We start from the raw sequence: 47,314 nt of genomic DNA, 5'->3' as shown, positions 1-47,314 counted from the left end.
CAAATACAAAAAGAGACAAATACAAAAGAGAGAAAAACGATGGCCTGTTACAAAATTGATGGCGTTACGCCCGTGGTTCACCCAACCGCTTATGTTCATCCTACTGCTGTTATAATTGGTGATGTTATTATTAAACAAGGCTGTTATGTTGGCCCAGGCGCCTGCCTAAGAGGAGACTTTGGCCGTATTACCATGGAGGAAGAATCTAACTTACAAGATAACTGTGTTGTTCATGGGTTTGCTGGCAGTCATACCATCATCGGCAAACATGGACATATTGGCCATGGCGCTATATTGCATGGTTGTGTTATCGGTGAAGACAGCTTGATCGGCATGAACGCTGTAGTGATGGACGAAGCGAACATTGGACCAGAATCTATTGTCGCCGCAGCGGCCTTTGTTAAAAGTCGTTTTTCTTGTGACGCTCGCTCACTCCTAATGGGCAGTCCAGCGAGACTCGTCCGACAAGTCAGCGATGAAGAGTTAAAATGGAAACAAACCGGAACGCAAGAGTACATCGACCTGACCACTCGCTGTTTGGAGTCTATGGTTGAGTGTCATCCCTTAACCGAACCTGAAGCCGATAGACCCAGCTTGAAAACGGGCCATCATAAGCCAAAAAATAATTAGCTTTACTCTTAAGGCACCATTTCAGAGAATGGTGCCTTCAATCAAACGATACTCATAGCCTGTCTCAATGAATGAACTAAAAACACTTAACACTCTACTGAAGCGTTTTCAAAACCAAAAACCTATTAGAGCCTCCTCTTTAATTATTTCTCTGTATGGTGATACCATCGAGCCACACGGCAGTACCGTTTGGCTAGGTAGCCTAATCAATGCCCTGGAACCGATAGGCATTAGCGAACGTTTAATGAGAACCTCAATTTTTCGACTGACGCAGGACGGTTGGCTAGAGAGTGAAAAAGTCGGCCGTAAAAGCTATTACCGCTTAACGACGCAAGGACACAGAAAATTCGAGCAAGCTTTTCAGCGCATTTATAGCCCGAACATACAAACTTGGAACGGTTCATGGCTACTCATTATTGGCAGCCATCTCAACCCTGATGAAAAAAAGCAACTAATGGATGAGCTTCAATGGCAAGGCTTTGCCACGTTTTCCACGCAACTGATTGCCAGCCCATGTTGCGACAAACAAACCCTCAAAGCGATTTTGCTCTCCCTTAATCTAGAAGAGAAAGTCATTGTCTTTGAGGCCTCATCAAACACTCAGTTTAGCAACAAACCGATACAAGAATTGGTTAGAGACTGCTGGAATCTGGATGCTCTCAGCCAACATTACCAAGAGTTTATCGAATTATTTTTACCGGTTTGGCAAGAGCTTTCCGAGCTGGATACACTTGACCCGCAGTCTTGTTTTTTAACGCGAACCCTACTGATTCATGACTACCGTAAACTCTTGCTAAGAGACCCACATTTACCAAGAGAACTTCTCCCAATAGACTGGGAAGGCAGAGCCGCTCGACAACTGTGCCGAAACATTTATCGCAAACTCACGCCAGCAACGGAAAAATGGATTGAGCACAATCTAGAGTCCGTTCACGGGCCATTGCCAGAAGCTAACGCTTTATTCTATGAGCGTTTTGGTGGTCTTAATATCTAACACGCCCCGGTCATACAGGGCATCAGATAATAACGCCCTGTATGATATTCATTGCCTTGCTACTTTCCCCACTGTTCAATTGTTTCAACAAAATGACTCAGGAATGCGTTCGCCTGATAGGCATCTAATGCCCTATGATCAATGCTAAGAGAAACATAACATTTGGGACGAATGACCATGGTGTCCTGCCCATCTATCTCTTCAACAACCACCCTTTTTTCCAACTTACCAATGCCCAAAATCGCCACCTGGGGCTGGTTAATAATGATGGGGGTCGCCAACAGGCTACCACTGACTCCATGATTGGATATGGTAAAGGTTCCTCCTTTCATGTCCGCTGGGGTCAACTTACCCTGTCTGGCACGTTCCGTTTGCTGTTGCAGCAAGGTAGCCACTTCAAACAGTTTCTTCATCTGTACCTGCTTAATAACAGGCACAACAAGCCCATCGTCTCCCAACGCGGTCCCTACTCCGATGTTAATGTCTTCCAATACTTCTAAGCTTTCCTCATGAAATCGTGAGTTGATGACTGGGACTTTTTGGATGGCCTGGGCTGCTGCCATCACAAAATACGCGGTAAAGGTCAACTTCACACCGGCTTCATCAAAGCCCATTTTGCACAGTTTCCTATGCTCGATAACGGCCCCCATGTCCATTTCAAACACACTGGTAACATGGGGCGAAGTACGCAGCAGGCTGTCGACCATATGATTGGCAATGGCTTTACGCATGGGCGTATGGGGAATCATTTGGCTCTTTGCTTCGCTATTGTTACCTGACGAGATGGGGGAATCTGAATCATCGGACCCCATAGCAGGTTTTTCGTTGATAAAAGCCAGAATGTCATTTCGAGTCACCCGCCCCCCCATTCCTGTACCAGCAATTTGCTCTATATTGAGATTATGCTTTCTCAGTAACTTTCTAACCGCTGGACCAATAAGATGACGCCGATTTTCTTTTCCTCTTACGCGCCCTTTTAATTTAGGCGTCGCGGCATCCTGTGAGTGATCTCTGTTCGAACGCTCAGACTCAGCAGAATATTGCTCGCTGGTTTCCAACTCGCTACCTATGGATTCGCTGCTTTTCTGTTTTTGATCTTGTGTCAGGTCACTTTCTAAATAGCCAAATATGGTTTTTTCACCCACCTCTTCACCAGGGGACACAAGCATTTTGTCTATCACCCCATCCTGCTCAGCACACACCTCCATTGCTACTTTGTCGGTTTCAAGCTCAAGGATGGGCGCTCCTTTTATCACATGCTCCCCTTCTTTCACTAGCCATGTAGACAGGGTGGCGATCGTGCCTTCCAGCGTGTTATTCGGCAATGTAATCTCGATTGATTGATTCATAACAGCCCCTCACACTTCAATTTGGCTTTTCATTGCGTGAGCAATGGTGTCTTCATTGGGAAGCGCTCGATCTAACAAGCCACTATTATGAGGGCTGGGGATATCGGGCATGGTCAAGCGTTTAATGGGTGCATCCAAAGAAAAAAACAGCTCATCCGCAATCGTGGCGGCGATTTCAGCCCCAAAACCAGCGGTTTTATTATCTTCATGAACAATTAGACAACGCCCCGTTTTTTCCACAGACTCAAACACTGCCTCCTTATCCCAAGGCTGAATGGTTCTAAGATCAATCACCTCAATTGCCATATCCAAACGCTTTGCTGCCTTTTCACAGCGCTCTACCATCGCCCCCCAACAGACAACCGTTAGAGCTGTTCCGACTAGAATTGTCCTCGCTTTGCCAAACGGAATCACATAGTCATCTCCAGGATATGGTCGACGGGACCAGCTATTATCCAGCAAAGATCGATGCTCAAAGAAAATGGTTGGATTGTTGTCTCGTAGGGCATAGCGCAACAAACCCACCGCGTCTTCGGCATTAGAAGGTATGGCAAGTTGCCAACCCACTTTATGCGCCCATTCCACTTCGTCACTCATGGAGTGCCATGGGTCACCTCGACGTGCAAACCCTCCAGGGATTCTAACAACCATGGGCGCAGCAAACTGGTTATGGGTACGCCAGCGCATAATTCCCGTATCGGACAGTTGCTCTGCGGCCGGTTCCGCGTATTTACGGAACTGTATTTCCGGCACCGGCATCAACCCATTCAGTGCCATCCCCACAGAACGCCCAATAATCCCTTCTTCAGATAAGCTAGTGTCAAACACTCTGGCGTCACCAAACTTTTCATTAAGCCCTAAGGTTGCACCGTGTACCCCTCCTTTTGGCCCAACATCCTCACCAAAGACAACTACTTTAGGGTTAGTAGATAACTCATAATCCAGTGTTTTTCGAATAGCCGCGATCATATTAAGACGAGCACCCTCAGGTTTGGGCTCTTCACTATGATCAGGAAAGCGATGACCATCCGCTGCCAACCCGCCTCTAAGTTGCACCTGATCTTTTTCCGCGTAAACAAAGCGTGTCAATTGGTCTGGATCCGGCTGCATACGCTGTTTCGCCCGCTCAACGGACTCACGAATCTCTCGATTAGACTGTGCTTCCAGCTCTTCCCATTCCTCCAAACTCATCAGGTCGTTTTCTAGTAGATAGTGTTTGAGTTTAGGAAGCGGATCTCGTGCTTGCTCTTCAGCAATAAAATCGGCCGTTTTATAGGTTTGTGTGTCCTGGAAAGTATGCCCGCATAGACGAGGCACTTTCAGCCTTAATAAACAGGTACCTTTACCGGAACGGACATAATCCACGGCTTCTTTTATCAGCAATGGCGTCCGTTGCGGGTCTGTGCCATCACCATCGATAATTTTCAGGTTTTTATAGGAACGTAGATTAGCGACTTGATCGCCACCTGGGGTTTGCACCCCTTGAGGGACAGAGATACCGTAACCATTGTCTTCAATATAAAACAAATGCGGCAAATGATTGGTGGTTGCAATATTCAATGCCGACCAAAAACCGCTGGTTGACATGGAGGCATCCCCTCCCATGGAAACGCCAATGGCCCCCGTATAACTAAAATCTTTTAATTGATTTTTACGATAGAGAATGGCTTGTGCCCAACCGGAGATCGGCGTGTATTGCGCCCCGACGCCGCCACACATAGGAAACAGCATGGCGCCATTTCTATTGGCATTGGGAAAATTACATACCACGCCAATGTCTCTTCCATCACTGTAACCTCCAGCTTTGGCCATTGGGGAAGCAACAACATCATCTAAATGAATGCCAAGGCTCATTACAAAAGGTCTAGACCGATAATAGCCGGTTGCCCCATCGTGCGGATGGGTTAGCAGAGAGCCTAACAAAATCTGGGAAAAATCGTGACCGCGGGCAGAAAACTGATTAAACACCAGCTTTTCAGGCACCAATTCTTTCTCTTCAATCTCATCAAGGGCCCGCGATTGCAACATCAATCGGCTGATATGCCTCCAATCGACAGCAGGCTCACTTTTAGGGGGACGCTTTGTGCGGGTAGCTTCTCTCAATACTTGATTCATAGTCGTACACCATTTGTTGGCAGCTTTTCAGCTTTATTGTTATTGGTATGATGTAGTTAATGTTATCGATACTTCAGCGAAATTATCTTTCTTAATTGCTGAGCTTTTGCCAAACTAAGCAATATCGTTTCTCCAAATAACAATAAATGGAAACATTCTTATGCTTGATAAGTTTGATATCAGTATCTTAGCCGCTTTACAAAAAGACGGACGCTTAAGTAACAAGGAGTTAGCCGAGAAGATTGGTCTTTCGACCGCGCCATGCTGGCGACGCTTAAAACGTTTGGAAGATGAAGGCTATATAACCAACTATACCGCTGAGTTAAATGCCAAAAAGGTGAACTTGCATGTGATCGCTTTTGCTCAGGTGTCAATGGACAACCATCACCCTGAAACCTTAGCCCCCTTTTTGACAATTGTACGGGAATGCCCAGAAATACAAGAGTGCCATTCCGTCAGTGGTGATTGCGATTTTCTGTTAAAAATCATCACCAAAAATTTAGACAGTTATGACGAGCTGTTAAGTAAAAAGCTGCTCCAAGCCAAAGGGGTGCGCTCCGTCAATACCATGTTTTCAATGAAACAGCCCAAAATCACCAGAGAATTTCCTTTGAGCTTATTTCCTATCAGTGAACCGACTTGACGACTCACCACTGCCATTTTGATTGCTAAAAGCGCTTGGCGATAGCACCTTGGATGTTGTACTGTTGACAGTAATGGAACCCCATATTTTTGGATTTCTCATCATTGAGCTTTCGTCGAGCCATGAGCAGGTTCAATAATGACCCGGTAAGGTCTATCAAATAACAATAATGAAGAAGATCTTTGTATAAAATCGCGGACGAAGCCGCCGTGCAAAGGTCTCATAAAGAAATTCCAATGAGGTCTAGATGAAACCACTTCTTCAATCTCATCATAATCACTTGCCTGTTGAGGTGTTTGCTTCTGAACTCCGTCAAGTCTGCGGATTATTTAACATAGAGCCTCAATCCAGCTCGAGCGTTATTAATGGCGGCATAACTACAAGGCACTTTGGCGCGTTTGAGGCCGCGATTGTTGATGTTGACTCTGTGCATATAGAGCGGGATAAAGCATCCATACGCCAAGACCCAGGGGAATACTTTTTCCTATTAATACAAGATTCAGGATACAGCCAAGTTCAGCAAGGAAATAATACAGTCGAGTTACGTCCTGGCGATATGTTTCTTGTCGATTCCGTCAAACCATCGATGTTTCGATACGATTATGGTCAATCCCGTCAAATATCGTTTCATATCCCCCGTGAAGAAGCCATACATCGCTTTGGTAATGTCGATTGTGGTGTAAACATCTCACGGGATGATCCTCTTTGGCTTGCCATATACTCTGTTCTAAAGAAAATGGTTGACTATGAATGTATGGATCAACAGCATCTGGGCGAGGCGTTTATTAGCTTAATCAGCGCCTACCTTCATACTAATCATCGGGTTGCTCATGCAGAGCCAAGCGAACAGTTACTGTCAAAGGCCTTAGCTCTCATTAACCGTTATTACTTAAACTCAAATTTTTCTCCACGGGAAATCGCGTCTCATCTGAATATTTCCGAACGAACATTACAGCGACATTTTCAAGTGTTAGGTGAAACCCCCAAACATAGAATTATCAGTTCACGACTGGAATATGCCTACAAGCAGCTTTGTTTACGAAAAGACGGTTTACTGAATGAAAGCATTACGGATATAGCATTACGTTCTGGGTTCAATGATTTATCCTACTTTTATCGCGAGTTTCGCAAAAAATACAACATGCCTCCCAGCTTGATGGAACAATGACGTAATCGTCCAATACGGTTGGCGGATAAATCCAAGTCCCCTATCAAGAAGAGTTTTTATGATCTTAGTTAGTCGCAATTTTTAATGCACCGAGTCACTAGAGAGAATAAAAACAATGAATAGTTCCGCTTATAATGTAACCAAAAATACGCCTTTTGAAGTGTTTAATCCTTCTACAGGTGAGCTTATCGGTCATGCACCGAACATGGCCAATGATGAACTAAACGCTGCCGTAGAATCAGCCAAGTCCGCTTTTGTTTCATGGTCGTCATTATCGGATGAGGAGCTTCAAAAAAACTGTCTTGCTGTCACGAAAGCGATACAAGATCACTCCGAAGAGCTGGCTAAACTGGTCACACTGGAGCAAGGAAAACCTTTGAATGGTCTAGGCTCTCGTTGGGAGATAGGGGGTGCTGTCGCTTGGGCAGACTATACATCGAACCTTTCTCTTCCTGCTAAAACCTTACAAGATAACCAAGACGGCAAAGTTGAGCTATACAGAAAACCTCTGGGTGTTGTTGGTTCGATTACCCCTTGGAATTTTCCGGTGATGATCGCCATTTGGCACATAATGCCCGCCTTAAGAACTGGTAACACGGTGGTTATTAAGCCTTCCCCAAGTACACCACTATCCACCATTCGTCTCATAGAAATCATGCAAGAAGCCTTACCTATAGGTGTTGTGAATGTTGTCACGGGTGACGACAAAACATTTAACCTAGGTGCTGCCATGTCTGCCCATCCAGATATTAGAAAAATTGTCTTTACTGGTTCCTGTGCAACAGGTCAGAAAGTCATGCAGTCTGCAGCAACCACCATGAAGAGACTGACCCTAGAATTAGGGGGCAATGACGCCGGCATCGTCTTACCAGATGTTGACCCTAGCGCCATTGCAGAAGGGTTATTTTGGGGGGCTTTTATTAATAATGGTCAAACTTGTGCGGCAATGAAACGATTGTATGTTCATGAGTCTGTTTATGATGCGGTATGCGAGTCACTTGTTGCATTTGCTAAAAATATACCCGTCGGTGACGGCATGGATGAAGCCAGCATATTAGGGCCAATCCAAAACAAAGCGCAATTTGATAAAGTGTCTCAATTGGTTTCTGAAGCCAAAGAACGTGGAAAAGTGTTACTAGGGGGCGATCCTGGTGAAGGCCTTTTCTTTCCACCCACTATCATTGCCGACTTACAAAATGGCGACTCTCTAGTGGATGAAGAACAGTTTGGGCCTGCATTACCCATTATAAAATACTCAAATATTGATGATGCCATTCGTTCTGCTAACGATAGCCCTAATGGCCTTGGCGGTTCCGTCTGGTCATCTGATATTGATATGGCAAAGAAAGTCGCTGCTCGAATGGAGTGTGGCTCTGTTTGGATTAATAAACACGGTGCTATTCAACCCAATGCGCCTTTTGGTGGCGTGAAATCCTCTGGTTTCGGCGTCGAGTTCTCAGAAGAAGGCTTAATGGAATACACCGATATCCAAGTTATCTTTAGCTGATTTCGGTTGCCTTGCCATCCATAGGGTATGACTGAACGCTCAGCCCTATGGATCATACTTTTTAAAATTATGTGCTAAGACCTTTGCATACACACCAGACTGAAGTACTCTATAAAAGGTCTTTTTTAAAATAATAATAATCGAGAGTTAAACATGAAAGATAATTAATAATAAAACATCTCATTCAGCTTGAGTATTATTAAGAATTGGTATCCGCTTTTTAAACCGGAAAACCACAATAAAAGAATAATAACAAATTGGTTATCCAATATGATTGAAAATTATAGCATTGCTAAAATCAAGTCTAAACAGCCTTGGTTTGTCCTTTGTGCAGCCGAAGAGTATTCGGTCAAAGTATCTAACATCCCCTTTGTATCACATTTTTATAGCTTTGAGTCCGCATCATCAGAAGTCACTAATGCCATTCCAGATGGTTGTATTGATATTTTATTTGATTGTGACAGTTCTAAGCCAAAAGCAACCGTTTGTGGAACAACACTCGGTGCAGAAGCGGTGGAGTTTACCTATAAACATCGTTATTTTGGTGTTCGATTTTCTGCAACCTCGACACCTAATTTCCTGAATCTTTCGGCGTCTGAATTAATCAACCAAAGGCCCGAATTTAAAGATATTGCCCTTAAGATAAATGACTTATTTGAACAAGTTGCAAGCCAAGAGTCTTTTACTAATCAAGTTCTATTATTTTCTAAATTTTTAATAAAACATGGCATTAGAAATCATTCAAGTCTTTCAAAACAAGTCGTTCAATACATTTTCGTTAACAAAGGGAATGTTCAAATAAAAGAATTAGAAGACATAACAGGGTATACTTGCCGAACAATACAAAGACAATTTTTATTAGACACAGGCATGACGCCCAAAACATTCTGTCGCATTGTTCGAGTTCAATCCGCTTTATATGAAATAAATTTAAATACCCATACAAAACCTTCTGAGCTAGCCTATCGATTAGGGTTTTCGGACCAAGCACATTTTACGCGTGAATTTAAAGCACTGACGAATACAACACCAAACCATTACGTTAACCGAATAGAAGAAAGTATGTATTTAGATAAAGTTAAATTTTATTAATAATTACATTTTTTGTAATTGCCTTATTCAAATTAAAAAATTACAGCACTTATTATGGGCGCTGTAATTCCCAGAGAACTTATTCCACTTTTTCTATGAAACAGTCCTAGATCACTATTATTTTTCATGGGTAAACAGACGTAAAAACTCTATTTTATTTTCCAACGCCCTAAAAACAATCAAATTAAGTTGTTTTAAATAGTCTTTTAATAGCCAAGTTAGTATAAAAGCAATGCATGACACCACTATGGAACCAACAATATCGAAGGGATAGTGAACACCACAAAACACCCGAGCTAAACCACCTATTATGCCCAGCACCAAAAGAACTTGACCAATATGTCGAGTCTCAGTGTAACTAAAAAGTCCTAATGCGACTGAAACCATCAAGGTTGTGTGATCTGATGGCATTGACGTATCAGGTAAATGAGGAATTAGCTCTGTACCAAGATGATTCATAAAGGGTCTTGGATGAAAATAAAACAAAGCAATTAAAAAATTAATAGAAATCCCTATCAACATAGTATAGCCAGACAGAAAGGCAGCATGACGCCTCTTCTTTTGAAGAGAAGGCGAAACTTTATTAAAAAAACCTAACCACAGTAATACTAAGGCGAATAGAATAGGAAGATACTTTGCCAAGACTTCCATTAATTGATCCAAAATAGCGTTCGAACCTGCAAAATGGTTAATCATTAAAAATAGAGATTGGTTTAAATGTTCCACTTTATCGCCTCAGAATAGAATACAGTAAAAGCATGTTGACTATGATCGGTGTGAGAAGTTATCAAGGCTTTCCTTAAGGAGAACTTAAGTCTTAAAAAATATGAAAATAAAGATTTTTCATCCTACGCAAATTTCTCAGATGGATTTTTATTAATTTTTCGCTATTTCACCATGATAATGATAAGACAGCCTATTTTGAAAAGTGTTGGGGGGATCTCATTTTGCGTTTGCTCATTGTAGAAGATGATGAATTTATTGGTGATGGTCTGCTAAGAGGGTTACGTCAAGAAAACTTAGCGGCGGATTGGGTACAAAGCTCTAAATTTGCGATATCCGCTTTAAAAACAACAAACTACAGCATATTGTTACTCGATCTTGGGTTACCCGATAAAGACGGTTTATCATTGCTAAAAGAGTTACGACGGGCGAATAACTCAATTCCCGTTATCATTATTACGGCTAGAGACGATGTTTCCTCCCGCGTAGGCGGACTCAATGAAGGCGCTGATGACTACTTAGTAAAGCCCTTTGCACTAGAAGAACTCATCGCACGCGTTCATGCTGTCATGCGCCGTAAAGTCGGACGCAGCCAACCCATTTTAGCCGTTGGCGAGTTAAAGCTTGACTCTGCTCACCATCTTGTCTGGTTTCGAGATGAGCCCTTATCCTTATCCGCTAAAGAATTTGCGCTCTTGCATGAGCTTATGCAAGAGCCAGGTAAAGTCATTTCAAAAGAAACCCTCGAAGAAAGTCTTTACGGCTGGGATCAAGAAATAGGTAGCAATGCGATTGAAGTGCATATTCACCATCTCCGTAAAAAAATTGATACTAAAATTGTTAAAACAATACGAGGGGTTGGCTATCGAATTGGAGATGTTCATTGAGATCACTTCGCACCAATCTGCTCATTTGGTTATTACCTACAACTTTCCTCGTCGGTGTTCTGGCAAGTATTGGCACGTACTGGGGGGATTATCTGACCCTAGAAAATACACTAGATGATCAACTTAAGTACATCGCCCATCATATAAATCTAAGCAATTCAACTCACTCCATCAATCTAAAGCAGACATTATCTTCAAAAGCTCACGATCATGAAGATCAAGATGACGAGGTCATTTTAGAAGTTTGGGAAAATAACAAACGGCAATTTGCTTCACATCCATCAATCGACTTTGCTCCCCCTACCCGAACAGGCATCATCAACGAAACTGTCAATGGTAAAGTCTGGCATACTTTTGTCATGAAAAGTGACGACAAATGGATTCTTATTGCCCAAGCTCAGAATCTTCGTTTTGAAACCTTAGCCAGTTTGTCGATTAATCTTTTTTGGCCTGTACTCGCCATGCTTCCGTTACTGGCGATTTTTTTGTGGTTCGGTATTGGTTACGGGTTAAAACCTTTGCGACATATTAGTGAAGAATTAAAAAGCCGCAATGCTAAAAGCCTTGACCCAATCATTCCTGCTCGGCCAGTGAAAGAAATACAACCGTTCATACAAGCCCTGAACGATTTATTAGAGCGCTTACAGCAAACGTTCATCCAACAAGAGAGATTCATTGCCGATGCGGCTCATGAGTTACGCACTCCCATTATGGGGCTCAGTGTAGAAATGCAAGTCATGGCACGTGAGACCGACCCCATGAAACAACAAAAATCGCTTATTCAATTACAGAAAAGTATCTCTCGACTTTCTCACCTTTCTGAGCAGCTACTTACACTAGCCAAGATTGATCCAGAAAAGTCAGATCAATCCCCCGAAGAGGTTGAACTGACAAACTTATGTAAGCTGATTATTACTGACTCAGTCAATGCAGCAGAACGCAAAAACATTGACTTGGGCATGGGGAAACAAACAGCAGCCGTCATTATGGGGTTCCCTGACGATTTACGCATTCTGATTAGTAACCTCATCGACAATGCTATTCGCTACATACCGGAAAATGGCACCATCGATGTGTCAGTCTACAAAGAAAAAGAGGAGGTCATTTTAGAGGTATCTGATAATGGTCCTGGCATTCCAGAAGCAGAACGCCTCAAAGTAACTGAGCGTTTTTACCGAGGGAAACACCCTAAAATTCATGGCAGTGGATTGGGAATGAACATAGTAAAAAACATTTCTGACAATCATCATGCGGTACTGACGCTGACTGACTCAGAACAAGAAACGGGATTGTGTGTCAGAGTGACTTTTAAAGGTCTATAGATCGTTAAGGTTTATTTAAGCCTTATTGCCCTATTGTATAAATATAACTCTTTAAAATCCTCCGAGGAGTGAACATTCCGATTCATATAGTTCTAAGAGACCTTTGCACGATGTCACGAGCGACGCTAAGACACGACAAAAACAGACGAGAAAGCGGAGTTTATCGCTATAAATGCGCATTTTGAGTCTGTTTTTAACAAAGTATTGGTAAGCACAGTAGTTGTACCAAAGTTTCTCTAAATATTAGCAAAAATTAGGGGATATCTAATGAATGTTATTCAAAGAATTCACCAGCTTGATGTTTTCGTTTTTTCTTGGTTTATGGCTAGAAAAAATGGCAAGAGACTGGCAAGAATTGGGCGATTTATTTCATTTAGCGCAGATGGTCCGCTCTACGTTGTGACGGATATCGTATTGTGGCATTTCCATTACAGATTATTAGCAAGCATCATTGCATTTGGATTTGCGCTTGAGCGGTGCTTATATTTTGCAATCAAACTAGGTTTTAAACGAAATCGACCTGCCGACACACTGAAAAACTTCCACAGCTACATCACGCCATCGGATAAGTTTTCATTTCCTTCTGGACACACTTCCGGAGCGTTCTTTGTAGCCTACTGCTTGGCACAAGCTTTTCCATCGTATTATCTGCTCTTTTATATATGGGCTACTCATGTGGGACTGTCTCGGCTACTACTTGGGGTTCACTTCCCTACCGATACATTAATGGGAGCCTTGCTTGGTGTCGGTTGTGCTGCGTTGATGGTAGCGTTACTTCATGGCATCCTGCCATATTGACTACGGTGATAAATCCCCCTATCACTATTTTAGCCGCGAAAAACGCTAAACTTTCATGATCACATTAGCGCCTCCTTATTAAAGGTGACCTAATTAAATCAGGTCGAAGACCCATTGTGAGCTCAGATTTACGCTATTACGGCTAAGGAAAGTACAAACAAATCCTCTTGTCTAAGCATGTGGATAAAAGCTTGCTATTCGCGGCAGGCAAGAATGTGAATGGTGGGCCTATTGACGAAGACGCTTAACAAAGAATATGAGTTTTTAGACCATGTCCTATGAGTATTAGACGGCTTATTCTCACCTTCCCTTGCTAATTCTGATGCCACAAAGCAATCTAAGTAGATTAGTCAGAAATGAAAACAAGCTTTCTACACTGTTTACGCGTGATAATCTGCATAAAAATGGCAGTGACCTGTAAATAAAAAAATACCTCACTGCCATAGAGAACATTCAATCAAATAGGTTGGCTAAGGGCCTTGAGCGATTGCCCCATAATTCTTGAATGTTCCTCCTTATCTCCGCCATTAATTTCGATGTGACAGAGTCGAGCAGAGTTCTCGACCACCATGCGACAGCGTTCCCAACGACGTTGATGAAATTTTTCAAGAGCTTTCTCTAAAGAATCATTAACGGCAAGTTCATCGGCTAACACAATGCCACTTTCTATGCCGATACCAGCGCCAGAAGCTAAATGTGGTGTAGTGGCGGCAACCGTATCGCCAATCATGACGAGACGGCCTTTGTTCCAAGGCTGTTTCACCAGAAGATTCGCTAATGGGCGGTAATCGATATTGGCTTCTTCCTTGAATATATGGGGAATCAAGGCCTCAACTGTTGGATTCGGGAATTGCTTCATCAAGGAAGCAAGCACCTCGGGCCAAGTCTCTCTGTCAATATGCTCCTTAGTTGGGCGATCTTCCGTAATAAACATATACATATGCGTCTCTGATACTGGATTAACGCCCAATTTCAGATGATGCCCCATCCACATGGTGACTTGATTGATACTCTCTGGGCGCGGAATAATGGCACGCCACACACCTTGACCTATGTATTCAGGCTCAGGTACTTCTGGGAAATACTCTTTACGAACACTTGAATGCACGCCATCCGCCGCAACAACAAGATCGTATGCGCGAGTGCTACCATCGGTAAAAGCCACTTCGATGCAGCTATCCGTTTGCTTGATATCCGAATAGGTGCAACCTAAACGCACATCAACGCCCGATTCCATAACGGCTTTCGACATAATGCGAGCCAATGTTGGACGAAAAATACCGCCACTGCCACCGACCTGAGAGCCTACTGGACTTGGTGTTGGTAATTCCATCAACAAAGGGCCATGAGCCAAATGAATCGCCACACCATCGGTGACGCAACCTTGTTTCACGACTTCATCATAAAGGCCCAGATCATCCAGCGCTCTCATGGAAGCGCCATTAATACTGATACCTGCTCCTAACTCACACCACTCTGGATCAATTTCCACCAGATCCACCGCAATCCCATGACTCCGTAATTTTATTGCCACAGACATGCCTGAGAACCCACCACCAATTACGAGAACTTTATCTACCACTGCCATCATTGACTCCTTACTTATTGTTTTTATTGAATTTTATTTATTTTTATTAGAGTGTATTAGCCAAACATTGCCCATTTGGTCTATTTCAGTTACGACTTTTTCAAGCCGTTTGCCTTTGCATGGTCCTTGTATACAGAAGCCACTTACTGGTTCAAATAAAGCCCCATGGGCATGACACGCAATGTACTGTTTAGAAGCATCCATATAGGCGTCTTTACGCCATGCCATGGGAGCGCCATCTATATGCGGACAGGCATTTTTCCAGCCATAAACTTGCCCAGCATGCTTAACGATAAAGATCTGATCATTACCATCGTCATTTAGGAAAAAGCCTTTTGATTGCCCTTCTTCAATATCGCTCAGTTGGCAAAGCCATTTTGCTTGGTTATCCATTTATGCTGTCTCCTTCTCTTGCACTTGATTACTGTTAGAGAATTTGGGCTTCAACAAAAAATGCGCGAGGGCCGATAGCAGAATTAATGCCCCTAACATGTTCCAAATGAACATAAAGGCCAGTAGCAATCCCATGTCCGATTGGAATTTGATCGGGCTAGCAACATTTACGTCGCTTAAGTAATGAATGGGAACAACGCAGTGTTCGCCCCCTTAATTCACTATTCACTCTTCATAATCCCCTTTTGGCGTGCTGTCTTGCCCCGGAGCCCACTTATTACGGTAACGCAACAAGAAGGCCTGAGAGTTGTCCGCACTAATTGGTGCTGTCCGTGCCTGCCAAGTCTTATCATGCAAGTCCATGTCTGCATCCATCTCAATATGGCAAGCAAATGGACTGTTGAAGTACCAAAACCAGTTTGAACCAAAGATATGACGGCCTGGCCCCCAAAAGGCTTGATACCCTTTCTCAATAAAGCGAGAGCCGTTTTGCATGACTTCTGTTGGCCCCGCAAAATGGAAAGTGAAATGCTCTACGCCTTTCATAAATTCTGGGGCGCCAATAAAGAAATGTGTGTGGTGATCCAACGTCCCAGCAGGTTGTAAGAAAGGCCCCATGCCTTCAAAGCGATCTGTACATCGAAAGCCTAAACGTTCCACATAAAATGCTTCCGCTTTCGCTGGGTCTGATACAAAGTACACGATATGGGACAAAGTGCGCGGGTGAATCTGTTCTGCGTTCACATTAACGGCATTCTGGTTTACGGGACGTTGCAAAGGCGACCCAGGTGCATTGGATATTTCTCCCGTCAAACTCATGGTTTTTCGTTTGGTTACTTGAAAGCCAATAACAAAACCCATGTCGTCTATGGATTCGATGGAACCATCAGCCAAGCTTGTTACGTCTCGATCCTTACTCAATTCTGTACGAATCGCCTCTAAATCCTGCTCATTGGCCACACCCATGACGGTTTTGCGCATCATACAGCCGTTGCCTACACTTGGCGGTAAACTCTGATTGGATGCCTCCGCGAGTACAACACAGGTACCATCTAACGCCTCAAAACGACCACCTTTATCAGTCACATCAACAGGGATAAGTCCGTAATCTGTTAAAAAGGTTGCGCACGAAGCAATATCTTCCACGGCAAAAACAATGCTCTCTAAACCTACTATATTCATCTCTTTCTCCAAACAAGGTGTTAGGCGGTATGCCCATATAAAAATTCTGCGATCCTATCGCCAATGTATGCGCCAGCATTGACTGAATGACCAAAACTAGAGTATTTAACGTCGCCTTCACGAGCCTTCAACTTTCGGTCAGATGATCTGTGACCTTGCAAACACTCCCTCACTTAGCGAATACCTTGCCTAGCAAGACCCCGCCCTGTGAAGGTACTGGTCGGCATGCGCTGAACTGGTTTGTTCTGGAATTTCTTATCGTTCATCATGTTGGCCACATAGGCTTCTCCAGAAAGCAGATTGTAAGAGCCCGCAGGAAGAAAACGTGATTTTTCCCATTCGTAGCCCACATAAGCACCAATAGAAGCCGTTTCAGAAATCGGCACATCAATCGACACTTTGCCTGTTGGACATACGGTCTCTTTAAATTGAGAGTTAGGAACCGAAGATAATTTCACAATATCAATAGGTGCCTGACCTCCAGCGATACCGTTTACACCGTAAAACAGGCTCTCCCACCACAATTGCGTGAAACGACCCGCACGGATCGTTCCTTGCATTCCATCTTTAACAGGGAAGCAGCTGTAGACAAAAGCATCTAAAATTTCAGCATCCCCCCATGACTCTTTTCGTTTGATTCGAAAATTCACTGGCTGGCGTATGATTAGCCCTGAAGTCCTTATTGGCATTATCTGTATGGTGATGATAGACATCGTCGTACCAAGCAGCAGCACTGATTCGCGCGCCATAATCTTTATAGGACAAGTCAAGTTCAGACAATAAATCCAAGCGATTAGAAACTAATCCTCTATGAAAGTTATTGTCGCCGTCATTAAGATTGATTGCGGTTTGACCTTGGGTTAAGCCAGGTGAGGAACTTTTTAAGCGGTAAGCAGTACTGTATTTCACCGTATTATCCAAACTAAGTCTTAAATCTGGATTACTAGTTGTTATCTCAAATCCATAGGCAGTAGATGTCGTAGAGATAATGGCAAGAGCGATTGCCTTCGCTCTAAATGGAGTCGTATTTAGTGTGTTCACTTGTTCTTCCTTTTTGCTAGGGTTTTATTTTTATTTTCAAGAACAAGCCAAAATGTAAGCGACTCCAACCTTTTAGAAAAATCCTTTAAATCATATCGACCATTCGATAGTATCGAATGGTCGATAAAAACCCTATCAACTGCCTTCTCTTGCGTTTTTAAAACTAAGAGTGGAATTACTTATCGTCTTTTATGTATTTTTAGCGACTAAAACGTTACTCATATTGCAGAACTCCTGAATTTAGGCCCATTTGCATTCCTTTCTAAGGGCTCACCTAAGCGATGTTTTGTATGAAGAGAATGTTTTGCGAGGTTTAGCAGGACAACCTTGGGGACACTCCAACTACCACAATCTTTCAGAAAAATCCTTTAATCTAAGTTAATCATTCGATACTATCGAATGATTAAAATAAGAATAACCAGTGACAAAAGGTCTTAAGATGCGCTTTAAAAAACTCGATCTAAACCTCTTGGTGGCGTTAGATACACTATTAACCGAACAGAGTATTACCAAAGGAGCAGAAAAGCTCAGCATGAGCCCTTCGGCTCTGAGCAATTCCTTATCTCGGCTAAGAGACTATTTTGAAGATGATTTGCTAACGCAAATAGGTCGCAGAATGATCATTACTCCCTTAGGAGAAAGCCTAAAAATCAGCGTTCGTAACGCATTAAATAACATCGAAAGCACGATCCTTGTACAACCCAGTTTTGATCCTCAAACAACAGATAGAATTTTTAGTATCTTTTGTTCAGACTATACCCAAACAGTACTTATTCCACATACCTTAGAAATAGTAGGCAAACAAAAAAGTACCGCTCGTTTTCAACTCCTAGCTCAAGAAGCAAACAACCCGCATGAGCAACTAGAACAAGGCAAAGCCGATTTACTGATCATTCCATCCGATTTTATGTCTACTGAACAGCCCAGTGATGTACTTTATGAAGAAGAGTTTGTTTGTGTTGTCTGGAAACACAGTAAGATTGCTCAGGGAGAATTAACCACAGAAAGATACGCAGCAGCAGGCCACGTACTAATGCGACCAGAGGCAACGAAAAAAGACTTTTTTGGCACCTCATTTGCACAAAAATACGGAATTAAACGACACGTCATTGCAACCACATTTAGCTTTGCTTCACTTCCCGCATTAGTAATAGGCTCAGAAAATATCGCCACAATTCACGCGAGATTAGCCACCAAAATGGCCAAAGTCTGGCCCCTTAAAATATTGCCTTTGCCTTTTGATATTCCAGCAATGAAGCAATGTGTTCAATGGCATCAATATAGAAATAATGATGAAGGTCTTATTTGGTTACGAAACATATTAAAGGAAGCTGCTATTAATATGGATTCAGAACAAATAAAATAATATGATTAGAACAATTCCTTAATCAATATTTTAGAAACTAGAGAACAAAACAGATAAATTGTTCTCTAGCATTAAAAACTCAGCCAAACAAGAGCATTCCGTCTATGATGTTTTCTTTATAACCTTTTGACTGATGATTCCGAACAAGTGAGGAATGTCTGCTGATATTGCCTCCATCCTTACCTGGTCACCAAATGACATATAAGCCGTTTTGGCGGCTCCTGTATCCAGTGTTTCCATGCCACGTCGCTCAGCAATACAGCTTGACCCAACTTCTCGATAGTTTTTATTGGATACCGTTCCAGACCCGATAATGGTACCTGCACAAAGATCCCTAGTCGCAGCGGCATGGGCAATTAAATCATGGAAACCGACGCCCATTTCACCACCAGATGCCCCACCAAAGCGTTTACCATTCCAATCAACCACTAAATCAAGGTGTACTCGTCCATCATGCCAAGCCACTCCTAACTCATCCGGCGTTAGCGCCACTGGGGCGACAGAACAAGCCGGTTTTGCCTGCACCCATCCGAAACCCGTTTTCATTTCGGGAATGGCAATCGTGCGCAGGGACCAATCATTAAGCAAGATAAGTAATTTAATATGCTTAAGCGCCTGCATTGCGCTAACGCCCATAGGAACATCATCTACAATAACCGCAAACTCGCCTTCGAAATCAATGCCATCCTCCTCTCTCATAAATGGAACATCCGCTGTTGCGCTTAAAAATTGATGTGACATTCCCTGATACATAAGCGGTTTGCTTAGTTGTTTAGGTTCAAAACCAAATGCTTGATCCATTAAATCACCATGGCTTTTGAAGGCCGAACCGTCTAACCATTGCCACGCTCTAGGTAAAGGCGCTAAGTAGCTTAATGAGGCTGTACTCATGCCTTTCCCATCTTTAAGTTCCGGATAAACAGCCTGTAATACAGGCTCATTCACAGACCAATTATCCAGTGCCATTTGCAATGTTGATATTTTTTCTGGTGCAGGCAGGTAAGATTGGCCATCGCAAGAAACAATCACCAATGCACCATCACGTGTACCGTTATCTATCGTTGCTAGCTTCATACGTTTATTCCTAAAAATACTGTCACTTCGAGCAGCTCAATCAGTTATCAATAATAGCAACAGCGCGAGTCCAACCCGCTGAGCCACCGCGCACTTTATGAGGAAAACAAACAACGGTATAACCAAAGGCTGGAAGGGCTTCGAGATTATGAAGCTTTTCCAAATGACAGTAGCCTATGTCCCTACCGGCTTTGTGCCCTTCCCAAATCAGCGAATTATCACCCGTTTCAGCGACGCGTTTGGCAGTATGGCTAAATGGTGCATCCCAAGACCAAGCATCTGTGCCCGTCACTCGCACACCACGTTCAAGTAAATACATCGTTGCTTCATAGCCCATACCACAACCAATATTGACAAAATCAGGATCGCCAACCGCACTACCCGCAGCGGTATTCACCAAAACAATGTCCATGGGTTGCAGCTCATAACCAATACGTTTCAGTTCCGCCTCGACGTCCGCTGCGGTCACGACATAGCCGTTTTCGAAGTGACGAAAATCCAACTTCACCCCAGGACGAAAGCACCAGTCTAATGGCACCTCGTCAATGGTAATCGCTCTTTCACCATTGTTCATAGTGGGATGAAAGTGCCAAGGAGCATCCAAATGTGTACCATTATGCGTGGTGAGCTTCACGGTCTCAGCCGCAGCAAATCCATGACCACCGGGAAACTCATCCGCCGCAACACCGGGGAAAAAGTGGTTCGCCTCTGGAACCGTTTCCTCGTGCGTCTGATATGTAATCTCTGGACGCATAAACGGCGGATCAGTGATCACATCGTTCTCAAGATAAATCGATAAATCAATAAATTGACGAGCCATCTCTTTCTTACCCCCGTTTGCCACCCAATGTTTTGGCGAACCAATCAGCAATATAATCGCAACCAAAACTCATATTATCTGCACCAACATGCTCGACCCCGCCTTCACGTTCCGTAAAGATTTTAAATTCACGATTTGGTGAGTTGATTAGCTGGTCATAGCTTTGGTAAGCGTAATCCAAATTAATTTGACGATCTTTTTCTCCATGAGTAACAAGGAACGGCACCTTAATTTTGTCCATCACACCATTAAGATTCATCCCTTCTGTTTTAACAAAGAAATCATCCATATCTTTTGCGCCAAACACCCACATGACATGCGCCCAATAATGTGGAACAGGGTTTTCACCCTCACGCTTTAAGCGTTTCTGCTGCACTTCTGCCCAGTTATGATTTGCTCCCCATACAGCACCAGCTGCGAACCTTGGTTCATAGGCGACAGCTCTAGGCGCATAATGACCACCTAAAGAAATCCCCGTCATACCAATACGAGATGCGTCTACATCGTCTTGTTGCTCTAACCAATCAACCGCTTTGGACGCCCAAACTTCACTGTTATAAACCGCAGGCAAACCGTAAGTGCGCAATGTTTCACCGGTACCAGGTTGATCAACGCAAAGCGTCGATATTCCTCGTTTGGCCAGAGACTGTGGTAAATTTGACCAATAGAGCATCTCTTTACAACTGTCCAAACCGTTACAATAAACGACTGTTGGATGAGGGCCCTCTCCTTCCGCTCGAACATACAACGCAGGCATAATACCGCCGTTATCAAGTGGCACTTCTACATACTCACAATTATCTTTGCTGAGCCTAATGCTTTTACGGAATGTCTCTTGCGCTTTATCCCAAGTCTCTTTTCGATTCGGATGTCCTTGACCTTGCATTCGCTCAGCCACCATTAAATACAGCGCCGCTCTCTTTAGCTTGGTACCAGCCGAAAAATAATTCCCTGCATCTTCATCTTCATCAGCAAGTCCAATCAGTTTATCCGCCATATTGACCCACTGAATCAGAAATTCTGCTGTCCCCGCATCTTCGCCATTTTCTGCGGCTTCGCGTAAAGGCTTACACATATCAATAACTTCACCAATTTTGGCTCCGCTTCCTAATGCAATAGAAACGGATAAATTCCAAACATAGTTTGGGAAATATTCAAATAACGCCATAAGCTATTCCTCTCATTTTTATAGTTTTTTTAAATAATATCCCATTCAGGAAAAACCAACATGATGACTTATTCTTTAGGCTGCAAGTTTGGTTAATCAAAAAAATCCAGAAACATTAAAAAATCAAAATCAAAATCAAAATCAAAATCAAAATCAAAATCAATTTTTTTATACGATGATGAAAGCTTTTATTAAAGCTAGAATATCAACTAATTTTTTATTTAATCATCATATCCCTATCAAATACGTGGGCTAAACTTACACCTGAAGATATTTCATAAGTAGTGACCATCAACATAAATAGCTAAGGTTAATAAACTACGCTTATGAATAATGAATTTTTTATTCTCCTATTAAAGTCACCCTAATATAAACCACTGTGATATCTCACAAAAATCCTTTAAACAGAATCGTTCATTCGATCTCATAGAAAGATGGACATAATAACGATTCGAATGATGACAACCATACTGTCTGTAAGAGATGAAAGGCTCATGTTGTAGAAGAGTTTTTCAGGAGCTTGTTGATGACCGAAAAAAAACGCTGTTTTTAGCCCCCTTGCGTTACGGGCATTCAGCGCCTGAGGCTTTATTATGAGGGTTACAAATCAAAGAGACACGGCTTATCCAGCTGTTTATACGAAAGGATTTTTCTCTAAAAACAACCGGATTTGTTTCATTGTAGATCACATCGTTGACAACTTTCGGGGACAGAAGTAAAGCGTTTTAGGCTCACTAAAGGTATAGACCCATGCCCCCTGTTGTCTTGCCATTAGACCACGACAAAGTTTTTTGGTTAGCTAGCAGAGAACTTCTCATAGTGCACCGTAGACTTGGACATATCTCTATCATCCAGCCACCCTTTAACGGCGTCCACCATAGGCGGAGGCCCACAAAGGTAGAGATCAACCTCACCATCGTTGAAATAACGATCCTCAAACAGATCGGTTACTACGCCTACTGGCCCTTCCCAATCAGCCGCTTCTTTCATCACTATGCTGTATGATTGGAAGTTCGGCAGCTTTTCAGCAACTTTCTGAATACGTTCAATCTCACACAAATCGGCTACCTGAGTGACGCCGTAAAACAGGGTAATTGGCTGCTCACAACGGTCAGGGTTTTCAACCAATTGGTCGAGCATACCGAGAAATGCTGCCAATCCCGTTCCACCAGCGACAAAGATAAGCGGACGCTTGATTTGATGAAGATAGAATGCCCCTAGAGGCGCCTTCAGTGTTATCCGATCACCAGGTTTTGCTCTGTCGCGCAAATAATCACTCATGACACCCTGCGGCAACAAACGGATCAGAAACTGCAATTGATTCGTCTCATTTGGTGCACAGGCAAACGAGTATGAGCGCCACTCATCGGTTCCAGGCACATTCACATGGGCATATTGACCCGGCAAAAAGTCCAGTTGAGTCCGGCGGGCTTTTGCATCGATGTAAACCACCGCCGCCGACTCTGAAACGAGATCTACTTTAGTAATCTCCGCTTCTAGCGCTTCAGGACCAGAGCTGGTACAGAGTGTTGATTCAAAATCAAACTCGATAGCGCAATCGGATGCCACTCGCATTTGACAGGTTAGCACGCTGCCCTGCTCAAGTTCTGACTCACTCAGAGCATCCTCATCGACATATTCAAGTTGGTAATCCCCGGAGCGACACAAGCCTTTACAGGTAGCACATACCCCTTCATGACAATCCACAGGAATAGTAATGCCCTGACGCAGGGCCGCATCCAGAACGGTTTCCCCAGGATTAACACCGATAAATTTGGTTCGCCCATCACTGAAATTTAAAGCAACTTTATTCATAAAACACCTCAAAGAATCTTCGTCTGATAAAAGGCCGGAATTGACGACTTACCGTCCTCGGCAGAGCCCCAAAAGGGAATGAAAGAGGGCTCTGCGCTGAACTAAAGATCGCCAAACCGACCAGATAGCCAATCAGACGTGATAAAAATCCAGCACATGACGAATCTTATCGTTCAATAAAATCGCTTGTTTGCGCTGAACAATCCAACTGCCATCTTCTGCACGAAGCGTGTATTCCACCCGTCCAAAGAAAGACTCAGACTCGCCGAAGCGATAAAAGTGCGTCACCCAGTTGGCCTTCACTTTCCAAGTACCATCCGCTTGCTCTTCACCCTGAACATTATTCACAGAATGCATGGTTCGAGGCATTGGGGTACAGGCTGCCGATTTGCCAGTACGGATACGGAATACCCGATCCTCAAGACCCGCTCGAGAAGCATAATAAATAAGCGACATCTCCCGTTTAGGATCCGTGGTATGAACATGCTCCGAATCCCACTGGGGAATATGAAATTCGGCATTTTCATCAAATGTGGCCAGATACTCATCCCATTGCTGACGATCACAATACTCGGCCTGTTTGTACAGGAATTGTTCAATACTCTGCAATGCAGCGGCTTTTTTCTCGGTCATCATCATTTTTCCTCCTGCTGCTGTAATTGACGGTCCAATCCCTGCAATAGATAACGCTGCCAGGTAGAGTGCTGATTGACATAAAGGCCTTCATGGGTGAACTCGGTGCCTGTCATCGCTGGACGAATCCCCAAAGCCTCAGTATTGTCAGTAGGCTCAGTGGTCCATTTTTCACAGCCACGGGAAATTTCATTCCAACGCTCTAAACGGGCTTCAAAGCCTTTCTGCGCTTCGCGGAATTCCACCAGATCATCAGGCGTTCCCATACCAGATACGTTAAAGAAATCTTCAAACTGACGAATGCGGTTTTCCCGATCATCATCCGATTCGCCTTTAACCCCCAGACAAAAGCTATGTACCTCTGTCTTATTCCAAGCAACCGGACGAACAACACGCAGTTGAGAACTGATTTGGTCCATAAAGAATAAACTAGGGTAGATATTAAGGTTGCGTAAACGATGCATCATCCATTGCGCGCGCTGTTCACCGTACTCTTCAATCAGTCTAGGCATGACTGAAGCGTAGCCCGGACGAACTTCTGGATTGGGCATATCGCTGAACAGAATCGTATGGCCGTTATTAAACGCAAACCAACCATCGTCTGTATCCTTATCGCCTGCACCAAGCTTACTGTAATCGAGTACTTTTTTGCCGCCCTGCTCTTTTTCCACTTCTAATTGCTGACGATGCTGAACCGTCGCGACGTAGTTGTAGTGCACGGTACTGACGTGATATCCATCAAGGCCATTTTCATTCTGTAATTTCCAGTTACCATCAAAGGTATAAGAGGAAGAGCCTGGCAACACTTCCAGCTCTCCGTTCTCTGACTGGGCCACCATCATGTCGAAACCAATACGGGCATCGCCAAGGAAATCCTCGAGAGATTCTGTGCACTCGGTGTTAAGGTTGATAAACACAAACCCTTTATAAGAACTGATCAAAGCCTTACGTAACCCTCGGGTGGATTTATCAAAGTCATCGGAATATTCACTGGGTGCTTTTACCTTCACCAGCCGACCATCGGTTTTATAGCACCACGCATGGAAGGGACAGGTAAAAGTAGACTGATTACCGCGACATACCCGTGTTAGAGTTGCCCCACGATGCTGGCAGGCATTAATCAATGCATTCAGTTCACCTTTACCATCGCGGGTGATGATCATCGCTTGACGACCCGCCTGCATGGTAAAAAAGTCATGCGGATTAGCTATCTGACTCTCATGGCAGGCGTAGATCCAAGTATTCTCAAAGATTAGATCCATTTCTATATCGAAAAGATCACGATCGGTAAACATCTCGCGAGCCACTCGGTATACATTTTCTTCAGGACGGAAATCGGTGCAATTTTCAACCTTATCGCGCCACTCAATCAGTGTTTCCCTAGAGTTAGTATTCATTGATTCAATCTCCTGACTCATCTAATTGATTAAAATTTCACAATCGTTTTTATCCACAAGGCATCACCCTCTGGGCGGTTTTTAACAGACATTTCTTTTTGATACTTAGCGGATAAAAAGAAGCCATTGCCATTATCGTATTTAATCGCAGGGCCTATCGCGAACGCTTGGCCTTTATTACCGATATCCGAACCATTCTTTTCATCTCCAGTTAACTGCTTATAGGCATAGCCGCCAACCCCAATAATCCAGTGCTGCGCTACGCCGTAGCCCAGTGAATAATCGGCATGCAACTCTTGTCCAGATTTATAATTGGTCGCATCATTTTTGAAGTTGTAGTCATACATCACTTTTACTCCCCAATTGATTCCAGCAGGATCAATTTTGGAAGCCGCGTAAACCCCTTCAACCGTCCAATAATTACGCCCCGGATTGGCAAGTCGTGATGAGCGATATTCACCCGTTGGCGCAAAAACATCGACGCCAACGGCAGAATGCAGCTGAGGGCTATGATGAAAAGCCAGCCCGGTAGTTAGATCTAAATCACCGATACCCGACTCCTTATCACGCTTCCCCTGCATAGAGACATCCAGCTTAACTAGAGGCAACAAACCAGCGAAAAACAGCTGACCACCAAGCATTTTTTTGTCTGTTACATACAGCAGTCTCGGTGCCACAACATCGGCTTTCAGTTTGAAATTGATCGGCAGGCTTTTACCATTATTCCCCTTAAAATCATCCGCCTTATAGTGCTCAGCATAAATCAGTGGATAGACACCTGGTGGTGGCAGCGCCCCCACCAATAGATCTGTTGCCCCCATCGGGTAGTTCGACCCTCCTCCCTCAGTTGCCTGAGCATTAGTGGCGACCAGAGATCCCAAGATCAGGCATCCCGTAAAATAGTTAACTGTTCGTTTCATAAGTCTTGTTCCTTTATTGATATTATCTGAGCCCAGTCATAGCCGGACTCAATGACATAGATTTCGGCCTAAGAACTACTTAAATCTCCCTCGATAGAACACTAGAGGCTCACCTTCCTCGACTCGGTCAAAATCCAGCACACGTCCCACTATCAGCAGGTGGTCACCAGACACACGAGTAAACTCAACCTGACACTGCAAAGTGGCTAGCGCCTCTTCTAATAGCGGTACCCCTGTTGGACTCAAGCAATACTGAACACCCGCAAATTTATCTTCACTGCGAGTCGCCATCTGCATCGCCAGCCCTTCTTGGCTTTGACTGAGGATATTGACATTGAAATATTTTCCCTCATCAAACGCCGACACATTGGGTGAGGTCAGCACTAGACTCCACAGAATCTGAGCGGGATCTAAGGAAAGCGATGAGAAAGAGTTCGCGGTAATCCCAACCAACTGTCCGTTCTCTCCAAGAGCAGTAATAGCAGTCACTCCGGTGGCAAACATGCCAAAGGTGTTGCGTAGTTCTCGGGTATCAATCAACGGCACCTCAACAGCAGGTGTGGAATTTATCGTCTGTACATTAGATGTGTTCATCTCAGGCCTCCTTTTTAAAATATTCACCAACGACTTGATTACAGGCGTCTGCATTAGTCCACCAGGGCATTAAATCCACTGGGTTGTTAAAACCGTTGGCAATAGTTTTTGCGAGTTCAGGAGATTGTTGTGCAGCCCCCAACAGGTTTAGGGTGTGTTCCTTTGGCGGCAGTAATATGCTGTTAGTCCAACCCACCACATCTTCTGCATAAGTCCAATACGCTTCAAAAGTTGCTTCCATCCATGCTTCATCGTATGCCTGATCGCCACGGGCAATAATGGAATCCAGGTAAATTTTGCTGCACTTAGCACCGTTATTGGATCCTTGACCTGTAATCGGGTCGTTGACCACAAGAGCATCGGCCATCCCCAATACTTTCCGTCCAGAAGGCAAGGTCATGACAGGTTTACGTACTGTTGGTGGGAAGCGACCTGACAGCACCCCTTTGTCATCGGTAAGCTGAATATTCTTACAGCGTTCCGCTTCCCACGGACAGAAGGAGTTAAGAATTTCAACGCTGCGTGCTAAATGCTGTTCCGGGGTTTCAACATCACCCCAGCAATCCATCGGACCACCCGGAACACCTTCAAAGACCATGATGTCACAGGGACCACTTAGCGTTAGAGCAGGGAAACAGAAGTATTCGCCAACGCCCGGAATCAGATTGAACGCTACCCGTGAGAACGGTTTTTTAGGCTCCATACCATGAACATAAGTAAGTGCTAGAGCTCGTTGTGGTTTATCAAACACTGAACGTTCGGCATCTCGCTCAAACTGACGAACAATCTCGCCCTTACCTGCTGCCAGCAACACTAGGTCATGAGAAGCGGCTAGCTCTTCAAGTTCTTCAATGCCAGCATCTTTAAAAACCAGCTCGCCACCCAAGCGGACAAACTCATCCATCCATACAGGCATCTTTAGCCGTTGATCCACTGACTGGGCTTTGTGATCGATTGGCGCCGCCCAATCAATTAATTTTTCGCCGGGGATCTCTGGGTTAGGAACGGTCAAACCGATTCCTTCAACTGGCGGACAGTCATTTTCCCAAAAGTTAAGACCTAACTCTCTTTCCGTGTTCAGAGCCATATCAAACATACATTGGCTGGAAGTGACTCGACCGGATCGAATATCATCCTGTGTTCGGTTCGATAACATCGTTACCTTATAACCTTGTTTTAAAAGGCCAATACCCGTTTGTAGGCCAGACTGACCCGCGCCAATAATTGCAATATTACGTGACATAACATTTACTCCAGATTTTTAGTGGTGATTTCAGACTTATTCAGCGAGCTTGGGGATTGCAGGGGTTCGCTGTTCAGGACCAATAGCGGAATAACCTCCATCAGCGGCATAATCAGCGGCGGTCACAAAACTTGCCTGCGGAGAACAGAGAAACAGCACGACTTCAGCTACCTCTCGGGGGTCACCTAAGCGCCCCAACATATGAAAATCAGCCGCGACCTGATCCGCTTTAGCTCGATTGCCGCCGCTGACTTCATTAATCACTCTGGACCAAGTCCAGCCCGGAGACACCGAGTTCACACGAATGCCATCTTCAGCAAAATCCATTGCCATGCTACGGGTCAAATGGCGAATCGCCGCTTTGCTAACGGGATATAACCAGCGGCCAGTTTGAGCAACATGAGATGAGATGCTGCTAAAGTTGACAATGGCACCACCTCCCCGTTTCATCATCAGTGGGCGTGCAATGTTGGCTGCCATCACAGCACTGACAACATTAATATTCAGTGCCGTTAGCCAATCTGCCCGAGAAGAAGCCTGACCTTCATCTAGATAGCTACAAGCTAAATTGATTAAATAGTCGACTCCTCCGAAGCGGCTTTCAGCACTGTGTATAGCGGCGTTTAATTGCTCGTCGTCGGTGATATCTGCCTCAACAAACTGCGCTTTTGCTCCAAGGCGTTCCGCTAAAGCGACACCCGCCTCAGTATCAATATCGATCACGGTGACACTTGCTCCCGCTTCGACAAACACCTCTGCCACAGCAGCTCCGATCAAGGTTGCACCACCAGTGACAATGACACTACGGTCGTTAAATTGGCTCATTTTGCACCTCCTTGATCCAGACCTTCACTGTCGGGCCAGTTCGGCATTAATGTATTGGAAGGAAGTGTTTCATCGAGTAATTTTGCTGCAGATTCCTGCCCTGCGACTGGTAAGCCTTGTGGATCGAGCTTGCCTATCTGCACCAATACAGAGGCCTGATCCCAGTAAATATGTTCGTGATAAAGTTTATCGCCACGGAATTTAACGATCGCCACCAGCGGCACTTCAACGTATTTACCAGTTGGTTCAATACCTGGCAGCATCCAGTCAATGACCCTGTCATGGGTAAAAGTGAAAAGTAATTCGTCAACAATCTGAGTGGCACCAATGGTACGAGAGATAGGAATAAGCGTCGTATCTGCAGGATTTACGTCAACAAAATGGTTTTTGTAGAAGCGGTGGAGATTTTTGTAACCCACACCTCCTGTCATATTGGGGATATGGTTGACGTAAGGTTCTGCCACCATGGTTGCCATGGTATCGTCCACGTTACGAGTACTGAATTCATACTCACAGTGTTTATCCCATAAATAGGACAAATCATAATCTGGACCCATCTCTTTTCGAAAGGCGGTAACGGAACGCTGGTGAGCCATCAGAGCTGAAGGCTTGTGGTAATGTTCCCCTCCTTCACGAGCAAAAGCATGGTCAACACCTTGGTAGGTATAAAGCTCCACATGCTCCTGATCATCCAGCGCTTTATAGATTTCATTACGCGCTACATCGGGGCAATACTCATCATTACTGGCAAAATGCAAAACCAATCTGCCATCAATATTTACCGCTTCATCTAGATGCTTTTCAATGTCCATGCCGTAATAACCGACCGCGACATCAACGTCACATCGACAGGCGGTTAGGTAGGACAAGCGTGCACCAAGACAGAAACCTAATGCACCGACTTTGCCATTACATTCTGGCAACCCTTTCAAAACACGGATCGCCGCATCAATATCTTCGACCCCCAGATCCTGATCAAAGCCCTGATAAAAACCAAAAGCCTTTTCCCATTCTGCTGGACTGTATTCAAGCTCTACACCGGGCTCCTGACGCCAAAAAAGATCGGGAGCTAATACTACGTATCCCTCCTCGGCATAGTAATCCGCCACCTCTCGCATTGTTTTATTGATACCAAATATTTCTTGCAATAGGACAATGCCTGGCCCCTCGCCCGAAGCGGGTATCGCCAGGTAGCCTTTAAAAGCGCCACTGCCATCTTTTGCTTGGATATCTATCATTTTTCCCATCGTACGCCTCCTGAAAGTTATGCTTTGCTCAAGTCACTATTTATCCTTGAGTATCAGGCTGGCAATTACGCTCCGAAAAATGCGACAACTATCCAAAAAGCGCAAAAAGATGACAAAAATCAATAATTCATGTGACGGTTTACACCTTGTAAACATTGGCTATCCGTCTAGTGCACAGACTATCCATTTAGTGCAACTTATTAGTGAATAAGCACAATTTATACAAAAATACGGTGTGACCTCTCTGTATTTAAATTCACAAATCTGTATATTTAAATTCATAAATATGCAACACATAAAAGATCACTTATTGAGAAAAAACGAGGTAAAGGTTGATGTCTTCTGATATAGCATTGTCTCGCTTGTTACAAAATGTACTAAAAAGTGATTCTGAGCGACTAATATTCAGCTCAGGTACACTAGAACAAGTCAGGGATGAAGTATCAGAGGTTTATAAACCTCACCACTTAGATCTTAAAGAGAAAGGATCAGAGCTGGATACTCGTATGCACTCTGTTGCGCTAGGAAATGTCTACTTTAATCGACTCAAATATGGTGCCGATGTCATTATCGATCCAGGCTGTCTAGAGCAGTTTTATTTGATTCAAATGCCCGTCGCTGGTCAGGCTAAGATATACAGTGGCGAGAACGCTATTTATACAAATAAAGACATCGCATCAGTGCTTAATCCTTCAGACCCACTCACCATGGACTGGAGCAAAGATTGCGATCAACTGATGTTTAAGATCGATAAACAGTCGCTGGAATTAGTCTGCAGTCAGGTTCTTGGTCGCTCACTTAGAGAGCCCTTACGATTCAAACCAGATATGCATTGGTATCAAAACCCTGTCTGGCGCAACATGATGATCTATTTAGCACATCTACTGCACGATCTACCATCGGTTACAACACAATCCACCATTTCCCATCAACTTGAACAACTTATTATCAACACCCTTCTGTCTATTCATCCCCACAACTATACGGATGCCCTCAATGAGCCTGTTCGTACACTAGCACCAAGACATGTTAAAAAGGTAGAAGAGTACATTGAAGCTCATGCAGATGAAGCGCTATCACCAGCCAAACTCGCTAATATAGCAGGCGTTAGTGTACGTACACTGTATGCGGGCTTTAAGGATTTTCGTCACATTAGCCCCATGGAATATCTACGCACCGTTCGATTACAAAGAGCAAGAGAAGACTTACTAAAACAAAACCCAAATATATCGATTACTGATATTGCCATCCGCTGGGGCTTTACTCATATGGGTCGTTTTAGCCAAGAATATGCACGACTATTCGGTGAGCGTCCAAGTGATACGAAACGAAGGTAACCAACAAGTTTCAAACTATAAAGCACGCTTTATACCTACATTTGACCTAGTAATTAGTTCAAAAAACTAAGATTTCATTGAAAATTAACATGAAGTGGTTGGGTACTTTATGAATCAAGAAAAAGACACTCACTCTAATACAAAAAACACCTTACCGAAGGGATTTAAATTACTATGGTTTGCTAGCTGCCTAATGCCACCCGCTGTTTGGTTAACCTTATCGGTACTTTCTGGAGCATTGAGTTTAGAAGACGTTGCAACATTAATGATGAGTGCAAGCCTCAATATCATTGTGGCCGCTTATTTATTAATAGCCTATTTATTGCTTCGCAAAGGACAGCAGGCACTATCAGAATCAATGACCAGTAAACAACGTCATTTCTGGGTCGGTTACATACTCAGGCTTTTGTTCATCTTACATATTGTGGCTCCTGCAATCGGTACTTCGCTGGCTCCTTGGCTGGAACTATCGGCAACACATTCAACAATGCAGTTACTTGTCATTTGGATCATGGGACTTTTATCCGTACCTGCTACAACCGTTCCTTTTATGACAGTGTTAAATGCAAAATGGGAAGCCCATTGTAATGATATTCCTATTAAAGCGACTCGTTCCTTTCAGCTAGGTGAAAAGTTTATTTTTGCTAGCTCACCGATTGTGGCGGGTATGATATTACCTTTAGCGACAGTGGTGATGGTTACTTCTGAAAGCAATATACTGGGGACAATCGGGGTAGATGTATTAAAACGAGCTATTCCAGTCTTATTCATTACCTCCTCGGTTGCTGTATTATCCATTTATCTGATGATTCGTACTTTCCGTAAAGAGCTAAGTGTTCTTAAAGAGTCTGTGGCAGCTATGTCTAATGGCGATTTAAGTTACGCCTCTCCTCCGAGTAGTCGTGATGAAGTGGGACTGATCATGGAACATTTTGGAGAGAGTTGTCATCGACTACGTAACTTGCTTAACAAAGTGATTGATAATGTTCACGCAACGAAAGACGCCAGCTCTAACATTAGTACGCTTATAGAAAATGTAAGAAACGCTGGACAGCAACAAATCGGCAGGTCTGAACAAACGTCAGTAGCGACCGAAGAGCTAACATCGCAATTTCAACATATCAGAGACAACTCCCAGTCGGTTCTGAGTAACTACCAACATGTACAACAGCAAACCAAACATGTCAGTAAAGAAATGGATACCTGCGTGGAATCATTTAAGCAGCTTGGGGAGATCTTACAAAATAACCAAGAGACGATGAAATCTCTTAATACACAAGGGAGTAGTGTTAAAGGAATTGTAGAAACGATTAATGCAATCGCTGAACAAACTAACTTGCTTGCTTTAAATGCGGCAATTGAAGCCGCTCGTGCTGGCGAGCAAGGTCGAGGATTCGCTGTGGTTGCTGATGAGGTAAGGCATTTAGCTAAACGCACGGCAGAGTCTACCCACGAAATAGAATCCCAACTGAGTACCTTATTAGGCAGTATCGTTGACGCTGTTAAAGCAAGTGAAGAAGGCCATATAATACTGGAGAAAACAGCTAAGGAGATCGGCAACTCTGGTCATTTGATGCTAGACATTGAAAAGTCTTCGAGCACAGTCTTAGACGCTATTGAACAAATTACTCAAACACTAAATGAACAAGCACAAGCAGTATCATCTATCGCAGAGGTTACCGTCGAATCCAGTAATGATGTGAAACACAGCAATGAAAAACTCGATCTAAGCGAGAAAGCGACGCAAAATTTAAATAGACTCTGTGAAGAGCTAAATCAACAGGTTGAGATATTTAAACTTGCTTAAAGTGTACCAGCTAAGACCTAACCTGACAGTAACCTCACTTTGAATCGATACTGTGCCTGTCAGTTTAGGTCTGGGTTAAAGTCTTTTCTACCGAGATCGCTTTTCCATCAAGCAATGTGTCCAGTGACGTCCTTCCACAACACTTTTCCCCCGACGAGTTCGGTCATTATTGAATACGTCCAGATTTTTTTACAGTGTATCTAGACTCTCGTAGCGCTTTTTACGAAATCGGTGTTTTGGTTGTGTAGCGTTTGACAAAGGTGACTTTTCTGCAAGTACCAATAAAGGTCTGCTGATAAATTCTACCAACACCCTTTAGGTTCCTCACGTAAACATCGTCTTGAGAGCTCAGATAACCTGGGTGAGCCGTCTCTATCTCGCCACACGTCCTCAGTAAGATTGAGCAAAACCGCTTTGTGTTTAATGATAGGATTTTTAGTATGCAACACAGAGAGTTACCTTTTGTTCGTTTTGATTGAAGATTCGACATCTTTATCAAAACGGATAACTCTCTACTTTTCAGTAGAATTGCCAGATCAAGTCGAGACTAATACACCTATAGCCTAATGGCATAAATTAAAAATCCCTTGTTGAGATCAACAAGGGATTTTCATTAAAAGTTAATTAGTCGACCAGAAGCAGTACTAATTAAAGTTAAGCTACTGATGCTCGTGCACGAGCATGTTTGTCTTCTAATTCTGGCTTATCAGTTTTACAAATTTCAATATTGAACTCAACATCCAAATATTCGCTATCAAAGCCGTGGGCTTTGTCATTCAATGGTGTTGCCTCAACAACCAATTCATCTCGAGTCGCAAAAGCGAAGTCATCGTATGTATAGGCATCACCAGCCAAGTTAATCTGTGTGGTTAGATGCTTGAAGCCTGGTTTAGATACAAAGTAATGAATATGAGCGGGGCGGTTGCCATGACGACCAAGGCTCTGAAGCACTTTAATGGTATTACCTTCTGGTGGAACGCCGTAGCCGTTTGGCACGATACTACGAGCGCGGTAGCAACCTTGAGCATCCGTTATCACTTTACGACGTAGATTGAATTCGCTTTGTGTAGGGTCAAAATGAGAGTAACCGCCTTTAGAGTCAGCATGCCAAAGGTCGACAACAGCTCCCGCTACAGGGTTACCCTCTTCATCCAACACTTTACCGTGAAGCCACATGCCTTGACCCGGTGTTTTGCCATCATCCATACGTGCTTCACCTTCTGAGATTGGTGCATCCTGAACATATAGAGGGCCTTCAATGGTACGTGGTGTGCCACCCGCTAGGCCTGCTGCTTCATCTTTAGCATCTTCACGAATATCTAAGAAATGATCAAACCCTAAACCTGGCGCAAGCAAAACGGCTTCTTTAGTCGTACCAAGGTCATTTACATAATTCACGCACATCCAAAACTCATCTGGCGTAATATCTAGGTCTTCAATCATTTTGTAAAGATCAGAAACTAGGCGATAAATGATTTCTTTCATGCGAGGATTGCCTTGGTCTTTATCCAAGCCAGCCACTTTTTTCAATAACGTTTGTACTGCTTCTGTTTGAATTGTTTTAACAGTCATTTCAATCTCTCCGCTTCTATGTGCCATAACAGCACTTTTATTAAATGTTATTTTTGTTCTAAATAGTTAGCGCTATTTTATGGAAGATGGATGTTGACATAAGGCTGTCACTTCCATCGTCATAAAAGGATACAAAGGTAAGCCTGTGAGGACTTCATGCAAATGAGCATTGTCTTTGACATCAAATATACTCACATTTGAATACTGTCCAACGACACGCCATAAATGCAGCCAAATACCTGCTTTTTGTAATTCTTGTGAGTAATTCTTCTCCTTCAATTTGATCGCATCTGCCTCTGCAACCGGAAGGTCTTTAGGAATATTTACTGTCATTTCAACTTTAAAAAGCATGTTCATTTCCTCATGATTGTTTGCGTTGGTGCTGTATTATTTACGTCGATAAAGCGCCAGCTTTTCTTCGTCAATTTCAATACCCAAACCAGGTGAATCCGGAACATCCACACCATTGTTATGGTAACGAAGCGGCTGTTTAATGATGTCATCTTGTAAAAGAAGAGGACCAAACATTTCACTGCCCCAATGCAATTTCGGTAAAGTAGACCAAGCATGAATTGAAACCGCTGTACCAATAGAACCTTCTAGTAAAGTACCACCATATAATCCCATACCTGACGCAGATGAAACGGTAGCCGCATAAAGTGCTTCAATAGGTCCACCTGCTTTGGCAATTTTCAAAGCGATACCGCCATTAAAACCACGTTGAGCAAGCTGGAAAACATCTGAGGCATCAGCAACACCTTCATCGGCTAAAATAGGAATCGTAAATTTTTGCGATAATCGAACCAAGGCATCCCATTCTTTTGCTGGAGTTGGCTGTTCAACTAAATCCACACCGGCTTCTTGAAGCGCCGCCATACCTTTTGTTGCCGTTGATTCATCCCACGCTTGATTCACGTCGACTCGCACACTTGCACTATTGCCCAAGGCCGCTTTAATAGCAGCCACATGAGCCACGTCATCATTCACATGTCGGGAACCGATTTTAAGCTTGAAGTCGCAATGCCGACCGCTAGCGATAAGTGCTTTCGCTTCGGTAATATCTTTATCCGTATCACCCGATGCCAACACCCATAGACAGGGGATATGTTGGTGAATAGCGCCACCTAATAAAGTGGAAACAGGAACGCCTAAATGTTTTCCTTGCAAATCCAACAACGCGGTTTGCAAAGCCGATTTGGCAATCATATTGCCCCGTACAGACATGCTTAAACGTTGGATAAGTAGCTTTATGCTATGAAGTGGCTGATCGATAAGTAAAGGCGCAAGGTAGGTATCAATGTTCATTTTAATGCTTTCTGGGCTTTCAGGACCATAGGCCAAACCGCCAATAGTCGTGCCCTCGCCTAAGCCTTCACGACCTTGATCATCTTTGATACGAACAATCACCATGGTTTGCACGGCCATAGACGTCATAGATAATTTATGAGGGCGAATCGTGGGAATATCCACAAGCATTGTTTCAATATGAGTAATTTTCGATGTCATGCTAAGGTGCATCCGTTTATTGTTTTTTCCTACACTAGACTCACCCGAAACAGAGAACAAATATCAATTTAGTTCCTAGAGATACTTTTTAGGTATCGCTCAACAACTCTCTTGACAGACTGTGTACATTCGCAAACCATATTCGCAATGCAAACTATGATTCGCATTGCGAACTTTCTCTATACGACATTTCAAATTCAACCATAAAATAACATTAACCATTCATTGCTCAATAATGATTTGTACAGCAGACAATACAACTAATCGCTATTGAACAGTGATCTAATAAAAATAAGAGACCTCATTATGGAAGCAATAACCAATTTTTCCGTACGTATTGTGCAGCGCTTCTTACCAAGTGCTTTTGTACTCGCAGTGGTACTAACAGCCATCACCTTTCTATTAGGTATTGCTATTGCAGGCCAAAGTCCTATGGCAATGGTCGGTTACTGGGGTGATGGCTTCTCCAAATTATTTACTTTCGGTATGCAAATGGTTTTAGTCTTGTTGACTGGCTATGTTCTAGCAATGACACCCATCGTAAAAAATGCCTTAAATACTCTTGCAAAACAGGCTAGTACGCCTAAACAAGCTTTAGCCCTTACCATTCTGGTTAGTTTCGTTTGTTATTATCTAAACTGGGGCTTTGGTATGGTAGCTGGAGCGATTTTGGCAAGGGCCATGGGGCGCAGCGTAAAGGTACACTTTCCTCTCATTGTCGCCGCTGCTTATGGTGGCGAGCTAGTACGTGGCCCCTCCTCTTCCATTCCTTTAGTGATTGCAACACCTGGAAACTTCATGGAGAAATCCATCGGGATTATACCTGTCTCGCAAACACTTTATTCTGGCTGGAATATCGCGCTGACTATCGGACTTTTAGTGCTATTAATTGCCTTTTTCATGCTACAAAAACAACCAAAAGACATCGTTCTATTGGAAGATAAAGAGGATGATCGTATTGAAACGAAGGAGTTTCAGGGAAAAATGTGCTTTTCTGATTGGATCGAACACAGCCGACTACCTACTTTATTTTTAGGGTTACTAGCGGCAAGTTATTTAATCGCCAAGATCCTAAACGGTAGCTTTAGCATCAACTTAAACAGCATGATTTTAATCTTTCTCTCACTAGGGCTCCTGCTTCATAGGAACTCAGTCTCTTACCTGAATGCTACTGAATCAGCGGTAAAAGCGGGACGAGGCATCATTGTACAATTCCCACTCTATGCAGGCATAGCTGGCATGATGACCAAAGCTGGATTGGTTACTATTTTTTCTAATGCCATTATCTCAATCGCGACGGTCAAAACCTTTCCACTGCTTACCTTTTTATGTGCGGGCATTGTTAACTTCTTTATTCCATCTGGTGGTGGCCAATGGGCGATTCAAGGTCCCATTATGATGCAAGCCGCCTATGAGTTGGGGGCAGACCCAGCACAGACAATAATGGCATTTACATGGGGAGATGGCTGGACAAATCAAATTCAACCATTTTGGGCATTACCTTTGTTAGGCGTAGCAGGGCTTTCTGCACGAGACATCATGGGATATTTAGTCATTTGGCTAGGGATATCAGGCGTTGCGATTGCCACAACCTTTATGCTGATCATGTAAATATTGTTAGCAATAGAAAAGCGCCTTTCAAAATAGGCGCTTCAGGTTACTAATCAGCACTTTATTTGATATCGGCATAACACAACTTACCATCCACCTCCCGATTAACGTTTTCTGCATTACGAGTTACCTGTTTTTATCGTTATTATTTGCTGAATCAAATGATGTACAGTAAGTTGCTTTCTACCAATATAAATTAAGTTGTTAGTAATACTTTGGAGGTATGATGGAACTAAGACATCTGCGTTATTTTTGTGCGGTGGCAGAAGAGAAAAACCTCACTCGCGCGGCAGAAAAACTCTTTATTGCTCAACCGCCATTAACAAGGCAGATAAAGCAATTGGAAGACGATGTGGGAGCAAAACTTTTTGATCGTCACTCTCGAGGGTTAACACTGACGCCCGCAGGAGAATACTTCTGGGAACAAGCAAAGCAGCTGCTAGCAAAGGCTGATATGGTCATTGAAAATACTTGTAGAATAGCAGAAGAACAAAAGGCCGTTTTCAGCATTGGTTTTGTTCCATCCGTGTTTTATGGTCAATTACCCTCCCTCGTTAGGGACTTGCGTCAACAGACCAACGCGAATATTTTGATGCATGATTTAAAAACTGGTGAACAAATCGAGGCCTTAAAGACAGGTAAAATTGATATTGGTTTTGGTCGTTTAATCATTCCCGACGAGCAAGTAGAGCAAACTATCTTATTCCAAGAACCCTTATTGGTGGCATTGCATGTTGGTCACCCTCTGCTAAAAAAAGGGGAACCGACGCTGGAAGAGCTGGCGAAGATGCCGATGATTTTGTATCCAGCAAACAGAGCCACTACGCCTACCTTCGCGGATATTTGTACTTCATTGTTTACCAGCCGAGGGCTAACCACAAAAGTGACTCAACAAGTCAATGACCTCCAAACGGCACTAGGTTTAGTGGCTTCCGAAATGGGCTTTACTCTGGTGTCTGAACAAGTAAGACATTTTGGACGAGATGATGTGGTGTTCATTCCTTTACAAGATAAGTCCATCACCTGTCCAGTTATATTTAGCCGTCGAAAAGAACCCATGGATTCTATTACAACATTGGCCGTTAAAATTCTCAAAAACTTGGTTGAGAATCGTCAGAGCGGCTTATAACCATTGATTATGGCAAGGTTATTTTGTATGCAGGCGAATCTGTTCTGCTGCCTCCTGCAACACAGGTAAGTATTCTTCTATCAGGGTTTGATGACTTACCCGCGATGCATTGGTACTCAGATTAATGGCCCCCAGCAACGCGCCATCGAAAGTGAACGCAGCCACCGCTAAAGAGCGTAAGCCAAGATCCAATTCTTGATCCACTACACAATAGTTTTGTTCGCCGATCTGAACAAGCATTTGCTCAAAAGCAGACTTATCGACAATGCTATGTGGGGTATAGGCGTGAAGAGACACATTGTTGAGCCAGTCTTTTTGCTCTTCAAGTGGTAACGTTGCAACCAACATACGCCCCATAGAGGTATAAGCCGCAGGCAACCGTGTCCCAGCACTTAATGTTATCGACATCAAACGGTGGGCTGCTGGCGAACGCACCACATACATGATGTCTTGTTGATCCAACACAGCTAAAGATGAAGATTCACCCAGTCGCGCGGTAATGTCGTGTAGATAATGCTCAACCACATTGAGATGGTCGTTACTGACGTTATAAGCATAACTTAGTGCTAACACTTTGGGCGTTAACGTGAACTTCCGCCCTTCTCGCTTAATGTACCCAAGGGCATGCAAAGTCAGTAAAAAACGTCGGGCTTTGGCTCTATCCATACCAGTTTGCTCAGCCACTTCGGACAGCGTCATCTCTTTATGCTGCGGATCAAATGCCATAATGACATCCAATCCTGATGCCAATGCCCCGACATAATCACGATGATCCGGTGACAGTTTTTCCTCACTCATACCCTGTTTACTCATAGCCATTAATAATCCCGCCATTATTTATGATTCGTTACGGGCTCGCTAGAGGGAAGAGACTTTTCATCGTATTTTTTATCTAAATCAAGAGAAAAAAGACAAATACAAAATTTTAACTTGACCACTAATCTTGGATTGATTTATCTTGTTCGTATTGCAAACTTAAATTCGCATAACGAACAGGATACATTATGACTAAGTTTATGACACTGAAAGACGCTGTCGCGACCTATGTAAAAGATGGTGACACCATTTCGCTTGAAGGGTTTACTCACCTCATCCCTTTCGCGGCAGGGCATGAAATCATCCGTCAGAAAAGACGCAACCTATCTCTAATTCGTATGACTCCCGATCTAATTTATGACCAATTAGTGGGTGCTGGTTGCGTTCGGAAATTGACCTTCTCTTGGGGTGGAAACCCTGGTGTTGGCTCCCTTCACCGCGTTCGTGATGCGATAGAACATGATTACCCTTGCAAGCTAGAAACGGTTGAGCATAGCCATGCTGCTATGGCAAATGCCTATGAAGCCGGGGCTGCTGGCCTACCGCTGGCGGTGTTTCGTGGTTATGTGGGCAGTGAGTTACCCCTCGTCAATAAAGAGATAGCCACCATAACCTGCCCTTTTACAGGCGAGCAGTTGGCTGCCATTCCTGCCATTAGACCCGATGTGGGCATTATTCATGCTCAAAGAGCAGACCGCGCAGGCAATGTGCTTATCGAGGGGATTATTGGTGTGCAGAAAGAAGTTGTGCTGTCTGCCAAACGAAGCATTGTCACAGTAGAAGAAATTGTCGATGACTTAGATGTCACACCAAATGCCTGCGTTTTACCAGCCTGGACAATTGACGCAATTGCCGTCGCACCGGAAGGCGCAAAACCCTCTTATACGCTCGGCTATTACGACAGAGACAACAATTATTACAAACAATGGGATCACATCAGTCGCGATAGAGACAGCTTCAACCAATGGTTGGAATCCCATGTGTTTGGCCAAGGAGACGTTTAATATGACAACGCATCAAGATACCACTCAATACACTTCTTCTGAAATGATGACCATCACAGCGGCACGCGCTTTAAGCAATGACATGACTTGCTTTGTCGGAATTGGTTTACCTAGCGAAGCCGCCAACGTAGCACGTTTGACTCATGCACCTGATGTGACCTTGATCTACGAATCAGGCACCTTACAAACCAAACCGGATGTGTTGCCTTTGTCCATTGGCGATGGAGAACTGTGCGAATCCGCTCTCACCACCGTCTCTGTGCCAGAAATGTTCCGTTATTGGCTACAAGGTGGACACATCGATGTTGGCTTTTTAGGCACCGCGCAAATAGACCGTTTTGCTAATTTGAATACCACGGTCATTGCAGACAATCATCCTGAAAGCGGCAAAAACGGCGCACACAGTTATGCCAATCCAAAAGTTCGTTTGCCGGGTGGTGGTGGCGCCCCTGAAATATCCACCAACGCCAAAGAAGTCTTCATTACCGTTAAACACTCAAAACGTACCTTTGTAAAAGACGTAGACTTCATCACCACGATAGGTTTTGGTCGTGATGGTAAAGGCCGCGATAACTTACCGACTATTGGTCGTGGACCAAGTGTGGTGATTACGGATTTATGTATTTTAAAACCCGACCCAACAACCAAGGAACTGATTGTCACCAGCTTACACCCTGGTACAACAAAACAAGACGTTATTGAAGCGACAGGATGGGAAATTAAATTTGCCGACGCCCTTGAGACCACACCAGCACCAAACGAAAAAGAGCTGCAAGTATTACGCGAATTAAAAGCCCGAACAGAAAAAGCACACAGTGCACAGGAGGCAAAATGAGTTCTGTTTACATCTGTCATCCTAAACGCTCAGCCATTGGCCGTTACGCCGGATCTCTTGCGGCTGTTCGTCCAGACGACATGCTAGCGCAAGTCATTCAAGCAGTACTCAAAGATGCCCCAGACCTTGATCCAGCTACCATCGATGACGCTATTTTTGGCTGCGCCAATCAATCAGGTGAAGACAATCGTAACGTGGCACGCATGGCAACCCTCTTATCTGGTATGCCCTACAGCGTATCTGCGACGACTATAAACCGCTTATGTGGATCAGGGATGGACGCTGTTGGCGCCGCATTCCGAGCCATACAAGCGGGTGAAGCAGAATTGATGTTAGCCGGTGGTGTTGAATCCATGTCTCGTGCGCCGTTTGTTATGGGTAAACCCAGTGCCGCCTTCGATAGACAACAAAAATTAGAAGACACCACCATGGGCTGGCGTTTTATTAATCCCGTCTTAAAGTCCATGTATGGCACGGAATCCATGCCAGAAACGGCAGAGAATATTGCTGAACGCTACAAGATAGCTCGCGAACAGCAAGATGCATTCGCTTTACGCTCTCAACAAAAAGCCAAAGCAGCACAGGAAGAAGGCCGCTTTGCTGAAGAAATCGCCCCTATTACGATCCAGCCAAAACGTGGCAATCCAATAGTCGTCGATCAAGACGAACATTTACGTCCTAATACCACACTAGAAGATTTAGCAAAACTGAGAGCACCGTTTCGGGAAAATGGCTCAGTGACAGCAGGCAATGCATCCGGTATAAACGACGGTGCCGCTGCTATGTTGATTGCGAGTAAAGCGGCGGTCGAAAGCCATAAACTAGAGCCTCTCGCTAAAATCATCGGTATGGCAACGGCAGGAGTTGAACCAAGTGTAATGGGCATGGGACCAGTTCCCGCCGTACAAAAATTACTAAAACGTACAGGCCTTTCTCTCGACGATATGGATGTGATCGAATTAAATGAAGCTTTTGCCGTACAGGGGTTAGCTTGCATACAAGAACTGGGACTTTCACCAGAAGACGAACGCATTAACCCAAATGGTGGCGCGATTGCCCTCGGGCATCCATTAGGCATGTCAGGTGTTCGTCTATTACAATCTGCCGCTATGCAGTTAAAACGCACGGGTGGACGCTATGCAATGTGCACCATGTGTATTGGCGTCGGACAAGGCATTGCTATGCTGATCGAACGGAGCGATATTTAATGAAGAAGCTATTTTTTACACTTGAAGGCGACAGTAATAAGCCCACTATCGTGCTTGGTCACCCTTTGGGCATGAACAGTCGAGTTTGGGATGATGTTGTCCCAGAGTTATTGAAACAATTTCGAGTCGTTCGCTGGGATCTTCCGGGTCATGGGCTAAGCGCCCCCCTTGACCCCAGCGCTTGCCCGTTAACAGCAAATGCCTTGATCAACCCATTGATTGAAAAATGTGATGAACTTGGTATTAAACAATTTCACTATGTGGGAACCTCCATTGGCGGCATGATTGGCCAACAACTCGTGGCCCAATACCCTGAGCGTTTATTAAGTGCCACCTTAACCAACACGGGGGCAAAAATTGGCAGCAAAGAGGCGTGGCTAACTCGCCAAAAAGATGTCATGGCTCAGGGACTGGAGAGTATGGCGGCAACCTTAGTGTTACGCTGGTTTAGTGAAAACAGCGTGCAGACCGACCCGACGTTAGCAAGTTACTGGCAGGAACAACTCGCCAAGGTAGATGATTTTAGCTATGGCGAACTTTGTGCATGGCTTGGCAATATGGATCTCACCGATGAACTAGGGCCAACATCACTTCCGGTACAGTTAATCTGTGGTGAAAAAGACGTCGCCACCACACCGGAGCTGATGGAAACACTTGCTTCGTTACTTCAGGTTAACAAGCTAGAAATAATAGAGAAGATTGGCCATGTACCATCGGTAGAATCTCCTGTTCAATTTTTAGCTCTGCTTAAAAACTTTATTCATAAATGATATTTTTGTCGAATCAAGGGCATTCATCCTCATGCCCTTGATTCGATCACTACATGTTACTCACCGTGGCGAATAACACACCATTCACCACCGGATATTTTGAACATCAATAAAAAAACCACTTCATCTTAAGAACCACCAGCTTATTACTATCAGTACACTGTCTTGTCACAGACTACGGTGAAATTCGATACAATCCACAAAAGCCCCTTTGATCACCGCATAATCTTCATGGGTCTTTATTGGTAAAAAGCCGTTGTGCTGTAGGACTTTCTGCGAAGCGATATTATCAGCAGAGACATAGGCTATTAAGGTTTTTAGATTCAAGTAGGCGATTTGTGCGATCAACTCTTTTACAGCTTGTTTTGCAAGCCCTCGATTAATAAAGGCCTCTCCTATGCGATAGCCTAAATAAGCAGATCGATCCAACATGTCAATGTCCCTAAGGTTAAGCCGCCCTACGATCTCACCGCAATCATCCACTATCAGCATAGGGAGCATCTCTTGGCTTTGATACAAGGAGAGGTATTCAGCAATATGCTCCCTCAAACCATCGACGCTATAAAACGCTGCGGATCTCGGATCTATATAGGATTCAAACCATCGCTTATTGTCTATTTCAAAGGACAACAAGCGATGTACATCGGCTTCAGATAACAAACGTAGTACCATAGACTCTTACCTAAATTTAACCTTTAGAACATGCCTCTAAAAATACGTCGTTTTTATCGATCCCTCTTCACAGTGTATTACCTAGGTATTCATAAGGAACAGTAAAACATTTAGGCGCGGATGTAAGACCAACCTTTTAACTGCTGTTGTGCTAGGTACTGAACGGCAGCATCCACTTCCTTAACCTGAGGTTGGGCAGTCAGTCCCTGAGCTCGCAAGCTATTACGACAAAGCACCAATCGACTTAGAATATCTTCGTCATTCAAGGTGACAGCCAATGACATAGCAGGGCCATTTACGACGATTTCAACTTGAGCATCCGGTTCTAATTTAAGCAAATTACGAGCGTTGTTCTGCGCTCGCTTCAAAGCATCCACAGTTGGTGCGTGGATCAATAACTGAGTGACTGCCATCACGGTATCCTTCTAAAATGAAAGTGTCTTTCTAAAATTAAAGTGTATTCGCGATATCTTGAGCCAATTTTTGTAGCGCATCGGAACCTCGGCGACGAGGACGAGGCAGTTCAATACGTTGATCTAATACAATTTTTGCAGGCGAGCCAGATAACACGACCACTCGATCTGCTAAATATACAGCTTCTTCAATGTCATGGGTGATAAACATCACCGCTTTACGTGTTTTTTCCCAAATTGCCAACAACTGATCTTGCAAATGTTGACGGGTGATAGCATCTACCGCACTGAACGGCTCATCCATTAATAACAAATGAGGTTTGACTGCTAATGCTCTGGCAATCCCACCACGCTGAACTTGCCCACCTGATAATTGATGCGGCCAACGATCCGCCAGCTCTTCCAGTCGAGCCAGTTTTAGCACATCATCCACTCGGGCACGCTTTTCTTCTGTCGTCAGATTAAGTCCTTTTAGGCCATAAGCAACATTACTGCGTAATCGACGCCAAGGCATCAAGCGACCATCTTGAAACACAATACCGCGAGAACGTCGGGTATCATTCTCCTCAACATTGAGTGAGATAGTGCCGTGGCTCGCCTTAGCAAGGCCCGCTACACAACGAAGCAGCGTCGATTTACCAACACCAGAGCCCCCCACTACCGCAATGAATTCATCTTTTTCGACCCGCAGATCCAAATCAGTAAATACAGGGTTTGGATTGTTACCATAGTGATAACTCAGACGATCAATATTTAGGATGGGCGCCATTTCAACACTCGCTTTTCAATCAAACCAAACAATGTATCGCTCAGGGTGTAAACCAGAGAAATAACCAGCATGTAAACCACAACAACATTGTAAGCCCCGACACCAGCAGCCGAATTCATTTCCTGCCCCATACCGGGAACCCCCAGCAATTCAGCAGCGATTAACGTCATCCAGGCTTGTCCAATACCGGTTCGAATACCAGAGAAAATACCGGTTGCGGCACCAGGCAAGGTTACTTGAAGCGCTTGCCGTAAATGACCATTTTGACCAAACGCATTGGCCAATTCATAAAAACGAGGGTCCACATTACGTACCGCTGAATACGTTGCAAAGTAGTTCACCCAGAACACGCCAATGGCAATAACAAACGCCGCCCCTGCATGGCTAACTTTGAACCAGGCAATAGCAAAGACAACCCAAGCCAATGGAGGAATCGGCCGTAGAATACGTGCCAGCCAAGCATGCAACGCGTCTAGCAACAATGAGGATGCTGTTAAGGTGCCCACCATGAAGCCAAGAAACGTGCCAATTGCCAACCCCCAACTGTAGTGAATCAAGCTAGAAAGTACCGCCGGCAGCAAACGCCCAGAGGTCCACTCATCGGCCAACGCTTGTGGTAAACTAAACGGATCTGGTATCGTCCCTGGTGCCGCCCAACCTGCTGATTGAGCGTATTTCCATAACATGACAAATGCCGCGACTCCGATAAATCCCAGCAAGGCACGCCCCCATCGAGAGCGTGTTAAAGAGTCAGTCTTTAATACCATGAGGGAACCATTACTCCTTAGTTAACTCGTTATAGAAGCTAACATCAAACAAGGCTTTAAGATTCAAATTCGCCTTAAGCGTGCCTTGACTAGCTTGAAAATCACGCATGGTACGAGTGCCATCGATGATGGTATTTGGATCGGCTTGGAAATGATCCGCAGAGTTCTTTAAGGCAGTTAACACAATGTTTTCCGGTAGACGGCCACCACCGACATATTTGCCAACGGCTTTTTCAGCCTTCTCTGGATGATTGCGTAATTCGTTGGTTGCCGCTATGTGTGCTTTCACCAAAGCTTTCACCACTTCAGGATGCTGCTTAATCAAAGATTCACGCACAACCAATACAGCTCCAGGTTGGTGAGGAAACATAGCAGAGCCAGACGCCACAACTTTCGCATCCGGCCTACGATCAAGTACGATGCTAACCACAGGCTCCAAAATCGCCGCTCCGTCTACCGCATCTGTCATCAGTGACTGTTGAACCTGAGCAGTACCTTGGTAAATAATATCAATGTTGGCGTTAATCTCATCACGACTCATACCCAACTGTTTTTGCAACCAGT

44 protein-coding genes and 2 pseudogenes (1 of these 46 running past the window's edge) are annotated in these 47,314 nt (G+C 44.0%); 18 read left to right on the top strand and 28 right to left on the bottom strand.

Annotation, left to right across the window (positions count from 1 at the left end):
- Positions 1-630: hypothetical protein (locus JHD45_RS16880; protein WP_418903784.1), on the top strand; the 630-nt coding region annotated here is incomplete at its 5' end.
- 67 nt (positions 631-697) lie between these two features.
- Positions 698-1,624 carry a phenylacetic acid degradation operon negative regulatory protein PaaX gene (paaX, locus tag JHD45_RS16875; protein ID WP_199477663.1) on the top strand — a complete coding sequence of 309 codons (927 nt, stop codon included), beginning with the start codon at positions 698-700 and terminating at the stop codon, positions 1,622-1,624.
- Positions 1,625-1,683: 59 nt separating this feature from the next.
- On the opposite strand, the gene JHD45_RS16870 is transcribed toward paaX, so the two are convergent.
- Positions 1,684-2,973, bottom strand: a complete 1,290-nt coding sequence (locus JHD45_RS16870) for a dihydrolipoamide acetyltransferase family protein (RefSeq protein ID WP_199477662.1) — start codon at positions 2,971-2,973, stop codon at positions 1,684-1,686.
- Between the two features lie 9 nt (positions 2,974-2,982).
- Entirely contained in the window at positions 2,983-5,088 is a 2,106-nt protein-coding gene (locus JHD45_RS16865) for an alpha-ketoacid dehydrogenase subunit alpha/beta (protein WP_199477661.1), read from the bottom strand.
- A 160-nt stretch (positions 5,089-5,248) separates the two neighbouring features.
- Between JHD45_RS16865 and JHD45_RS16860 the strand changes: the two genes are divergently transcribed.
- The 4 genes from JHD45_RS16860 (at position 5,249) to JHD45_RS16845 (ending at position 9,498) form a co-directional block, all read left to right on the top strand.
- Positions 5,249-5,731: an Lrp/AsnC family transcriptional regulator gene (locus JHD45_RS16860; protein ID WP_067017185.1), complete on the top strand. Its 483-nt coding sequence runs from the start codon at positions 5,249-5,251 to the stop codon at positions 5,729-5,731.
- 247 nt (positions 5,732-5,978) lie between these two features.
- A complete protein-coding gene (locus JHD45_RS16855) occupies positions 5,979-6,899 on the top strand; it encodes a helix-turn-helix domain-containing protein (RefSeq protein WP_199477660.1) in 921 nt (306 codons plus the stop codon).
- A gap of 115 nt (positions 6,900-7,014) precedes the next feature.
- Entirely contained in the window at positions 7,015-8,406 is a 1,392-nt protein-coding gene (locus JHD45_RS16850) for an aldehyde dehydrogenase family protein (RefSeq protein ID WP_199477659.1), read from the top strand.
- 270 nt (positions 8,407-8,676) lie between these two features.
- Positions 8,677-9,498 (top strand): helix-turn-helix domain-containing protein, encoded by an 822-nt coding sequence (locus tag JHD45_RS16845; RefSeq protein ID WP_199477658.1) that lies wholly within the window; start codon positions 8,677-8,679, stop codon positions 9,496-9,498.
- Between the two features lie 117 nt (positions 9,499-9,615).
- On the opposite strand, the gene JHD45_RS16840 is transcribed toward JHD45_RS16845, so the two are convergent.
- Positions 9,616-10,224, bottom strand: a complete 609-nt coding sequence (locus JHD45_RS16840) for an undecaprenyl-diphosphatase (RefSeq protein WP_199477657.1) — start codon at positions 10,222-10,224, stop codon at positions 9,616-9,618.
- Positions 10,225-10,445: 221 nt separating this feature from the next.
- Between JHD45_RS16840 and JHD45_RS16835 the strand changes: the two genes are divergently transcribed.
- From JHD45_RS16835 to JHD45_RS16825, 3 genes are all read left to right on the top strand, one after another.
- Positions 10,446-11,108, top strand: coding sequence for a response regulator (locus tag JHD45_RS16835; protein WP_199477656.1), 663 nt, complete (start codon positions 10,446-10,448; stop codon positions 11,106-11,108).
- Positions 11,105-12,430: an ATP-binding protein gene (locus JHD45_RS16830; RefSeq protein ID WP_199477655.1), complete on the top strand. Its 1,326-nt coding sequence runs from the start codon at positions 11,105-11,107 to the stop codon at positions 12,428-12,430. The genes JHD45_RS16835 and JHD45_RS16830 overlap by 4 nt, the downstream gene beginning before the upstream one ends.
- A 267-nt stretch (positions 12,431-12,697) precedes the next feature.
- The gene (locus JHD45_RS16825) at positions 12,698-13,228 is read left to right on the top strand and encodes a phosphatase PAP2 family protein (protein WP_067343051.1); all 531 of its coding nucleotides are present in this window, start codon (positions 12,698-12,700) and stop codon (positions 13,226-13,228) included.
- A gap of 457 nt (positions 13,229-13,685) precedes the next feature.
- Here the strand turns inward: JHD45_RS16825 and JHD45_RS16820 are convergent, their stop codons facing one another.
- The 4 genes and pseudogenes from JHD45_RS16820 to JHD45_RS22640 all read right to left on the bottom strand — a co-directional run bounded on the left by JHD45_RS16820 (position 13,686) and on the right by JHD45_RS22640 (position 17,432).
- Positions 13,686-14,819: an FAD-dependent oxidoreductase gene (locus JHD45_RS16820; protein ID WP_233407891.1), complete on the bottom strand. Its 1,134-nt coding sequence runs from the start codon at positions 14,817-14,819 to the stop codon at positions 13,686-13,688.
- Between the two features lie 30 nt (positions 14,820-14,849).
- Positions 14,850-15,209 (bottom strand): Rieske (2Fe-2S) protein, encoded by a 360-nt coding sequence (locus tag JHD45_RS16815; RefSeq protein WP_199477654.1) that lies wholly within the window; start codon positions 15,207-15,209, stop codon positions 14,850-14,852.
- Between the two features lie 225 nt (positions 15,210-15,434).
- Positions 15,435-16,391 (bottom strand): VOC family protein, encoded by a 957-nt coding sequence (locus JHD45_RS16810; protein WP_199477653.1) that lies wholly within the window; start codon positions 16,389-16,391, stop codon positions 15,435-15,437.
- A gap of 173 nt (positions 16,392-16,564) precedes the next feature.
- Positions 16,565-17,432 (bottom strand): annotated as a pseudogene (locus JHD45_RS22640) (DUF1302 domain-containing protein).
- Positions 17,433-17,853: 421 nt separating this feature from the next.
- On the opposite strand from JHD45_RS22640, the gene JHD45_RS16800 reads away from it, so the two are divergent.
- Complete coding sequence (locus JHD45_RS16800; RefSeq protein WP_325097330.1) at positions 17,854-18,798, top strand: LysR substrate-binding domain-containing protein; 945 nt, start codon at positions 17,854-17,856, stop codon at positions 18,796-18,798.
- 102 nt (positions 18,799-18,900) lie between these two features.
- On the opposite strand, the gene JHD45_RS16795 is transcribed toward JHD45_RS16800, so the two are convergent.
- From JHD45_RS16795 to JHD45_RS16745, 11 genes are all read right to left on the bottom strand, one after another.
- A complete protein-coding gene (locus tag JHD45_RS16795; protein WP_199477652.1) occupies positions 18,901-19,872 on the bottom strand; it encodes a fumarylacetoacetate hydrolase family protein in 972 nt (323 codons plus the stop codon).
- 40 nt (positions 19,873-19,912) lie between these two features.
- Positions 19,913-20,692 carry a cyclase family protein gene (locus JHD45_RS16790; RefSeq protein ID WP_199477651.1) on the bottom strand — a complete coding sequence of 260 codons (780 nt, stop codon included), beginning with the start codon at positions 20,690-20,692 and terminating at the stop codon, positions 19,913-19,915.
- 7 nt (positions 20,693-20,699) lie between these two features.
- The gene (locus JHD45_RS16785; RefSeq protein ID WP_199477650.1) at positions 20,700-21,860 is read right to left on the bottom strand and encodes an alpha/beta hydrolase family protein; all 1,161 of its coding nucleotides are present in this window, start codon (positions 21,858-21,860) and stop codon (positions 20,700-20,702) included.
- Positions 21,861-22,655: 795 nt separating this feature from the next.
- Positions 22,656-23,675: an anthranilate 1,2-dioxygenase electron transfer component AntC gene (gene antC / locus JHD45_RS16780; protein WP_199477649.1), complete on the bottom strand. Its 1,020-nt coding sequence runs from the start codon at positions 23,673-23,675 to the stop codon at positions 22,656-22,658.
- Between the two features lie 132 nt (positions 23,676-23,807).
- Complete coding sequence (gene antB, locus JHD45_RS16775; RefSeq protein ID WP_233407888.1) at positions 23,808-24,314, bottom strand: anthranilate 1,2-dioxygenase small subunit; 507 nt, start codon at positions 24,312-24,314, stop codon at positions 23,808-23,810.
- Positions 24,311-25,705 (bottom strand): anthranilate 1,2-dioxygenase large subunit, encoded by a 1,395-nt coding sequence (gene antA / locus JHD45_RS16770; protein ID WP_199477648.1) that lies wholly within the window; start codon positions 25,703-25,705, stop codon positions 24,311-24,313. The genes antB and antA overlap by 4 nt, the downstream gene beginning before the upstream one ends.
- Positions 25,706-25,734: 29 nt before the next feature.
- The gene (locus JHD45_RS16765) at positions 25,735-26,625 is read right to left on the bottom strand and encodes a SphA family protein (RefSeq protein WP_199477647.1); all 891 of its coding nucleotides are present in this window, start codon (positions 26,623-26,625) and stop codon (positions 25,735-25,737) included.
- Positions 26,626-26,700: 75 nt separating this feature from the next.
- Positions 26,701-27,219, bottom strand: a complete 519-nt coding sequence (locus JHD45_RS16760; protein WP_199477646.1) for a flavin reductase family protein — start codon at positions 27,217-27,219, stop codon at positions 26,701-26,703.
- Position 27,220: 1 nt separating this feature from the next.
- A complete protein-coding gene (locus tag JHD45_RS16755) occupies positions 27,221-28,462 on the bottom strand; it encodes a styrene monooxygenase/indole monooxygenase family protein (RefSeq protein ID WP_199477645.1) in 1,242 nt (413 codons plus the stop codon).
- A gap of 36 nt (positions 28,463-28,498) precedes the next feature.
- Positions 28,499-29,287 carry an SDR family oxidoreductase gene (locus JHD45_RS16750; RefSeq protein WP_199477644.1) on the bottom strand — a complete coding sequence of 263 codons (789 nt, stop codon included), beginning with the start codon at positions 29,285-29,287 and terminating at the stop codon, positions 28,499-28,501.
- Positions 29,284-30,534 (bottom strand): dienelactone hydrolase family protein, encoded by a 1,251-nt coding sequence (locus JHD45_RS16745; protein WP_199477643.1) that lies wholly within the window; start codon positions 30,532-30,534, stop codon positions 29,284-29,286. Before JHD45_RS16745 ends, JHD45_RS16750 begins: the two co-directional genes overlap by 4 nt.
- Positions 30,535-30,869: 335 nt before the next feature.
- On the opposite strand from JHD45_RS16745, the gene JHD45_RS16740 reads away from it, so the two are divergent.
- Positions 30,870-31,871, top strand: a complete 1,002-nt coding sequence (locus tag JHD45_RS16740; protein WP_199477642.1) for an AraC family transcriptional regulator — start codon at positions 30,870-30,872, stop codon at positions 31,869-31,871.
- 109 nt (positions 31,872-31,980) lie between these two features.
- Entirely contained in the window at positions 31,981-33,678 is a 1,698-nt protein-coding gene (locus tag JHD45_RS16735; protein WP_199477641.1) for a methyl-accepting chemotaxis protein, read from the top strand.
- Between the two features lie 223 nt (positions 33,679-33,901).
- On the opposite strand, the pseudogene JHD45_RS22635 reads toward JHD45_RS16735, so the two are convergent.
- The 4 genes and pseudogenes from JHD45_RS22635 to JHD45_RS16715 form a co-directional block, all read right to left on the bottom strand.
- Positions 33,902-34,063 (bottom strand): annotated as a pseudogene (locus tag JHD45_RS22635) (IS481 family transposase); the annotation flags it as partial.
- Positions 34,064-34,332: 269 nt separating this feature from the next.
- Entirely contained in the window at positions 34,333-35,250 is a 918-nt protein-coding gene (catA, locus tag JHD45_RS16725) for a catechol 1,2-dioxygenase (RefSeq protein WP_199477640.1), read from the bottom strand.
- 72 nt (positions 35,251-35,322) lie between these two features.
- Complete coding sequence (catC, locus tag JHD45_RS16720; RefSeq protein WP_199477639.1) at positions 35,323-35,601, bottom strand: muconolactone Delta-isomerase; 279 nt, start codon at positions 35,599-35,601, stop codon at positions 35,323-35,325.
- Positions 35,602-35,637: 36 nt separating this feature from the next.
- Positions 35,638-36,756 carry a muconate/chloromuconate family cycloisomerase gene (locus JHD45_RS16715; protein ID WP_199477638.1) on the bottom strand — a complete coding sequence of 373 codons (1,119 nt, stop codon included), beginning with the start codon at positions 36,754-36,756 and terminating at the stop codon, positions 35,638-35,640.
- A gap of 306 nt (positions 36,757-37,062) precedes the next feature.
- Here JHD45_RS16715 and JHD45_RS16710 point away from each other — a divergent pair, with 306 nt between their 5' ends.
- Positions 37,063-38,367, top strand: coding sequence for a short-chain fatty acid transporter (locus JHD45_RS16710; RefSeq protein WP_199477637.1), 1,305 nt, complete (start codon positions 37,063-37,065; stop codon positions 38,365-38,367).
- Between the two features lie 226 nt (positions 38,368-38,593).
- A complete protein-coding gene (locus JHD45_RS16705; RefSeq protein WP_199477671.1) occupies positions 38,594-39,496 on the top strand; it encodes a LysR family transcriptional regulator in 903 nt (300 codons plus the stop codon).
- Between the two features lie 18 nt (positions 39,497-39,514).
- Here the strand turns inward: JHD45_RS16705 and JHD45_RS16700 are convergent, their stop codons facing one another.
- Positions 39,515-40,315, bottom strand: a complete 801-nt coding sequence (locus tag JHD45_RS16700; protein WP_233407887.1) for an IclR family transcriptional regulator domain-containing protein — start codon at positions 40,313-40,315, stop codon at positions 39,515-39,517.
- A gap of 185 nt (positions 40,316-40,500) precedes the next feature.
- Here JHD45_RS16700 and JHD45_RS16695 point away from each other — a divergent pair, with 185 nt between their 5' ends.
- The 4 genes from JHD45_RS16695 to JHD45_RS16680 are packed head-to-tail and all read left to right on the top strand — an operon-like array spanning position 40,501 to position 44,129.
- A complete protein-coding gene (locus JHD45_RS16695) occupies positions 40,501-41,316 on the top strand; it encodes a CoA transferase subunit A (RefSeq protein ID WP_199477636.1) in 816 nt (271 codons plus the stop codon).
- Position 41,317: 1 nt separating this feature from the next.
- Positions 41,318-42,151 carry a CoA-transferase subunit beta gene (locus JHD45_RS16690; RefSeq protein WP_199477635.1) on the top strand — a complete coding sequence of 278 codons (834 nt, stop codon included), beginning with the start codon at positions 41,318-41,320 and terminating at the stop codon, positions 42,149-42,151.
- Complete coding sequence (pcaF, locus tag JHD45_RS16685; RefSeq protein ID WP_199477634.1) at positions 42,148-43,359, top strand: 3-oxoadipyl-CoA thiolase; 1,212 nt, start codon at positions 42,148-42,150, stop codon at positions 43,357-43,359. Before JHD45_RS16690 ends, pcaF begins: the two co-directional genes overlap by 4 nt.
- On the top strand, positions 43,359-44,129 hold the full coding sequence (locus JHD45_RS16680; RefSeq protein WP_199477633.1) for an alpha/beta fold hydrolase: 771 nt from the start codon (positions 43,359-43,361) through the stop codon (positions 44,127-44,129). Before pcaF ends, JHD45_RS16680 begins: the two co-directional genes overlap by 1 nt.
- 168 nt (positions 44,130-44,297) lie before the next feature.
- Here the strand turns inward: JHD45_RS16680 and JHD45_RS16675 are convergent, their stop codons facing one another.
- The 5 genes from JHD45_RS16675 to JHD45_RS16655 form a co-directional block, all read right to left on the bottom strand.
- Entirely contained in the window at positions 44,298-44,801 is a 504-nt protein-coding gene (locus JHD45_RS16675) for a GNAT family N-acetyltransferase (protein WP_199477632.1), read from the bottom strand.
- A gap of 110 nt (positions 44,802-44,911) precedes the next feature.
- Positions 44,912-45,214, bottom strand: coding sequence for a hypothetical protein (locus tag JHD45_RS16670; protein ID WP_199477631.1), 303 nt, complete (start codon positions 45,212-45,214; stop codon positions 44,912-44,914).
- A 37-nt stretch (positions 45,215-45,251) separates the two neighbouring features.
- Complete coding sequence (locus JHD45_RS16665; protein ID WP_199477630.1) at positions 45,252-45,983, bottom strand: ABC transporter ATP-binding protein; 732 nt, start codon at positions 45,981-45,983, stop codon at positions 45,252-45,254.
- Positions 45,968-46,750, bottom strand: a complete 783-nt coding sequence (locus JHD45_RS16660) for an ABC transporter permease (RefSeq protein ID WP_199477629.1) — start codon at positions 46,748-46,750, stop codon at positions 45,968-45,970. The genes JHD45_RS16665 and JHD45_RS16660 overlap by 16 nt, the downstream gene beginning before the upstream one ends.
- Before the next feature lie 10 nt (positions 46,751-46,760).
- Positions 46,761-47,314, bottom strand: partial view of an ABC transporter substrate-binding protein gene (locus JHD45_RS16655; RefSeq protein WP_199477628.1) — the 3' portion only. 466 nt of this gene lie beyond the right edge of the window; 554 of the gene's 1,020 nt are visible here — the last part of the coding sequence; the start codon falls outside the window, past its right edge — the gene reads right to left on this strand; its stop codon occupies positions 46,761-46,763.

Origin of the sequence: Marinomonas spartinae, assembly GCF_016461715.1 — a bacterium.
In the GTDB taxonomy this organism is placed as follows: domain Bacteria; phylum Pseudomonadota; class Gammaproteobacteria; order Pseudomonadales; family Marinomonadaceae; genus Marinomonas; species Marinomonas spartinae_A.
The sequence above is the reverse complement of the archived record's forward strand: the minus strand, read 5'-3'. Positions and strand labels throughout refer to the sequence as shown.

Bases quoted from the DNA above. Each gene is read 5' to 3' on its own strand.
- JHD45_RS16690 (WP_199477635.1), top strand. From the start codon at position 41,318: ATGACAACGCATCAAGATACCACTCAATACACTTCTTCTGAAATGATG.
- JHD45_RS16825 (WP_067343051.1), top strand. From the start codon at position 12,698: ATGAATGTTATTCAAAGAATTCACCAGCTTGATGTTTTCGTTTTTTCT.
- JHD45_RS16665 (WP_199477630.1), bottom strand. From the start codon at position 45,983: ATGGCGCCCATCCTAAATATTGATCGTCTGAGTTATCACTATGGTAAC.
- antC (WP_199477649.1), bottom strand. From the start codon at position 23,675: ATGAATAAAGTTGCTTTAAATTTCAGTGATGGGCGAACCAAATTTATC.
- catC (WP_199477639.1), bottom strand. From the start codon at position 35,601: ATGCTTTTTAAAGTTGAAATGACAGTAAATATTCCTAAAGACCTTCCG.
- JHD45_RS16695 (WP_199477636.1), top strand. From the start codon at position 40,501: ATGACTAAGTTTATGACACTGAAAGACGCTGTCGCGACCTATGTAAAA.
- JHD45_RS16750 (WP_199477644.1), bottom strand. From the start codon at position 29,287: ATGAGCCAATTTAACGACCGTAGTGTCATTGTCACTGGTGGTGCAACC.
- JHD45_RS16855 (WP_199477660.1), top strand. From the start codon at position 5,979: ATGAAACCACTTCTTCAATCTCATCATAATCACTTGCCTGTTGAGGTG.
- JHD45_RS16735 (WP_199477641.1), top strand. From the start codon at position 31,981: ATGAATCAAGAAAAAGACACTCACTCTAATACAAAAAACACCTTACCG.
- JHD45_RS16865 (WP_199477661.1), bottom strand. From the start codon at position 5,088: ATGAATCAAGTATTGAGAGAAGCTACCCGCACAAAGCGTCCCCCTAAA.
- JHD45_RS16765 (WP_199477647.1), bottom strand. From the start codon at position 26,625: ATGAAACGAACAGTTAACTATTTTACGGGATGCCTGATCTTGGGATCT.
- JHD45_RS16700 (WP_233407887.1), bottom strand. From the start codon at position 40,315: ATGGCTATGAGTAAACAGGGTATGAGTGAGGAAAAACTGTCACCGGAT.
- JHD45_RS16795 (WP_199477652.1), bottom strand. From the start codon at position 19,872: ATGAAGCTAGCAACGATAGATAACGGTACACGTGATGGTGCATTGGTG.
- JHD45_RS16760 (WP_199477646.1), bottom strand. From the start codon at position 27,219: ATGAACACATCTAATGTACAGACGATAAATTCCACACCTGCTGTTGAG.
- JHD45_RS16745 (WP_199477643.1), bottom strand. From the start codon at position 30,534: ATGGGAAAAATGATAGATATCCAAGCAAAAGATGGCAGTGGCGCTTTT.
- paaX (WP_199477663.1), top strand. From the start codon at position 698: ATGAATGAACTAAAAACACTTAACACTCTACTGAAGCGTTTTCAAAAC.
- JHD45_RS16870 (WP_199477662.1), bottom strand. From the start codon at position 2,973: ATGAATCAATCAATCGAGATTACATTGCCGAATAACACGCTGGAAGGC.
- JHD45_RS16860 (WP_067017185.1), top strand. From the start codon at position 5,249: ATGCTTGATAAGTTTGATATCAGTATCTTAGCCGCTTTACAAAAAGAC.
- antB (WP_233407888.1), bottom strand. From the start codon at position 24,314: ATGATGATGACCGAGAAAAAAGCCGCTGCATTGCAGAGTATTGAACAA.
- pcaF (WP_199477634.1), top strand. From the start codon at position 42,148: ATGAGTTCTGTTTACATCTGTCATCCTAAACGCTCAGCCATTGGCCGT.
- JHD45_RS16670 (WP_199477631.1), bottom strand. From the start codon at position 45,214: ATGGCAGTCACTCAGTTATTGATCCACGCACCAACTGTGGATGCTTTG.
- JHD45_RS16715 (WP_199477638.1), bottom strand. From the start codon at position 36,756: ATGACATCGAAAATTACTCATATTGAAACAATGCTTGTGGATATTCCC.
- antA (WP_199477648.1), bottom strand. From the start codon at position 25,705: ATGAATACTAACTCTAGGGAAACACTGATTGAGTGGCGCGATAAGGTT.
- JHD45_RS16820 (WP_233407891.1), bottom strand. From the start codon at position 14,819: ATGATGGCAGTGGTAGATAAAGTTCTCGTAATTGGTGGTGGGTTCTCA.
- JHD45_RS16675 (WP_199477632.1), bottom strand. From the start codon at position 44,801: ATGGTACTACGTTTGTTATCTGAAGCCGATGTACATCGCTTGTTGTCC.
- JHD45_RS16740 (WP_199477642.1), top strand. From the start codon at position 30,870: ATGTCTTCTGATATAGCATTGTCTCGCTTGTTACAAAATGTACTAAAA.
- JHD45_RS16785 (WP_199477650.1), bottom strand. From the start codon at position 21,860: ATGGCGTTATTTGAATATTTCCCAAACTATGTTTGGAATTTATCCGTT.
- JHD45_RS16710 (WP_199477637.1), top strand. From the start codon at position 37,063: ATGGAAGCAATAACCAATTTTTCCGTACGTATTGTGCAGCGCTTCTTA.
- JHD45_RS16810 (WP_199477653.1), bottom strand. From the start codon at position 16,391: ATGAATATAGTAGGTTTAGAGAGCATTGTTTTTGCCGTGGAAGATATT.
- catA (WP_199477640.1), bottom strand. From the start codon at position 35,250: ATGACTGTTAAAACAATTCAAACAGAAGCAGTACAAACGTTATTGAAA.
- JHD45_RS16815 (WP_199477654.1), bottom strand. From the start codon at position 15,209: ATGGATAACCAAGCAAAATGGCTTTGCCAACTGAGCGATATTGAAGAA.
- JHD45_RS16705 (WP_199477671.1), top strand. From the start codon at position 38,594: ATGGAACTAAGACATCTGCGTTATTTTTGTGCGGTGGCAGAAGAGAAA.
- JHD45_RS16790 (WP_199477651.1), bottom strand. From the start codon at position 20,692: ATGGCTCGTCAATTTATTGATTTATCGATTTATCTTGAGAACGATGTG.
- JHD45_RS16680 (WP_199477633.1), top strand. From the start codon at position 43,359: ATGAAGAAGCTATTTTTTACACTTGAAGGCGACAGTAATAAGCCCACT.
- JHD45_RS16660 (WP_199477629.1), bottom strand. From the start codon at position 46,750: ATGGTATTAAAGACTGACTCTTTAACACGCTCTCGATGGGGGCGTGCC.
- JHD45_RS16755 (WP_199477645.1), bottom strand. From the start codon at position 28,462: ATGTCACGTAATATTGCAATTATTGGCGCGGGTCAGTCTGGCCTACAA.
- JHD45_RS16845 (WP_199477658.1), top strand. From the start codon at position 8,677: ATGATTGAAAATTATAGCATTGCTAAAATCAAGTCTAAACAGCCTTGG.
- JHD45_RS16850 (WP_199477659.1), top strand. From the start codon at position 7,015: ATGAATAGTTCCGCTTATAATGTAACCAAAAATACGCCTTTTGAAGTG.